The organism is Vibrio ziniensis, assembly GCF_011064285.1.
Classification (GTDB): Bacteria; Pseudomonadota; Gammaproteobacteria; order Enterobacterales; family Vibrionaceae; genus Vibrio; species Vibrio ziniensis.
Map to the genome: position 1 here is coordinate 288,358 of NZ_CP049331.1, position 55,041 is coordinate 343,398.

The following is a 55,041-nucleotide window of genomic DNA, read 5'->3' on the forward strand; positions in this document are numbered from 1 at the left end:
GGTCACGGTATCGAAACTAAACTCTAAAACAGTGTTTCGATTAGCCAATTTTCCCTGTCTCAATGAGTTGTTGTAGGATTGGTCTTACTATTAATTCCATAGCAAAACTCATTTTTCCACCTGGCACAACAATGGTATTGTGACGAGACATAAATGATCCATCTATCATTGCCAGTAAATATGGGAAATCGACATTTTTAATGCCTCGTAGGCGAATGACTACAAAACTTTCGTCCAGACTAGGGATACCTTTGGCATTAAGTGGGTTAGAGGTATCAACAGTGGGGACTCGCTGGAAGTTGATGTGGGTGCGTGAAAACTGCGGCGTAATGTAGTTCAAATAGTCGTCCATTGAACGAACGATGGAATCCATGACCGCTTCGCGAGAATGACCTCTGTCGCGTGTATCTCGAACGTATTTCTGAATCCACTCAAGGTTGACAATGGGCACCATGCCTATCAAGAAATCGACGTGCTGAGCTACATTGACTTCGCCGTCTACCACGCCACCGTGTAGACCTTCATAGAACAGTACATCGGTATTGGTTGGCAGGTCTTGCCAAGGCGTAAACGTACCGGGCATTTGATTATAGGGAACCGCTTCATCGAAGGTATGCAAGTAGCGTCGAATTTGACCTGTTCCGGCTTTACCGTATTGGCGGAAAAATTCGCTTAAAGTAGCAAAATCGTTCGCTTCTGGGCCGAAATAACTAATATGGCGACCCTGTTCACGGGCTTTACGAATTTCAATGTCCATTTCAGGGCGAGTGAAGCGGTGAAAGCTATCACCTTCAACCCAAGCGGGTTTGACACTCATCATATTGAACATTTTGCGGAATGCTTCTGACGTTGTAGTAGTGCCTGCACCTGATGAACCAGTTACGGCAATAATTGGGTGTTTTGCTGACATGACTAACCTTGTCCATAAATCCTAAGATAAGGCGCTGAAACATTGTCATCGCCCAAGCTGCAGCCACTATACCATGGAATTTCAGTTGTCACTGATTATCGATTAGTAACTTTGATATCAACACTTTCGTGTAACTCTGAATAAACGATAACCGCTTCACCACTCCTTAATAGGGCTTTTATTTGGTCTACTTTGTGCTTCAAAGAGATCTCAACTTCGCCGTAATCAGTCCCTTCTCTGAGCACAAACTCGCTGATGAGATTGTCTAACGTTTCGGGTGCAATTTCTTGCCAAGGTACGATCATAATTTACTCGTAAATCTAAATTGTATTGTTGCTGACTATAAAGAGTACGTTAGCTTATTACTTATTTACAGGTCTGCTATAACGCTTTATTGATCATGATGAAGGGTCATACTTCAATATCTTTTAAGCTTGCATAGTAAGCAGGTAATGCTTTTTCTAACCAAAATTCTGGTTTTAAAATACTTCCGGACACGAAACCGACGTGCCCACCTTGCTCAAATAAACGATAGTCGATGTTGTCAGGCAGGATAAATTTGGGAATCACAGCATCGTTCATAAATGGGTCATCTTTGGCATGAATGATCTGAGTCGGGACTTTGATTTGCTGTAGCTTATTGATGCCAGAGCACTTCTCATAATAGTCTTGTGAGTCCTTAAATCCATGCAGTGGTGCAGTAATTAAATCGTCGAAGTCGCTCAGGTGAGTGACACGTTTAATGCTTTGATAGGAAAGCCCTAATTCACCTTTGAGCAGATGGTGCTTTTTCATTGCGCTGTTTTTTAGTGAAGAGACCAGATAGCGGCGATAAACTTTGGAAAATCCGTGCTCAATGCGCTGAGCGCAAGCGGCTAAATCCAAAGGCGCAGAGACTACTGTCGCAGCAGTAACTATAGGGTCTTGGTTATAATCAGCCAAATAGTTGACTAACATATTACCGCCTAATGAAATACCTGTTGCGATAATGGTGCGATTTGGGAAATGTTCTCTCAGATATTCCAGAACAAAGCGAGCATCTTCTACTTCACCTGAATGGTATGCACGAGCCAGATTATTAGGCTTACCGCTACAGCCGCGAAAGTGCATCATGACCGATAACCAGCCATCTTGGGCGAACGCCTGCATTAATCCATTAGCATAAGGACTGTAAAAACATCCTTCCAGGCCATGAAATAAAATGAAGATAGGCTTTTTAGATGCACTTTCGTTATGCGCGTCTTCGCTCCATGCAAGATCGAGAAAATCACCGTCTGGCGTATCTAATGTTTGCCAAATAGGTTCGAATAACGCTTTCTTACGAATAAAGCGTGGAACTAATGTTTGTAGATGCGGGTTCTTCAAGCCTGTAGCGGCAACAAATTGGGTCATTGTCCAACCATCAAATGGATATAGTTATCTTTGCTTATCTAATTCTGCAGCGTGGGCTACTGCAACTTCAAGTGGTCTTGTTTATATTGAGTATATACGCAATTAAACAAGCGGGAATGTTCAGCGCTTTGGAGCGGGTTTGGCGAACTGCTGGGCAAGGTTTTCTGCGCCAAGTTGTCGACAGTAACGCTGTGTCAGAGGGGCATCTTCATTATTAATCAAGGTAAGACTATTAATGCAATCCACTAAATCTGACTGCTGCTGTTTTTCTAACTGGAGTTCAAACTGCAGTGCTTCACGATACAAGGTATCAGGCAGTGTTTTTTTTAGTTTGCGGCGCAATTCTCTGTAGCTATGCAGCAGTGTTTCTGAGCGACTGATACATTCGCTCACTGTTTGCCAATCTTGCTCAAAAAAGGCAACTTGCTGCTCATCAAGCCATTTGAGCAGCAGAAGCAAATTTACATTGCCGTTGAAATGGTTTTGCAGGTGTAAGCACGCCTCTTTAACTTCTCGAACGCTGTAGTACTGCAAACTGAATTGCCATAGTCGCTCCAACGTAAGTGAAATTCTGACGTGCTCTTGGCTCATTGACTGTTGAACTCCTGTTCCATTTCTTCCAGCGTCTCTTGCTCGCTCATCCAGTCCATCTCGATCTCTTCGAGTTCGCTCTTGGCTTGGGCTTGGATTGCGAGAACTTGGTTAAGTTTAGCTTTGTTTTCTGCATCATACAGTGAGGACTCCGATAATTGTTGTTCAGAGTCTGCGATAATTTCGTTCAACTTATCCATTTTCGCTTCGAGTTGTGTCAGCTTTTTGCGAATTGGTGCAGTAAGCTTACGCAGTTCCGCTTCACGGCGTTTTTGATCTTTCTTCGCAGCAGCACTGTTAGCGTTGTCTTTGGGCGCAACTTGAGCTTGTTGCTCTTTGCGTTCTGCTTTTTGTTGCTCCTGAAGCCATTTGTAGTAATCGGTTAAATCACCGTCAAACGGTGCGACTTGGCGATCATGGACCAGATACAAATCATCGGTTGTTGCACGCAATAGGTATCGGTCATGGCTGACGATAACCATGGCACCTTCAAAACTTTGTAGCGCAAGAGTTAGCGCTTGGCGCATGTCCAAATCAAGGTGGTTGGTTGGTTCATCGAGTAAGAGCAGGTTTGGTTTTTGCCACACAATCAGAGCCAACACTAGGCGAGCTTTTTCACCGCCGGAGAATGGACCGATTTTTTCCAGTGCTTTATCGCCATTAAAGCCAAAACTACCCAGATAATTACGCAGTTCTAATTCGTTTTTCTCTGGTGCGATTTGCATCATATGCTGCAAAGGTGTCTCTTCAGGATGAAGCGTTTCAAGTTGGTGCTGAGCGAAGTAGCCGATCTTCACACCTTGCGAATAAGTCAGATCGCCACCTTGCGGTGACAACTCATTGGATAGCAGTTTAATTAAGGTTGATTTACCAGCACCGTTACGACCAAGCAGACCGATACGGCTACCCGGAACCAAATTAAGGCGAATCTTCTCTAGGATAAGGTTATCGCCGTATCCTGCGCTTACATCATCCATCATCAGAATTGGGTTCGGAAGCGCTGAAGGCTCGCGAAATTCAAAGCTGAATGGGTTATCAAACTGAGCCGGCAGCACCTTCTCCATTCTTTCCAGAGCTTTAATACGACTTTGAGCCTGACGAGCTTTAGAGGCTTTGTAGCGGAAGCGGTCGATGTAGCTCTGCATGTGGCTCATCTGCTTTTGCTGCTTCTGATACATGGCTTGTTGCTGCAACATTTTCTGCGCTCGTTGGTTTTCAAACGATGAGTAGTTACCTGTGTACTCGTTGAGCTTTTGGTTTTCGATGTGAATGATGCGATTGATGATCGGATCGAGGAAATCACGGTCGTGAGAAATCAGAATCAGGGTTCCCGGATAGCTTTGTAACCAGCGCTCTAACCACATAACGGCATCTAAATCTAAGTGGTTGGTTGGTTCGTCGAGAAGAAGTAAATCTGAACGGCAGATCAGAGCTTGAGCAAGGTTGAGGCGCATGCGCCAACCACCAGAAAATTGAGTGAGGTTCCATGACATTTGCTCTTGGCTAAAACCGAGACCATCAAGTAGTTCAGATGCACGAGCGCGGATGCTGTAACCGCCAATTGTTTCGATTTTTCCGTGTAGCTCGGCAACAAGAGTGCCGTTATCGGCATGCTCTGCATCAGTGAGTTGACGCTCTAAATCGCGATATTCTCGGTCACCATCGATGACGTATTCCAAAGCACTTCGCTCTAACGCCAGTGTTTCTTGTGCCACCCAAGCCAGCTCCCATTGAGCTGGCTTGCTGAATGAGCCTGCATCAATAGACAGCTCGTCTTTTAAAAGAGCAAAAAGGGTTGATTTGCCGCAACCGTTTTTGCCCACTAAACCCACTTTGTCACCTGGGTTTATGGTTGCTGATGCTTGGTCTAGCAGCGGCTTTCCGCCACGTAGTAACTGGATGTCCGAGAAGATAATCATAAATTTGTATTAGCTATTAGAAAGAGTTGCCGTTGAGATATCGCCCAGAATAGTAGGGGCAACGAGGATAAATGTCGATCATTATGCAATTTACGTTATGATGCTTATGCCCTTCCTACTTGAAGGTGCAGCGGTGTTGGCTACGTTCGTTCACCCCAATTACATAGTTATCTATGCTCATGGGGACTCACTGACTTGCCGCCTACCTGCAACTCCAAGTAGTTTGGGTATCGCAACAGTTACCAATTTGATAACGTTACGGAGTGCAGTCAAGGAATGACAAAAGATACGTCGTCTGCTTCACAAAAGCCTAAAGTCTTAGTGATTTATGCTCATCCTGAGCCACATCACTCTATCGCTAACCAAGTGATGATCAAAAAGATCTCATCACTTGAACATGTCTCCATTCTTGATCTTTATGCGACTTATCCAGACTTCTTCATTGACGTCCAAGCTGAGCGCCAACGCTTACTCGAACACGATGTGATTGTTTTTCAACATCCACTGTATATGTATTCGTGTCCGGCACTGCTAAAAGAGTGGATGGATAGGATATTAGCGAAAGGGTTTGCTTTCGGTAATAAAAGTGAGCTGCAGGGCAAAGTCTGGCGTAGTGTGATAACCACTGGTGGTAATGTCGATGCCTTTGGTGAAAAGGGTTATAACCGTTATCCGCTGAAAGAGATTTTGCAACCCTTTGAACTGACTGCGGCGTTGTGTCGTATGCAGTGGATGGAACCTTTGGTGTTGTATTGGTCGCGCAATGTCAGTGATGTTGAACGTTATCAGCATGCAGAAGCCTATCGACAATGGCTAAACGACCCACTTGCTGAGCAAGGAGAGCATCATGGCTGAGTTAGGCAGCGATTTCCTGCAAAGTACGGCGGTATTTCTTACCGCAGCCGTTGTGGCAGTGCCTTTGGCGCAAAGGGCTGGGTTAGGTTCTGTTCTTGGATATTTGTTAGCTGGCGTGATAATTGGGCCTTGGGGATTAGGTTTAATCAGCGATGTTGAAGCGATTATGCACTTTGCAGAATTTGGCGTAGTGCTATTGCTCTTTCTGATTGGCTTAGAGTTGAACCCAAGAAAACTATGGCAAATGCGAGGTCCAATATTAGGCTTAGGCGGTGCTCAAGTGGTCGTCACGACCGCGGTAATTGCCAGTATCACCTCGCTAATGGGAATCGGTTGGCAAAGCAGTTTAGTGATTGGTATGGGCTTGGCTCTTTCCTCTACAGCTATAGCACTGCGAGTCATTGAAGAGCGAGGGTTATCTCGCAGTGAAACTGGGCAATCTGGTTTTGCAGTATTGCTGTTTCAGGATATTGCGGTCATTCCAATGCTGGCAATGTTACCAGTATTGGCGGGAAACACTGGGGGAAGCTGGCTTGATGTGGTTTGGATGCTGTGTGGCATCGTCGGTTTGCTGGTCGGCGGTCATTTCCTCTTAAGTCCACTGTTCCGCTATATCGTATTGAGCGGAGTGCGTGAGCTATTTACTGTAGCCGCGTTACTGTTGGTTATCGGTATTGCACTGCTGATGCAGCAATTAGGCTTGTCGATGGCGCTTGGTACTTTCTTGGCTGGGGTGTTATTAGCCGAAAGTGAATTCCGTCATGAACTTGAAATCGCGATCGAACCTTTTAAAGGTTTACTGCTTGGGCTGTTTTTTATCTCTGTTGGTATGGCGGTCGATTTAGGGTTGCTTGCTCTTGAGCCGTTAAGCATATTGTTGGCTGTGATTGGACTGGTGACTGTCAAAGGTCTACTTCTTTATGTCTTAGCTCGTTTTTCTGGTACTCGTGCAAAAGCGCGCAGTCGCATGGCGGCGATTCTAAGCCAAGGTGGTGAGTTTGCTTTTGTTATTTTCACTGCAGCAAGTAATCAAGGGTTGCTAAAATCTGAGCAAGCGGCATTCCTACTGGTTGTCGTGAGTTTATCAATGGTAACCACGCCATTATTGCTTTCCGCTCAGAGCCGTTGGTTTGCTCGTAACTTGAATACCTCCGATGACGAAGCTATTGGTTCGGATATTTTTGATAAAGAACCCAGAGTTATCATTGCAGGCTTTGGGCGTTTTGGACAAATTGTTGGTCGCTTGATGTATGCTAACAAGATCAAAATAACCGTATTGGAAAGTGATGCAAGCCAAATAAAATTACTACGTAAATACGGATATAAAGTATTCTATGGTGATGCTACCCAGCTTGAGTTGTTGCGAGCCGCTGGTGCAGATGAAGCTGAAGCTATTGTGATCTGTACCGATGCTCCTGATGAGGTAGTGAAAATAGTCGAGCTTTGTAAACATCACTTTCCGAAGTTGAAAATACTGGCTCGCGCCCGAAGTCGTGTTGAAGCTTACCAACTAATGAATCATGGGGTGGAGCGGTACTCTCGTGAGACCTTTTTAGGCGCGTTGGATCTCGGTCGACAAACGCTTATCTCATTGGGCATGCATCCTTATGAAGCGAAAAGAGCAGAGGCACATTTCCGTAAGCTCGATATGTCGATGCTCAAAGAGCTGCTACCTCAGCATAATGAAGGTAAACAGCTTAATTTGAGAGCCAAAGAAGCCCGTAAAGAGCTCGAAGAAATTTTTGGTCGCGAGATGGATGGAGACAGACAATCTCGTAGCTATTGGGAAAAAGATTAAAGCAGTCATTCACTTAGAAACGATATTGCAGTTAGAAACGATAGTTCAGTTAGAAGAAAGAATTCAGTTAGAAACTGAGTCGTAAAGTAGTAGGAAGTCCAAACGTGAACATAAAAAAACGCTTTATTGCAGGGGCAAGTTGTCCAAGTTGTAAAGCTCAAGATACTCTGCGCTGGTGGATAGAGAACAATATAGAGCTGGTAGAATGCGTTGAATGTGATTATTCAGAACAGCGTAAACCGAAATCTGTAGAGAAAAGTGAACACGGGCAAGAACAAATGATCGGCATTTTTAAGCCGGAATAATTGAGTTTCTGCTCACGATCCCCATAATATCCATCGTTAGATTATTTTTAGACATGACTTAATGTGTCTAGAAGCACCAAAACCGCCCTGGAGCCGTTATGAAAATTGAAAAGAACGTGGTTGTAAGTCTTGCTTACCAAGTAAAACTGGAAGATGGCATCGTTGTAGACCAATCTACAGTGGAAGCACCACTAGATTACCTACATGGTCACAACAACCTAATCACTGGCCTTGAGAAAGAGCTAGAAGGCAAAGTAGCAGGCGACAAGTTCACTGCAACTATCGCACCTGAAGATGCATACGGTGAGCACAGCGATGATCTTGTTCAACGCGTTCCTGCAAATGTATTCCAAGGTGTTGACGAAATCGAAGTTGGTATGCGCTTCCTTGCGGATACTGATCAAGGTCCAATCCCTGTAGAAATCACAGAAGTAGACGGCGACGAAGTTGTTGTAGACGGCAACCACATGCTTGCTGGTCACACACTGACTTTCGACGTTGAAGTGGTTGCAGTTCGTGAAGCGACAGCTGAAGAGTTAGAGCACGGCCACGTACACCAAGCTGGTGGCTGTGGTGGTCACGGGCACGACCACGACCATGAAGGTTGTTGCGGCGGCCATGGTCATGAAGATGACCATGAATGTTGTGGTGGTCACGGTCATCACCATGATCACGACCACGACCACGACCATAAAGATGGCTGTTGCGGTGGCGGTCACTGCCACTAATAGTGAGTTATGGGGTTGCGATAAGCGACGCCTAGCCCTATAAAGGAAAGCGCGAATCGAGTGATCGGTTGGCGCTTTTTTATTACCTCTTCTTAATACGTAAGGACTATTTATGTCGCAGCCATTTTCTATCGCTATTCACGGTGGAGCAGGAACCATACTGCGTGATCAAATGAGTGATGAACTTAGAGTAGAAATTCTGTCAGCGTTGGAAAAATCAGTAAAAGCTGGGCATGAAATTCTGGCTCAAGGTGGCGATGCGCTTGATGCCGTGGTGGCTGCGGTCAAGGTATTGGAAGATGCACCTCAATTCAATGCAGGCAAAGGCTCTGTATTAACCAACAAAGAAATGGTTGAGATGGATGCGTCTGTCATGCATGGTCGAGAAATGAATGCGGGAGCGGTAACGGGGATTCGCCATATTAAAAATCCTATTGAGTTAGCACGTGACGTGATGCTGATAAGCGAGCATGTTTTGTTAATGGGGGATGGTGCAGAAGAGTTCGCATTTAGCTTAGGTTATGAATACACCGAGCAGGACTATTTCTTTACTGACCGCCGTTATGAACAGCTACAGTCGATGAAAGAAAAAGGCTTGTTTGCTCTTTCCGAAGCTAAGTACTCGGCAGAAGATAAGTATCCGGATGATAAAAAATTTGGCACGGTAGGTGCTGTAGCACTGGATAAGCAAGGTAACTTGGCTGCTGCGACAAGTACTGGCGGAATTACGAATAAAAAATTCGGCCGTGTTGGCGATTCTCCAATTATTGGTGCAGGTACGATTGCAGAAAATGGCAATGTGGCGGTTTCGACTACAGGTATGGGAGAGTTCTTTATTCGTAAGATGGTCGCAGGGGACGTTGCTGCAAGAATGCGCTATTTGAAAGAAGATGTTCATACCGCTTGTGAGCACATTATTAACGGTGACTTGAAAGCGATGGGGGGCGAAGGTGGCTTGATTGCGGTGGACGCAAATGGTGATATTCACTTTGCGATGAATAGTTCTGGTATGTACCGGGCTAGTATCGATAATAAAGGTAACCTTGACGTCAAAATTTATGCTGATGAATGATGTTTCGGCTTAAATGTAAGAATTATCTTTCAGCTCATTTAGCAACAAACTTTTTGTCTAAAAAATGACTGCAACTGATCAAATTCGGTGCTAGAATCCATTTTTAACTAGCAATCAGAAATGGAAAGATGGGTAATAACGTAGTCGTTCTTGGCACCCAGTGGGGTGATGAAGGTAAAGGTAAAATCGTAGACCTTTTAACTGAAGATGCAAAATATGTGGTTCGCTATCAAGGTGGTCACAATGCTGGCCATACTCTAGTTATCGATGGCGAGAAAACAGTTCTTCACTTGATTCCATCAGGTATCCTTCGCAACAACGTGAAATGCATTATCGGTAACGGTGTTGTACTTTCACCAGATGCACTAATTAAAGAAATGACCGGTCTAGAAGACCGTGGTGTTCCTGTTAAAGAGCGTCTTTTCATTTCTGAAGCTTGTCCTCTAATTCTTCCTTACCATATTGCTTTAGACCAAGCTCGTGAAGCGGCTCGTGGTAATAAAGCAATTGGTACTACTGGTCGTGGTATCGGTCCTGCTTATGAAGACAAAGTTGCTCGTCGCTGTGTTCGCGTAGGTGATTTGTTTGATCGTGCAGCATTCGCTGAGAAGTTAAAAGAAGTTATGGCTTACCACAACTTCCAACTTGAACATTTCTACAAAGTTGAGCCGGTAAGCTACGAAGAAGTACTTGCGCAAGCAATGGGTTATGCTGACCTATTAACTTCAATGGTTATCGACGTAACTGATGAACTCGATGCAGCGCGTAAGCGTGGCGATAAGATCATGTTCGAAGGTGCTCAAGGCACTCTACTAGACATCGATCACGGTACATATCCTTACGTAACTTCTTCCAACACTACTGCTGGTGGTGTTGCTGCAGGTTCTGGTTTTGGCCCTCGTCACTTAGGTTACATTCTAGGTATCGCTAAAGCGTACTGTACTCGTGTAGGCTCAGGTCCTTTCCCTACTGAACTGTATGACGGTAAAGAGAAGCAAGATCCAGTTGGTAAGCACTTAGGTAGTGTAGGTGCTGAGTTTGGTGCAACGACTGGTCGTCTACGTCGTACTGGTTGGTTTGATGCGGTTGCAATGCGCCGTGCAATTCAACTTAACTCAGTAACAGGTTTCTGTTTGACTAAACTAGACGTTCTTGACGGCCTAGAAGAGATCAAGATCTGTACTGGTTACCAAATGGCTGATGGTTCAGTTGCTGAAGTGTCACCAATGGCAGCAGATGCGTATGAAAACATTACGCCAATCTACGAAACGATGCCTGGTTGGTCTGAAACAACATTTGGTGCTAAGTCTCTAGAGGCACTTCCTCAAAATGCTCTTGATTACATCAAGCGTATTGAAGAGCTAACAGGTGTTCCAGTTGACATCATCTCTACAGGTCCAGACCGTAACGAAACCATTATCAAAGTACACCCGTTCAGCGTGTAAGTTAGATACTCGTTTAAAGAACCGGCTCTATGAGTCGGTTTTTTTATGCCGAGAGTGATGGTATTTTGTTCTTCGGTGGCAATTAATTGCCGATTATTTACCAGTTTGACCTAAAGAGATCCGCTTAATCGCCGATAAAAAAATCAAACCAGTCATTATGCGTAATAACGCGATACTCAAGACATTGAGTAACATGGCTATCGGAATTAAGTAAGAGTGCATGTATGAAGCTACGAACGGTAGCAGCTTCTCTTATATTGGCATTGCATTCCTCGTTTAGTCACGCAGCTGTGACCGATGTGGGGGAGCCTGTACCAATTTATACAGAAGCTGAACTCATAAAATTGATTGAAGAAAACAAGCATTTGGAGCGAGTCAAAGCCGACAATTGTCAGTTGGTGGAAGATATCGTTGCACGTGCAACCCGTATCAATTTGCCATCATACGAGTTTTTGTATGGGGATATGCTAGCGTGGGGCGTCTGTGTCGATCAGGATGTCGAGTTAGGTTTGTACTACATGGAAAATGCGGCTCACCAAGGGTTGCCAACAGCGCTTGAGCAGTTGGGGCGTTATTATTCTCGTGGAACGTTAGTTCAGCAAGATAAAGAACGTGCAATCCCGTATTTACGTGAAGCGGCATCGATGGGTAATTTGAATGCACGAATTCAGCTAGCGGAACTGTTATTAAGAGATTATGGTAGTCCTCTAGATTACGAAGATGCGTATCGTTGGCTGTATAACTCTGCTACGGCGGATCAAAGAGTGCATAGCCGAATTAATATCCTTCGACAAGGATTAGAAATGCGTATGCCTGAAAACATCATCGCGCGTGCTAAACGCAGAGAAACCTTCTGGTAGAACCCTCTAAATTGTAGCTACACCTAAAGTTTGTCCATTCATGCTCAGTTTCTATAATTGAGCATGAACTTCATTCCTTTCTTCACTGAATTTTACCTTTATTCCTTCAAAGATCGTCCAGAGGGACTATCTTATTAGTATTACTCACTTTTTATCCTTAAGCTTAACCACGCAGTAGGATATACTTTAATCCCCCTCTATATAAATAGGTCTACCTATGTCTGATTCGACCCATATTGATCCGTTTGCGGATCGTGAAGCCGATAATTACGAAAATCCGATTCCAAGCCGTGAGTTCATCATCGAGTTTTTGACTCAAGCGAACGTGCCAATGAATCGTAATGATTTGTTTGAAGCATTAAATCTCACCGGTGAAGATCAGTATGAAGGTCTGCGTCGTCGCCTTCGCGCAATGGAGCGAGATGGGCAGTTAGTCTTTACTCGTCGCCAATGTTACGCATTGCCAGAAAAACTCGAATTAATTAAAGGCTATGTGATCGGTCATAAAGATGGATATGGCTGGGTTCGCCCGGATGGTAATACCAATAAAGACAACGATATTCTTTTACCTAATCATCAGATGAGAACCATCATTCATGGTGATTACGTCTTAGTGCAACCAACGGGAACGGATAAGCGCGGTAGAAAAGAGGGGCGTTTAGTTCGTGTATTAGAAGAGCGTAAAACTCAAATTGTCGGTCGTTTTTTCTTTGAACATGGTTACTCATATGTCGTACCTGATGATTCAAGAATCCACCAAGATATTTTAATTCCTAATGAGCAGCGTAGTGGTGCTCGTATGGGGAACGTGGTGGTGATTGAAATTACAGACCGAGGTTCTCGCAACCGAGGCATGATGGGTAATGTCGTGGAAGTGCTGGGCGAGAATATGGCGCCGGGGATGGAAACGCAAATTGCTATTCGTACCCACCAGATCCCTCACGTATGGCCAGACGACGTTGAAAAACAGGTGTCAGGCTTAGGGGAAGAAGTTCCGGAAGAAGCCAAGCAAGGCCGAGTCGATTTGCGTGCTTTGCCATTGGTTACCATCGATGGTGAAGATGCTCGTGACTTTGATGATGCCGTATTCTGTGAAGCTAAAAAAGGTGGTGGTTGGCGTCTCTGGGTTGCGATTGCCGATGTGAGCTACTACGTTCGCCCAGATACTGCTTTAGATAAAGAAGCGATTAACCGTGGTAACTCGGTATACTTCCCATCTCAAGTAGTTCCAATGCTGCCAGAAGTACTTTCAAATGGTTTATGTTCACTCAATCCACAAGTGGATCGCCTGTGCATGGTGTGTGAAATGACCATTTCAGAAAGTGGTAAGTTGTCGGGATATAAACATTATGAAGCGGTGATGAACTCACACGCTCGCTTAACCTACACCAAAGTTCACGAAATCTTGGAAGGTGATGAAGAGTTACGTGAACGCTATAGCGATTTAGTTCCTCATCTTGAAGAGCTGCATAAGATGTATCAAGTTCTGAAAGTGGCGCGTGAACAGCGTGGCGCGATTGAATTTGAAACGGTTGAAACCAAGTTCATTTTCACTCCTGAGCGTAAGATTGAAAGCATTGAGCCACTGATTCGTAATGATGCACATAAGCTTATCGAAGAGTGCATGATCATGGCGAACATTGCGTCAGCATCACTTGTTGAAAAAGCAAAAGAGCCAGCTCTATACCGTATTCACGAAACTCCGGGTGAAGAGCGTTTGATGGGTTTCAGAGATTTCCTTGGTGAATTGGGCTTAGAGTTATCGGGCGGATTAGAGCCATCTCCTACTGACTATGCTCATCTCATGCAGCAAATTGGCGATCGCCCAGATAAAGAGTTGATTCAAACTATGCTGCTACGCTCAATGAAGCAGGCAATATACAGCCCAGACAACGCTGGGCACTTTGGTTTGGCATTGAAGCGCTATGCTCACTTCACGTCGCCTATCCGTCGTTATCCAGACTTATTGCTTCATCGTGCGATTAAGTATCTGATTGCAAAACATGAAGGTCGTAACCAAGATCGTTGGACGCCAACAGGTGGTTACCACTATTCATTTGACGATATGAACTACTATGGTGAGCAGTGTTCAATGACGGAACGCCGCGCCGATGATGCAACTCGTGAAGTGTCAGATTGGCTCAAGTGTGAATACATGCAAGACCATGTCGGCGAAGAGCTAGAAGGTGTTATTGCTAACGTCACGGGTTTTGGTTTCTTTGTACGTTTGGCTGATCTCCATATTGATGGTTTGGTGCATATTTCTACGTTAGCTAATGACTACTATCGATTTGATCCGATAGGTCAAAGACTTATCGGCGAGTCGTTTGGTAATACCTACCGTCTTGGTGATTCAGTCAAAGTGAAAGTGCTGTCAGTCAACCTTGATGATAGACAAATTGACTTTGAAATCGTTGAAACAAGTCGTAAGCTACGCGGCGCTGGTAAGACTGCTAAGAAACGAGCGACAGAATCGAAAGCAAAAGCCAAAGGCAAAAAAGCGGCTGCAAATCTTGGTAGTAAAGCTGTACCCTTGATTGAACCAACTAAACGTCCAGAAGACGATAGTGGTAAGCAAAAAGACAAAACGAGTAAATCCGCTAAGGCTCGTAAACAGAAAGCTCGAGCTCAAGCTGGTAAAGCTAGAGCGAAAAAGAACAAATAGGTAACTCATGAGTAACGAATTAATTTATGGCATCCACGCAGTAAAAGCGGTGTTAGAGCGAGATCCTGCTCGCTTTGTGGAGGCTTATGTACTTAAAGGTCGTCAAGACGACCGACTACTACCTGTTCTCAATGAACTTGCACGCTTAGGCGTTTCAATTCAAGAAATGAACCGAAAAGTTCTTGATGACAAAGCACAAGGTGCTAATCACCAAGGTGTCATTGCTAAGGTAAAACCAGCAAGACAGCTTAACGAGCATGACTTAGAGTTGATTGTCGACCAAACAGAACAACCACTGTTTTTAGTACTAGATGGTGTAACTGACCCGCATAACTTAGGTGCGTGCTTGCGTAATGCAGATGCAGCTGGTGTGGCAGCGGTTATTGTCCCAAAGGACAAATCAGCGCCATTGACTGCTACAGTAAGCAAGGTAGCATGTGGTGCCGCAGAAACAGTACCGTTAGTTCGCGTGACTAACCTTGCTCGTACTATGCGTGCAATGCAAGAAAAGGGAGTGTGGTTTGTTGGCACTGCTGGTGAAGCAACTCATGATATCTACCAAAGCAAGCTTGTTGGGCCGTTGGCGATTGTGATGGGCGCAGAGGGTGACGGTATGCGCCGTCTAACTCGTGAAACATGTGATGACCTGATTAAGATTCCAATGGCTGGTTCAGTATCAAGTTTGAACGTATCGGTAGCTTCGGGCATCTGCCTATTTGAAGCGGTCCGCCAGCGTATTGCTGCTAAGTAATATCTTTACTCCTCCCCTCTTCGAGGGGAGGTTGGGTGGGGTTGTTTCCACTGTAGCGAATTAAGTTCCGTGGACTGTAACCCCCTCTAACTCCCCCTCATCTGAGGGGGAGAACTAAAAGCCCCAATTCTGCTAATCTTTTATATCCAATCGCTCAATTTTTCTCCGTTTATTTTTCAAACAGCACTTGCATGTGAAACTGTGATCTGTATAATGCAGCGCACTGGTTAAGCCAGTTGTGAACCAATGAGCAGCGAGGAGCTGATAAATCTGAGTTTTTATAAACTTAACGATTTGTCAGGTAATGTATACTCAGCTTATGTTCGCAGTTAATTAAAATTTAGCTCATAGTTATCTAGTTTAGATAACTGAGGTTAATCACCTATTAGCTGACAATGTGCCCGATTTGGGTACTACGGTTTCACATAAATCAATCGGCATTCTCTCGTTTTAACGAGTTTGAGTGGCGATATTGTTTGTGTAATTTTTAATTATTGGAGCTCTGTCTCATGCAGAACCAACGCATCCGTATCCGCCTAAAAGCATTCGATTACAAACTAATCGACGCTTCTACAGCGGAAATCGTTGAAACAGCTAAGCGTACCGGCGCGCAGGTTCGTGGTCCTATTCCACTACCTACTCGTAAAGAGCGTTTCACTGTTCTTATCTCTCCACACGTAAACAAAGATGCACGTGACCAGTACGAAATCCGTACTCACAAGCGTCTGATCGACATCGTTGAACCAACTGACAAGACTGTAGATGCTCTAATGCGTCTAGACCTTGCTGCTGGTGTTGATGTTCAAATCAGCCTAGGTTAAGGGAGATTAGAAGAATGATTGGTCTAGTCGGACGTAAAGTGGGTATGACCCGCGTATTTACCGAAGAAGGCGTTTCTATCCCAGTAACAGTTGTGGAAGTTGAAGCTAACCGTGTTGCTCAAGTTAAAACTCTTGAGAACGATGGTTACACAGCAATCCAAGTAACTGCTGGTGCTAAGAAAGCTAGCCGCGTATCAAAACCAGAAGCTGGTCACTTTGCGAAAGCTGGTGTAGAAGCTGGTCGTGGTCTTTGGGAATTCCGCTTAGAAAGCGGCGAAGAGTTTGAAGTTGGTGCTGAACTAACTGTTGAACTTTTCAACGAAATCAAAAAAGTAGACGTTACTGGTACATCTAAAGGTAAAGGTTTCCAAGGCACTGTTAAGCGCTGGAATTTCCGTACTCAAGATATGACTCACGGTAACTCTTTGTCTCACCGTGCTCCTGGTTCTATCGGTCAATGTCAGACTCCAGGTCGCGTGTTTAAAGGCAAAAAAATGTCTGGTCACATGGGTGCAGAGCGTGTAACGACTCAAAACCTTGAGATCGTACGTGTTGATGCTGAGCGCAATCTGCTTCTTATCAAAGGCGCAGTCCCTGGCTCAATTGGCGGTAATGTTATCGTCAAACCAGCAGTTAAAGCATAACGTCTAGGAGTAAGTAATGGAATTGATGGTTAAAGGTGCTAACGCACTAACTGTTTCCGAAACTACTTTCGGACGTGAGTTCAACGAAGCTCTTGTACACCAAGTAGTTGTTGCATACGCAGCAGGTGCTCGTCAAGGTACTCGTGCTCAAAAAACACGTTCAGAAGTTTCTGGCGGTGGCGCTAAGCCATGGCGTCAAAAAGGTACTGGCCGTGCGCGTGCTGGTACTATCCGTAGTCCACTATGGCGTACAGGTGGTGTTACTTTTGCTGCGAAACCACAAGATCACAGCCAAAAAGTAAACAAAAAAATGTACCGTGGTGCTATGAAGAGCATTTTCTCTGAGCTAGTTCGTCAAGAGCGTTTAATCGTTGTTGAAAGCTTCTCAGTAGATGCACCAAAAACTAAAGAACTAACAGCTAAGCTGAAAGAACTTGAACTTAACGATGTACTAATCGTTACTGGTGAAGTAGACGAGAATCTATTCTTAGCTGCGCGTAACCTATACAAAGTTGACGTGCGTGACGTTACTGGTATCGACCCAGTTAGCCTAATCGCATTTGACAAGGTTCTAATGACTGCTGATGCAGTTAAGCAAGTTGAGGAGATGCTGGCATGATCCGTGAAGAGCGTCTACTAAAAGTTCTACGTGCACCGCACATCTCTGAAAAAGCAACTATGGCTGCTGAGAAAGCGAACACTATCGTTTTCAAAGTATCAATGGATGCAACTAAGAAAGAGATCAAAGCAGCTGTAGAAAAGCTATTTGAAGTTGAAGTTAAGTCTGTAAATACTCTTATCACTAAGGGTAAGACCAAGCGTCAAGGGGTTCGCCAAGGCCGTCGTTCAGACGTGAAAAAAGCGTACGTTACTCTTAACGAAGGTCAAGATCTTGACTTTGTTGGCGGCGCGGAATAACAGGAGTAGTTGAAAAATGGCTATTGTTAAATGTAAGCCGACTTCGGCTGGTCGCCGTCACGTTGTTAAAGTTGTTAATGCTGACCTATACAAAGGTAAGCCTTACGCGCCACTTCTAGAGAAAAACTCTAAGAACGGCGGTCGTAACAACAACGGTCGTATCACAGTACGTCACATCGGTGGTGGTCACAAACAACACTACCGTCTGATTGACTTTAAACGTACTAAAGATGGTATCCCAGCGAAAGTTGAGCGTCTTGAATACGATCCAAACCGTAGCGCAAACATCGCTCTAGTTCTGTACGCAGACGGTGAGCGTCGTTACATCCTAGCACCTAAAGGTGTTCAAGCTGGTGATGCTATCCAGTCTGGCGTTGATGCGCCAATCAAAGCTGGTAACGCAATGCCAATGCGTAACATCCCAGTAGGTTCAACTGTACACAACGTTGAACTAAAACCTGGTAAAGGTGGTCAGCTAGCTCGTTCGGCTGGTGCATATGCTCAAATCGTTGCTCGCGACGGTGCATACGTAACTATCCGTCTACGTTCTGGCGAAATGCGCAAAGTATTGTCTGAAGGCCGTGCAACAATCGGTGAAGTAGGCAACGCAGAGCACATGCTACGTGAATTAGGTAAAGCTGGTGCAAGCCGTTGGCGTGGTGTTCGTCCTACCGTTCGCGGTGTGGTAATGAACCCGGTTGACCACCCACATGGTGGTGGTGAAGGCCGTACGTCTGGTGGTCGTCACCCAGTTTCTCCTTGGGGTATGCCAACTAAAGGCTACAAGACTCGTAGCAACAAACGCACTGACAAGTACATCGTACGTCGTCGCAATAAGTAATCTATTTAAGAGGATAAGCCATGCCACGTTCTCTCAAGAAAGGTCCATTTATTGACCTACACTTGCTGAAGAAGGTAGAGAAAGCGGTGGAAAGCGGAGACAAAAAGCCTATTAAGACTTGGTCCCGTCGTTCAATGATCATTCCTACAATGATCGGTTTGACCATCGCTGTCCATAATGGTCGTCAACACGTTCCAGTTTTCGTAACTGACGAGATGATCGGTCACAAACTTGGTGAATTTGCACCAACTCGCACTTACCGCGGCCATGTCGTGGATAAGAAAGCTAAGAAGCGTTAAGGAGTAAATAATGGAAGCATTAGCTAAACATAACTTTGCTCGCATTTCGCCTCAGAAAGCTCGCTTAGTTGCAGATCAAATTCGCGGTAAGAAAGTTGACCAAGCTCTAGAACTTCTAACATTCAGCAACAAAAAAGCTGCTGAGCTAGTTAAGAAAGTTCTTGAGTCAGCAATCGCTAACGCGGAACACAACGAAGGTGCTGACATTGACGATCTACGTGTCGCTAAAATCTTCGTAGATGAGGGCCCTGTCATGAAGCGTATTATGCCTCGTGCTAAAGGCCGTGCGGATCGTATCTTGAAGCGTTCAAGCCACATTACTGTGGTTGTCGCAGATCGCTAAGAGACTAGGAGAGTAAGCAATGGGTCAAAAAGTACATCCTAATGGTATTCGTCTAGGCATCGTTAAGCCTTGGAATGCTACATGGTTTGCTAATACCAAAGATTTCGCTGACAACCTAGACGGCGACTTCAAGGTACGTCAGTTCCTAACTAAAGAACTGTCAAAAGCGTCTCTTTCACGTATCGTTATCGAGCGTCCTGCTAAGAGCATCCGTGTGACTATTCACACTGCTCGTCCAGGCGTTGTTATCGGTAAGAAAGGCGAAGACGTTGAGAAGCTACGCACAGCTGTAGCTAAAATTGCAGGTGTACCAGCGCAAATTAACATCGCTGAAGTACGTAAGCCTGAGCTAGACGGTCAATTAGTGGCTGATAGCATCGCGTCTCAACTAGAGCGTCGCGTTATGTTCCGTCGTGCTATGAAGCGCGCAGTACAAAACGCTATGCGTCTAGGCGCTAAAGGTATCAAAGTGGAAGTAAGTGGCCGTCTAGGCGGTGCTGAAATTGCACGTTCTGAGTGGTACCGTGAAGGCCGCGTGCCTCTACACACTCTACGTGCTGACATTGATTACGCAACTTCTTCAGCTCACACCACATACGGTGTAATCGGCGTTAAAGTTTGGATCTTCAAGGGCGAAATCCTTGGTGGTATGCCAGCTGCAAACGCTGTTGAGCCTATGGCTGATAAGCCTGCGAAGAAACCGCGTAAAGGCCGTAAGTAAGGAGTCGACAGATGCTACAACCTAAACGTACTAAGTTCCGCAAGATGCATACTGGTCGTAACCGTGGTCTAGCAAAAGGTACTGAAGTTAGCTTTGGTTCTTTTGGTTTGAAAGCTGTAGGCCGTGGTCGTCTAACTGCTCGTCAAATCGAAGCGGCACGTCGTGCGATGACACGTCACATTAAGCGTCAAGGTAAAATCTGGATCCGTGTGTTCCCAGACAAACCAATCACAGAAAAACCGCTAGAAGTTCGTCAAGGTAAGGGTAAAGGTAACGTTGAGTACTGGGTAGCCCAAATCCAACCTGGTAAGGTTATGTACGAAGTTGATGGTGTACCTGAAGAATTGGCACGTGAAGCGTTCCGCCTAGCGGCTCGTAAACTGCCATTCAAGACTACATTTGTAACTAAGCAGGTGATGTGATGAAAGCACAAGATCTACGCGAAAAGAGCGTTGAAGAGCTTAATACTGAGCTATTAGCATTGCTTAAAGAGCAGTTCAACTTGCGCATGCAAGCTGCAACTGGTCAACTACAGCAAACTCATACTCTAAAAGCTGTCCGCCGTGATATCGCACGTGTGAAAACTGTTTTGACTGAGAAGGCAGGCGCATAATGAGCGACAAAATTCGTACCCAACAAGGTCGTGTTACTAGCGACAAGATGGACAAGTCTATCACTGTTGCTATCGAGCGTTTCGTAAAGCACCCAATCTACGGTAAATTCGTTAAGCGCACGACTAAAGTACACGCACATGATGAGAACAACGAATGTGGCCTAGGCGACTTAGTTGAAATCAAAGAGTGTCGTCCACTGTCTAAGACTAAGTCTTGGACTTTGGTAAAAGTTCTAGAAAAAGCTAAAATGTAATTAGTCTTTTTCTGACTGAAATGAACGGCTCCAAAAATATTTTTGGGGCCGTTTATTTTTTGACTACCCAATATAAAAAAAGGGTGGTACAATTCGCGTCCCTTTAAAGAGGCAGCCCGACCCGTGATGGGTCTAGTTTTTAATATTTAGCGGAGCACTAACATGATCCAAATGCAAAGTATGCTGGACGCAGCTGATAACTCAGGCGCTCGCAGCGTAATGTGTATTAAGGTTCTGGGTGGCTCTCACCGTCGTTACGCCCACGTTGGCGACATCATTAAAGTTACTGTTAAGGAAGCAATTCCACGCGGTAAAGTTAAGAAAGGTGATGTACTGAAGGCGGTGGTAGTTCGCACCCGTAAAGGCGTTCGTCGTCCAGACGGTTCTGTCATTCGCTTCGACCGTAATGCTTGCGTACTGTTAAACAACAACAGTGAGCAACCTATCGGTACACGTATCTTTGGTCCAGTGACACGTGAACTTCGTACTGCGAAATTCATGAAGATTGTCTCACTGGCTCCAGAAGTTCTGTAAGGAGCACGTAAAGATGGCAGCTAAAATCCGTCGTAATGACGAAGTAATCGTTCTTGCTGGTAAAGATAAAGGCAAGAAAGGTAAAGTAACTAAGGTTCTAGCAACTGGTAAAGTTATCGTAGAAGGTATCAACCTTGTTAAGAAACACCAGAAACCTGTTCCTGCACTAGGCATCCAAGGCGGTGTTGTAGAGCAAGAAGCAGCGATCGACGTTTCTAACGTGGCAATCTTCAACGCAGCTACTGGTAAAGCTGACCGTATCGGTTTCCGTTTCGAAGATGGTAAGAAAGTTCGTTTCTTTAAATCTAACAACGAAATCGTTTCTAACTAATTAGAAGTAATTTGGAGTTCTACTATGGCGAAACTGCATGATTACTACAAGTCGTCTGTAGTCGCTGATCTGACCAAACAGTTCAGTTACACAAGCGTCATGCAAGTCCCTAGAATTGAGAAAATCACCCTCAATATGGGCGTTGGTGAAGCAATCAACGATAAGAAACTGCTAGAAAACGCAGCATCTGATATGGCAACGATCTCTGGTCAAAAGCCACTTATCACTAAAGCGCGTAAATCTGTTGCAGGTTTCAAAATTCGTGAAGGCTACCCAATTGGTTGTAAAGTAACCTTGCGTGGCGAGCGCATGTGGGATTTTCTAGAGCGTTTGATTTCTATCGCTCTTCCACGTGTACGAGATTTCCGTGGTGTTAGCGCTAAGTCTTTTGACGGTCGCGGTAACTACAGCATGGGCGTTCGCGAGCAAATCATCTTCCCGGAAATCGACTACGATAAAGTCGATCGAGTACGCGGTCTTGATATCACTATCACGACGTCTGCTGCTACCGATGAGGAAGGCCGAGCTCTGCTGGCTGCCTTTAACTTCCCATTCCGCAAGTAAGGTGACGGGTTACTGTTATGGCTAAAAATTCAATGAAAGCGCGCGAAGTAAAGCGTGCAAAGCTTGTAGCACAATACGCTGAAAAGCGTGCAGCGCTTAAAGCGACTATCAGCGATGTAAACGCATCTGAAGAAGATCGTTGGAATGCGGTTCTTAAACTGCAAACTCTTCCACGTGACTCAAGTGCATCACGTCAGCGCAACCGTTGCAACCAAACTGGTCGCCCACACGGTTACCTACGTAAATTCGGTCTAAGCCGTATCAAAGTTCGTGAAGCTTGCATGAAAGGCGAGATTCCTGGACTTCGTAAGGCTAGCTGGTAATTGCCACTTAATCATTTGGAGTAAAGACTATGAGCATGCAAGATCCGATTTCGGATATGCTGACCCGTGTTCGTAACGGTCAGGCAGCAAATAAAGTTGCTGTAACAATGCCTTCTTCAAAGCTTAAAGTTGCAATTGCTGCACTACTTAAAGCTGAAGGTTACATCGCAGACTTCGCTGTTGAAAGCGGAGCAAAACCTGAGCTAGAAATCACTCTTAAGTATTTCCAAGCTAAACCAGTAATTGAGCAAATCAAACGTGTTTCACGTCCTGGTCTTCGTGTTTACAAGAAGAAAGGCGAACTACCTTCTGTAATGGGTGGTCTTGGTATTGCTGTTGTTTCAACGTCAAAGGGTCTTATGTCTGACCGTGCTGCTCGTAAAGCAGGTCTAGGCGGCGAAATCCTTTGCTACGTAGCATAATTAAGGAGTAGAACATGTCTCGTGTTGCTAAAGCACCTGTCGCTATTCCAGCTGGCGTAGAGGTGAAATTGAACGGTCAAGAGATCACTGTAAAGGGCGCTAAGGGTGAATTAACTCGCGTTCTTAACGATGCAGTTGTGATCGCTCAAGTAGAAAACAACCTAACATTCGGCCCTAAAGAAGGTGTCGTGAATGCTTGGGCACAAGCAGGTACTGCTCGTGCACTAGTAAACAACATGGTTGTTGGTGTTACTGTAGGCTTTACTAAGAAGCTAACTCTTAAGGGTGTTGGTTACCGTGCTGCTATGAAAGGCAACGCTGTAGCTCTAACGCTAGGCTTCTCTCACCCTGTTGAGCACGAGTTGCCAGAGGGTATTAAAGCCGAATGTCCAAGCCAAACTGAAATTGTTCTAACTGGTTGCGATAAGCAAGTAGTTGGTCAAGTTGCGGCTGACATTCGTTCTTACCGCGCGCCTGAACCTTATAAAGGTAAAGGTATTCGTTACGCAGATGAAAATGTGCGTAGTAAAGAAGCTAAGAAGAAGTAAGGTAACACTATGGATAAGAAAGCATCTCGCATCCGTCGTGCTACACGTGCACGTCGTAAGATCGCAGAACTGGGTGCAACTCGCCTAGTAGTACACCGTACTCCTCGTCACGTGTATGCACAAGTGATTGCAGCTAATGGCTCTGAGGTTATCGCAGCAGCATCTACTGTAGAAAAAGCGATCCGTGAGCAAGTTAAATACACTGGTAACGTTGATGCAGCTAAAGCAGTTGGTAAAGCTGTTGCTGAGCGTGCGCTTGCTAAAGGCGTAACTGCAGTTGCATTTGATCGTTCTGGTTTCCAATACCACGGTCGAGTAGCGGCGCTAGCAGAATCTGCTCGCGAAGCTGGTCTGAAATTCTAAGGTAGGGTTGGAAGATGGCTAAAGAACAACAAGTTCAAGCGAATGATTTGCAAGAAAAATTAATCGCTGTTAACCGTGTTTCTAAAACGGTTAAAGGTGGTCGAATCATGAGCTTCACTGCACTAACAGTAGTTGGTGACGGTAATGGTCGTGTAGGTTTCGGTTACGGCAAAGCTCGTGAAGTACCTGCAGCGATTCAAAAAGCAATGGAAAAAGCACGTCGTAACATGACTACGATCGCGCTTAACGAAGGCACTCTTCACCACCCGGTGAAAGGTCGTCACTCGGGCTCTAAAGTTTACATGCAGCCAGCAGCAGTTGGTACTGGTGTTATCGCAGGTGGTGCGATGCGTGCAGTACTAGAAGTTGCAGGTGTACACAACGTACTATCTAAAGCATACGGTTCAACGAACCCTATCAACATCGTTCGTGCAACGATCGATGCATTAGCTAGCGTTAAGTCACCAGAAATGGTTGCTGCTAAACGTGGTCTAACTGTTGAATCTATTTCGGAGTAAGAACACGATGGCAACTATTAAAGTAACTCAAACTAAAAGCTCAATTGGTCGCCTACCTAAGCACAAAGCTACTTTGCGCGGTTTAGGCCTTCGTAAAATCAACCATACAGTAGAACTTGAAGATACTCCGTGTGTACGCGGTATGATCAACAAGGTTTACTACATGGTTAAAGTTGAGGAGTAATCATAATGTTTTTGAATACTCTAGCACCAGCTGCGGGTTCAAAGCCTTCTAAGAAGCGCGTTGGCCGTGGTATTGGTTCAGGCCTAGGTAAAACTGGTGGCCGTGGCCATAAAGGTCAAAAGTCGCGTTCAGGCGGTACAGTTCGTCCAGGTTTCGAAGGCGGTCAGATGCCATTGAAACAACGTCTACCAAAATTCGGTTTCACTTCTCGTAAGAGTCTAGTGTCTGCTGAAGTTCGTCTAGCTGAGCTAGCGAAAGTAACTGGTGACGTGGTTGATCTAAACAGCTTGAAAGCTGCAAACGTTGTTACAAAGAACATCGAGTTTGTTAAAGTTGTTCTTTCTGGCGAGATCAGCAAGGCAGTGACTGTAAAAGGTCTGCGTGTTACTAAAGGCGCGCAAGCTGCAATCGAAGCTGCAGGCGGTAAAATCGAGGCGTAATCTCGAGGATTGAGGTACAGATGGCTAAGAAACCAGGACAAGATTTTCGTAGTGCTCAGGGCGGCTTGGGTGAGTTAAAGTCGCGCTTATTATTCGTAATTGGTGCACTTTTAGTATTCCGAGCGGGCTCTTTTGTGCCGATTCCTGGTATTGACGCAGCTGTACTTGCCGATTTGTTCGAACAGCAAAAAGGTACCATCGTTGAAATGTTTAACATGTTCTCCGGTGGTGCTCTTTCGCGTGCATCTATCTTTGCATTGGGCATCATGCCGTATATTTCGGCATCTATTGTTGTTCAATTGCTTACAGTAGTTCATCCAGCGTTAGCGGAACTCAAGAAAGAGGGTGAAGCAGGCCGTCGTAAGATTAGCCAATATACGCGTTATGGCACGCTTGTACTTGCAACATTCCAAGCTATTGGTATCGCAACAGGTCTACCAAACATGGTCAACAATCTGGTCGTTATCGACCAAACCATGTTTACCCTAATTGCTACCGTGAGTTTAGTAACTGGCACCATGTTCCTGATGTGGTTAGGTGAACAAATTACAGAGCGCGGAATTGGTAACGGTATTTCGTTACTTATCTTTGCAGGTATTGTTGCTGGATTGCCTTCAGCAATCGGACATACTATCGAGCAAGCGCGTCAAGGTGAACTGCATGTACTTCTTCTGTTGTTGATTGCGGTAGTTGCTTTTGCTGTTATTTACTTCGTTGTGTTCATGGAGCGTGGTCAACGTCGAATCGTCGTTAACTATGCGAAACGTCAACAAGGTCGTAAAGTTTTTGCAGCGCAAAGCACACACTTGCCATTGAAAATTAATATGGCTGGTGTAATACCTGCGATTTTTGCATCAAGTATTATCCTGTTCCCAGGAACACTGGCTCAGTGGTTTGGTCAGAACGGTGAGAGCAGCACATTTGGTTGGTTAACTGATGTGTCTTTGGCTCTTAGCCCAGGTCAACCTCTGTATGTAATGCTTTATGCAGCAGCGATTATATTCTTCTGTTTCTTCTACACAGCGTTGGTGTTTAACCCACGTGAAACAGCAGATAACTTGAAGAAGTCAGGTGCATTCGTACCCGGTATCCGCCCAGGAGAACAGACAGCGAAATATATTGATAAAGTGATGACACGTTTAACCCTAGCGGGTGCGTTGTATATTACCTTTATCTGTCTGATCCCTGAGTTCATGATGGTCGCATGGAACGTACGTTTCTATTTCGGCGGAACATCACTACTTATCGTAGTTGTTGTAATCATGGACTTTATGGCACAGGTTCAGACGCATATGATGTCTAATCAATATGAGTCTGTGTTGAAAAAAGCAAACCTGAAAGGCTACGGTCGATAATTCGACTATACTAACCTTCAGGTCAGATTTACGGAGTTTAGCAATGAAAGTTCGTGCTTCCGTTAAAAAAATCTGCCGTAACTGTAAAGTTATCAAGCGCAACGGTGTTGTTCGCGTGATTTGCAGTGAGCCAAAGCATAAACAGCGCCAAGGCTAATTAGCAGAAATTTTTACTTGAAAATTAAAGGTTGGTCGAGTATATTCCTCGGCCTACCTTTTGCGTGCAAAAGAAGTAGTATGCCGCAACGTATCCTCTACGGGCTTTGTTGCGGATAATTCTTTATATAGAGTACTAGGAGTGCATAGTGGCCCGTATAGCAGGCATTAACATTCCTGATCAGAAACATGCAGTAATCGCTTTAACAGCGATCTACGGTATCGGTAAAACTCGTTCTCAAGCTATCCTAGCTGAAGTGGGTATTGCTGAAGATGTTAAGATCAGTGAACTAACTGAAGAGCAGATCGATCAACTGCGTGATGGTGTAGCTAAATACACTGTAGAGGGTGATCTACGTCGTGAAGTTTCCATGAACATCAAGCGTCTAATGGACCTTGGTTGTTACCGTGGTCTTCGTCATCGTCGCAGTCTACCACTACGTGGACAGCGTACTAAAACCAACGCTCGCACCCGTAAGGGTCCGCGTAAGCCGATCAAGAAATAATCGGGAAGGGTAAGTACAATGGCTAAACAACCAACTCGCGCACGTAAGCGCGTACGCAAGCAAGTTGCTGATGGCGTAGCGCACATTCATGCATCTTTCAACAACACAATCGTAACCATTACTGACCGTCAAGGTAATGCTCTAGCTTGGGCTACTGCAGGTGGTTCAGGTTTCCGCGGTTCTCGTAAGTCTACTCCGTTCGCTGCACAGGTTGCTGCTGAGCGTTGTGCTGAAATGGCTAAAGAATACGGCCTAAAGAACCTAGAAGTTATGGTTAAGGGTCCAGGTCCAGGTCGTGAATCTACTGTTCGCGCACTGAACGCTGCTGGTTTCCGCATCACAAACATTGTTGATGCTACACCAATCCCTCATAACGGTTGTCGTCCACCTAAGAAACGTCGCGTATAACGTTTTTTAGAATACTGGAGAAAGATCATGGCAAGATATTTGGGTCCTAAGCTAAAGCTTAGCCGTCGTGAAGGCACTGACTTATTCCTTAAGTCTGGTGTTCGCGCGATCGATACCAAGTGTAAAATTGAGAACGCACCAGGTGTACACGGCGCTCGTCGCGGTCGTCTATCTGAGTACGGCGTTCAGCTTCGTGAGAAGCAAAAAGTACGTCGTATCTACGGCGTTCTAGAAAAACAATTCCGTAACTACTACAAAGAAGCTGCTCGCCTTAAAGGCAACACTGGTGAAAACCTACTTCAGCTTCTAGAAGGTCGTCTAGATAACGTAGTTTACCGCATGGGCTTTGGCGCAACTCGCGCGGAAGCACGTCAGCTAGTTAGCCACAAAGCTATCCTAGTTAACGGTAAAGTTGTTAACGTTCCTTCTTTCAATGTTGCGGCTAACGACGTTGTTACAATCCGTGAAAAAGCTAAAAAGCAATCACGTATCGCTGCTGCTCTAGAAGTTGCAGAACAACGCGAAAAACCAACTTGGATTGAAGTAGATGCGAGCAAGATGGAAGGTACTTTCAAGCGTTTGCCTGAACGTTCTGATCTATCAGCTGACATCAACGAACAATTGATCGTCGAGCTTTACTCTAAGTAAGGTTTAAACTAAAGAGAGGACACAATGCAGGGTTCTGTAACAGAATTTCTTAAGCCACGTCTTGTTGACATCGAACAGATCAGCACGACACACGCAAAAGTAACTCTTGAGCCATTGGAGCGTGGTTTCGGCCATACTCTTGGTAATGCACTTCGCCGTATTCTACTATCTTCTATGCCGGGTTGTGCCGTAACAGAAGTTGAGATTGAAGGCGTACTTCATGAGTACAGCACTAAAGAAGGCGTTCAGGAAGATATTCTTGAAATCCTACTAAACCTTAAAGGTTTGGCTGTTCGCGTTGCCGAAGGCAAAGATGAAGTGTTCATTACACTGAACAAATCAGGCTCGGGCCCTGTGGTTGCAGGTGACATCACCCATGATGGTGATGTAGAGATCGCTAACCCAGAACACGTTATTTGCCATCTTACTGATAGCAATGCTGAGATCGCTATGCGTATCAAAGTTGAACGTGGTCGTGGTTATGTTCCAGCTTCAGCCCGTATCCATACTGAAGAAGATGAGCGTCCAATCGGTCGTCTGCTTGTAGACGCGACTTTCAGCCCAGTAGACAAAATTGCTTACTCGGTTGACGCAGCTCGTGTTGAACAACGCACTGACTTAGACAAGCTTGTCATCGACATGGAAACAAACGGAACTTTAGAACCTGAGGAAGCAATCCGTCGTGCAGCAACTATTCTTGCTGAACAATTGGATGCGTTCGTAGATCTTCGTGATGTACGTGTACCTGAGGAGAAAGAAGAGAAGCCGGAATTCGATCCGATCCTACTCCGTCCTGTAGACGATCTTGAACTAACAGTTCGCTCTGCTAACTGTCTGAAAGCAGAAGCGATTCACTACATCGGTGATCTAGTACAGCGCACTGAGGTTGAGCTACTTAAAACGCCAAACCTTGGTAAAAAATCTCTTACAGAGATTAAAGACGTGCTTGCATCACGTGGTCTTTCTCTGGGCATGCGCCTAGAAAATTGGCCGCCAGCGTCTATCGCTGAAGATTAATCGATAATAGTTAGAAGGATTAGGTCATGCGCCATCGTAAGAGTGGTCGTCAACTCAACCGCAACAGCTCACATCGTAAAGCGATGTTCAGCAATATGGCTAGCTCTCTTGTACGTCATGAAGTTATCAAGACTACATTGCCAAAAGCAAAAGAGCTACGTCGCGTAGTTGAGCCTTTGATTACACTAGCTAAGACTGACAGCGTTGCTAACCGTCGTCTTGCATTTGCTCGCACTCGTGATAACGAAGTTGTAGCAAAATTATTTAACGAACTAGGTCCACGTTTTTCTGCTCGTCAGGGCGGTTACACTCGTATCCTAAAAGCTGGCTTCCGTGCTGGTGACAAAGCTCCAATGGCTTACATTGAACTTGTTGACCGCCCAGAAGTTGAAGCTGCTGCTGAGTAATCAGTAGGTTCGCTAAACAAGAAGCCGAGCGTAAGCTCGGCTTTTTTGTGTCTGAAATTTGAGGTTCAAGAGACTCTCTCTGATGCAGTTCTTGTTTGGTGAAAGTGTTGCTCTTAATTCTCTCCCATGTAAGGGGAGACGTTATACCATCCTAGATAAAAATATGATCAGACTGAGCGTAGGTAGAACAGCGAATGGGCGTCAAACGCAAACGTGCATTCATTCGTCCCTGAAGCTCCGCCGAGCCATCCTTGGCTCGAAGGGGGTGCTTATCGACACCCATTCATTGTTCAGGAAATTTTCCAGAATGGTATTAAGCTCAGTTTAGTTAAGCATTCAATGCCTGTTCCAGATCTTCCAGAATGTCATCAATATGCTCAATGCCCACAGATAATCGGATCATCTCAGGAGAAACGCCTGCTTGTTTTTGCTCTGCTTCGTTAAGTTGGCGGTGTGTGGTAGAGGCCGGGTGGCAAGCCAGTGATTTTGCGTCGCCAATATTGACTAAGCGTTTGAAGATCTTTAGAGCATCGTAGAAGCGTACACCTGCATCGTAACCATCTTTTAGACCGAACGATAAGATTGATGACGGCTTACCTTTCATATATTTCTGGGCTAATGGATAGAATTTAGAATCCTCTAAGCCTGCATAACTTACCCAACTCACTTTCTCGTGGTTTTGTAAAAACCTTGCCACCTTAATGGCATTTTCGCAGTGTCGTTCCATACGCAGTGAAAGTGTTTCCAAACCTTGCATCAACATGAAGGCATTCATTGGTGACAGAGCTGAGCCTGTATTACGTAACGGCACTGTTCTAGCTCTGCCAATAAATGCAGCTGGACCAAATGCTTCGGTATAAACCACGTCATGGTATGAAGGCTCTGGATTGTTCATGGTTGGGAAACGTTCTTTATTTTTCGCCCATGGGAATTTCCCAGAATCGATAATCATGCCGCCCAGCGTAGTACCGTGACCACCAACATACTTAGTCAGAGAATGCACTACTATGTCAGCACCAAATTCAATCGGTTTACATACTGCAGGTGAAGCCACCGTGTTATCCACAATTACAGGTACACCTTGCGCATGAGCTAGCTCAGCTACCCGTTCTAAATCAACAATGTTACCTGCTGGATTACCAATCGATTCACAGTACACAGCTTTGGTTTTTTCGTTGATTAGCTCAGCAAGGCTCTCTGGTTTATCGTCTTTAGCAAAGCGAACTTCAATTCCCAAGTTTGGGAACATGTGGGCGAATAGTGTGTACGTGCCGCCATATAGCTGTGGAGTGGAAACAATGTTGTCTCCAGACTGAGCTAGAGTTAGTACAGCGTAGTGGATAGCCGCACTACCGGCACTAACCGCTAAACCTGCTATGCCACCTTCTAATGCCGCCATACGTTTTTCTAGGACATCATTAGTCGGGTTCATTATTCGTGTGTAAATATTGCCAGGAACGGCTAGGTTAAACAGGTCGGCACCGTGCTGTGCGTTATCAAATTCATAAGCCACGGTCTGATAAATAGGTGTTGCTACTGATTTGGTGGTTGGGTCTGTCTCGTAGCCAAAATGGATAGCTAAAGTTTCATCTTTCATTGTTTTTCTACTCTTCCTTGGAAAAATAGAAGAATCGCATATAGATATATATCCAGACAAGAAAAAGGGGTATTTTCGTAACCCGGGTCGACAGAATAGAGTTATCTTATTGTCTGATAATAAAAAAGCGACGCTTTAGCGCCGCTTTAGCTATTAGCTAATGGTGTTTGTTTAGCTAATTACAGAATCGCAAGCAATTCTACTTCGAATACTAGTGCTGCGAATGGAGGGATTGCTGCACCTGCGCCACGCTCGCCGTATGCAAGATTGTGTGGGATGTACAGTTTCCATTTCGAGCCAACAGGCATCATTTGTAGTGCTTCAACCCAACCTTTGATTACGCCAGTTACAGGGAATTCAGCTGGTTGACCGCGAGATACAGAACTGTCGAAAACAGTGCCGTCTACTAGCTCACCGTGGTAGTGAACACGTACAGATTTGTTTGCAGAAGGGATTTCACCATTGCCTTCTGTGATTACTTCGTACTGAAGACCAGAGTCAAGAACAGTAACTTCTGAACGTAGTGCGTTATCTTGAAGGAAAGTTTCGCCTTCTGCAGCGGCTACTTTAGCAGCTTCTTGACGAGCTTCTTCTGCACGAGTGTGCATCGCTTGTAGAGCTTTGTTGATTTCGTCTACTTCGATTGCTGGCATATCGCCAACTAGCGCTGTAGCAATACCAGCAGCAATAGCATCAACGTTAAGACCTTCAAGGCCACTACCCGCTAGTTGCTGACCCATTTGTAGACCGATACCGTAACTTGCTTTTTGCTCTACAGTTTCAAATTTAACTTCAGACATAAATGTCACTCTTTTTAAGATAAACAAAGTCTAGAGGATACCAGTTTCGGGCAGCCGATGAAACGTTAGAGCTGAATTCGTTCAATTATCACTATAAGCTGTGATTGAACGCAGAACATGAAAAGAAATCTTCAATATTGTGTAAAGCTTTATTAGATAACAGGGGGAAACTCTATACTCATGGCTCATGAGTTTTTATACTGAGGTGAAGAAGTAAAGGAACGGATAAAAATGAACCGTCGACATAAAAAAAAGCAGCAGACAGATTACATCGCATTGGCTCGAGATAAGTGGAACGCTATTGATTGGCAGATTTATCTCGATAACGTAAAACAATTTTGGATGCGATTACCGAAGTTTAATCAACGAGCACTAATCGTATTAGTGCCTGTAGTGCTTGTTATTAGCATCATTCCATTTCCAGAAAAGATGGGCGAAAAATCTTCACAGTCAGTTAATAAGCGTGTGGAATTGGATATCAATACTCGCGGATTGAGCGAACAGAAAGTGACCAGTAGTCCACCTTTGGAATCGAATGCTTGGCGTGAATATACCGTTCAGAAAGGTGATACACTTTCACAGGTTTTCCGTGTGAACGAGTTACCTATGAGTGATTTAAATGCGCTGATTCAAATAGAAGGTACAGATAAACCATTGAGTCTTATTCAGCAAGGTCAGTTAATTCGTTTCAAATTGGCTGAAGACGGCAAGTTGGATATATTGCAGCTTGAGCGTAATGGTCAGTCAGTCATGTTCTTTAAACTTTCTGAAGGTGGTTTTGGCCGCAGCAAATAATATTAATGCCAGTTTAATTGCTGGCATTAATAAGATTTTTCTTGTTGCGCTTTTTAAGTTGGTGAGCTTTAGGGAGCAGCGGCAATATAATCATTCCAATACCTACCCAAGTCAGCATGTCGGGGATTTCATCGAACCACATCACCCCGAAAAACACCACAAACAGCAAACCCGAATATTCAGCTAATGCTATCTGATTGGCCGCTGCTCGTTGATAAGCCATAACCGCTAGTCCGTTGTATGAAAGCACCAGTAATGCACTCACTGCAATCCAACCTAGTTGGACCCATGTCATCGGCTGCCAGTTTATAGAGGCCAAAATTGCTGCTATCGGCAGAGAAAACAGGCTAGTCCACATTAATGTGGTGATAACAGTCTGCTCTTTCGGAATGCGCTTAGCCAAAATGTTAAACAAAGCCAATGTAAACGCTGTGACTAATGCAAAGCCTGCCGCCCAGTGAAAGTTTTGTGGGCGTAGAACAATAAGCACGCCACAAAAACCAAAGAGTGTCGCTAATATCTTTGTGCTGCTTGGTTTTTCTTTCAGTAGCCACATTGAGAGCGGCAGCATCAGAATGGGAGCTGCATAAAAAACAGCATTAGCGGTTGCCAGAGGTAAGTAAGTAATTGCAACTAACATACAACCGCTACCAATAAGCACTAAATGTGCACGAAGTGCTGTCATTGATGTGTTTAAAAGTACTCTTTGCTCACTAGGTTGTCTCAGCCAAATCGGTAATATGATGAGTAGAGATATCAACTGACGCAAAAACATATACTGAAATGCTGATACCTCTCCTGCGAGCATCTTTACTGACACGTCAGATAACGAAGCTGCGAGATTGCCAATGATAAGCCCAATCAGAGCGACCGAATAAGGTGACATTAAGCGATTCGCTTCATTTCAATGTGTGGAATGTCATCTTCCAAATACATTTCTGAAGTCTGTTCAAAGCCATGTTGCCCGTAGTATTTAGCGAGATGTTGCTGGGCACTTATGGTGATATCTTCATTTGGCCAACGTTGCTGACACTCATGCAGAGCCTGAGACATGAGTTTATGACCTAAACCATCGCCACGAGCACTTTGTTTGGTGACGACTCTGCCAATACTCAATGTTGAGTAGCTGATGCCCTTAGGTAACAGACGCGCACAGGCTACCAGCTCTTCACCTTTGTAACCGAGTAGGTGGAAAACGCCCTCTACACGATCTTTATTATCCAGTTCTGGATATGGGCAGGTTTGTTCCACAACAAACACATCAACTCTTAGTTTCAGCATTTCATAGAGTTGCGTGGTGGAAAGTTCAGAAAATGAAAGGCACTGCCAATTGAGCATGACGACTAACTCCTTGTATTTAATTTGACAACAATCTAGCAGGATGGTTAGGGGAAGACATTAACAAAAGTTAATTGGCAAAGGATTGATGAAATTAATCGAATATTCATTGGTGGTGAGGGAGAAAAATAACGATAATAGGCGATTATTTTTTTGTATAGCTAGGGCTAATAGACCCTAAAGGACATCCCCTTGAGTGATACTTCATTTTCGGCTTTAAACCTTAAGCCAGAATTGCTTTCTAACCTTGAAACTATCGGTTTTACCAACATGACACCGATTCAAGCACAATCGTTGCCAGCGATTCTTAAAGGACAGGATGTCATTGGCCAAGGAAAAACAGGATCAGGCAAAACTGCGGCGTTTGGTCTCGGTGTTTTGTCTAACTTGGATGTAAAACGCTTCCGAGTTCAGGCATTAGTGCTTTGTCCAACGCGTGAGTTAGCTGACCAAGTAGCAACGGATATCCGCACGCTGGCTCGCGCTATTCACAATATTAAAGTGCTGACGCTTTGTGGCGGTATGCCTATGGGACCTCAAATTGGTTCCCTAGAGCATGGCGCGCATATTTTGGTTGGTACGCCAGGACGTATTCTTGATCACCTAAGCAAAGATCGAATCGATTTGAGTGAGCTGAATACGCTTGTGCTGGATGAAGCTGACCGCATGCTAGACATGGGTTTCCAAGATGCGCTAGAAGCGATTATCGATCAAGCTCCAACGAAGCGTCAGACTTTGCTATTCAGTGCGACCTATCCTGATTCAATTCAGCAGATCGCGCAGAAAGTGACTCATGATGCATTGATGATTAAAGTCGCAGCGACTCACGACACCTCAAGCATCAAGCAATATTTTTACAAAGTTGAAGGTAGTGAAGCTCGTGATGACGCGCTAGAAGCTTTACTGCTGAAACATCAGCCGGAATCGTCAGTAGTGTTCTGTAATACTAAACGCGAAGTACAGCATGTGGCTGATGAGCTTCATCACCGCGGTTTTAGCGTGATTGAACTGCACGGTGACATGGAACAACGTGAACGTGACCAAGCTTTGGTTCAGTTTGCCAATAAGAGTATCTCAATTCTGGTTGCAACGGATGTGGCAGCTCGTGGTTTAGATGTGGATAACCTTGACGCAGTATTTAACTTTGAGCTTTCTCGTGACCCAGAAGTACACGTGCATCGTATTGGCCGTACTGGCCGCGCAGGAAGTAAAGGACTAGCGTTTAGCTTCTTCAGTGAGAAAGAGATGTACCGCGTGGCTCAGATTGATGAGTACATGGACATCGCTATCGAACCTGCAACTCTGCCACAGAAACCTTCGGGAGTAGCTCCATATCAAGCGTCTATGGTGACAATCCAGATCGATGGTGGGAAGAAGCAGAAAGTGCGTGCCGGAGATATTTTGGGTGCGTTGACATCTGACGGTGAACTCTCTGCCGCTCACATCGGCAAAATTAACCTGTCTGCTATGCGTTCTTATGTGGCGGTTGAAAAAGGTATCGCGAAAAAAGCATTGAGCAAATTGTCGAATGGCAAAATGAAAGGACGCCAGTTCCGCGCCCGTTTCATAAAATAAGTTGAATTACGCCCCTCTTAAGCGCGCTTTGATGCGGCTTAAACTGATCGGGGTGATACCTAGATAAGCGGCAACGTGGATATCGCTGAGCCGCTTCATTAAGTCAGGAAACTGCTGACACATAATCTGATATCGCTGTTCCGGGCGATACAAAAGCATAAACCTTTCTTTGTTTTCCTTATGCATCAACTGCGTTTCAAGTAACTTGATATAGAGCGGATGTGAGGTCTTTTTCCATTGGTTTAGGTATTCAATTGGCAAACAGAGCAGCGTTACTGGGCTCAGTGTTTCAAGTAAATAAGGATAGGGTGCTTGTTTTATCAAGCTTTCAAAACCGATGATCCAATCTTGTTCCCAATAGAACTCTTTACTGAATGTTTTGCCTTCTTCTGTAAGGTAGCTGGCGTGACATATACCGTGGCTTACAAAATACAGATGGCTGGCCATTTGCCCTTGATTGACCAAAATATGACGAGTTGGAAGCTCAAGCGGGGATGAAACTTCAAATAACTGGTGTGCTTCTGCGCTACTGAATCCATATTCCAGCATTTGTTTTATAAAATTATCGTAGATAGCTTGGTCCCGCATCGTCATTACTCTTTTGCCTCAAATAAAAAGCCGCAGCGAATGCTGCGGCTAGTATTTTACAGGAATCTAGAATTATTTTTGTAGATTGATTCGGTAAACACCGAAGCCAACTTCATCTGTTGCTACCAATTCCATTGGGTATTGGCCTTTGTCTTTGACAAATTTCGCCGCTTTTTCACTTGGTGAAGTTTCAAAACGAATATCAAGCTTGGTCTTAGACTTGATTGGTGCGAATGACCAGTTATTGTCTGCACTTGGTGTCACTTCGCCTTGCTCTTTGCTTACGCGAGCAATGTAATCAGCAACGACGGTGCGGTTTTCATCTGGTGAATCAAATGCGATGAAATCAGAACCAGTGCCTGGGAACTTGTTGCTGTATGCGCGGTAGTTATTGGTCGCTATTAAGAAGGTTTGCGCCGTATCAATTGGCTTACCTTTATACGTCAGGTTCACAATACGCTGAGAATCAGGATTGATAACCTTACAGTCGCCATCGTATTTCGCTGGTTGAGTAATATCGATTTGGTAGTTCACACCATCGATTACGTCGAAGTTGTAAGTACGGAAACCATCCCAGTCGATAAGCGATTGTGGCTCGCTTGAATTCACATCAATTTGTTTAAACTGACCAGCAGAGCATTCCAACCATTCTTTGACTTCTTTACCTGATACTTTCAAGGTTACTAGCGTATTAGGGTATAGGTATAAGTCTGCTGCGTTACGGAAGGTAAGCTCACCAGATTCTACTTCAGTAAAGTTAGATGGGTCATTCTTACGACCGCCCGCTTTGAAAGGTGCAGCAGCAGAAAGAACTGGCAGACCATCTAGGTTTGGATCACCTTGGATGAAGCGTTCTACGTAATCTTTTTGTGCCAAACTCACGATTTGAATCGTTGGGTCATCTTGTACTAATGCAAGGAAGCTGTACATCACGTCATTCGATTTACCAATAGGTTGGTTAACGAAGTCACGAGTGCCTTTATGGTCTGCTTCAAGCGCTTTTACGATACCTGCATCCGCTTCTACTATCGCTTTCTTGCTTGCTTTATCAAAGATTGGACGAGCTTCAGATTGACCATTGGTCACTGCCCATTTGCCATCTTTTTGCTCTAGAGTCAGGTCCATTACACCAACATGGCTACCCCAACGTCCCGGCATCACAGCTGTTACGCCATTGATAGTGCCTTTCTCAACATCGGCACCAGCCACTTTTGCAAACTCTTTGCTTGGGAACACGGCATGTGAGTGACCGAAGGCAATTGCATCAATGCCTTCTACTTTTGTTAAGTAGTAAACCGAGTTTTCAGCGCCTTCTTGATATTCATCCGTTGAGATATCTGAGTGTGGAATCGCAACGATAATGTCAGCGCCTTTCGCTTTCATTTCAGGGATTAGCTTTTCAGCTGTCTTCTTGATGTCGCGAGCAATCACACGACCATCTAGGTTCTTCTTATCCCACACCATGATTTGTGGTGGAACGAAACCGATATAACCCACTTTAATTTCGTGCGCTTTACCGTCGGTATCTTTGAAGGTATGTGTTTTTATTAGGTATGGCTGGAATAGATGTTCACCCGTTGATGCGTTGTAAACGTTCGCGTTCACGTAAGGGAATTTAGCATCGTTGATGGTTTCTTTTAGGAAATCCAATCCATAGTTAAATTCGTGGTTACCAATGTTACCTACATCGTACGACAGTTGGTTCATTGCTTTGTAAACAGGGTGAACTTCGCCAGCTTTGATGCCTTTCGCTGCCATGTAGTCACCCATTGGACTACCTTGGATTAAGTCACCGTTATCAACCAAAATACTGTTAGTTACTTCACCACGAGCTTGTTTTACTAACGTTGCTGCACGAGTCAAACCGATTTGATCGGATGGCTTGTCTTTGTAGTAGTCATAGTCCATCACGTTAGTGTGAATATCTGTTGTCTCTATAATCCGTAGTTTGATCGTATCAGCCATAGAGGGACCAGCCATGGTCAACAAACCACCTAAAATGGCAATAGATAGAGGTTTGACTGCAACTGTCATTGTGTACTCCAATTGATAAAGAAAGTGATAACTCGATAAATGTATCAAGTTATTATGAAACAATGTTTTCGCATTCTATGAAACTGTGAAGTTAGGCACTTAAATCTCAGAAGTCATGCCATTTTCACATCTTTAACTTCTTAATATAGAAGCTCTTCTTTCGTTTGCTTTGTTGCATGTTTTTTTTGCTTATCAGTTTTTAGAATAAAAAATGAAATTTTAGAATTTCAGGTAATAAGAAGATGCCACCATAATGTTTTCATCAATTGGGTAAAGGATGACAAACATGGCTGGCTCAGAAAACGTTTCAACGCTGCCAAAGCAGAAAAAAACACGCTTAGTCGCTGTTGATGGAGCTGCACCAGAAAGCAAATGGGCGAGTCTTTCTCGCAGTCAGCTACAAGCGGGAGAAGTGGCATTAATCGGTGCTGGACCGGGAGATCCTGAACTGCTGACGATTAAAGCGCTTAATTTGCTGCAACAAGCCGACGTAGTTTTATACGACTACCTTGTCTCTGACGACATCATGGCGCTTGTACCCTCGGATACTATTCTGGTGTGTGTGGGTAAGCGCGCAGGCCACCATAGCGTCCCCCAAGAAAAAACCAATCAACTGTTAGTGGATTTTGCCAAGCAAGGTCATCGAGTGGTTCGTATTAAAGGTGGCGATCCTTTCATGTTTGGTCGTGGCGGCGAAGAACTGGAAGTGCTGTTTGAAGCGGGTATCAAGTTTCAAGTGATTCCGGGAATTACAGCTGCTGCGGGCGCAACAGCATATGCCGGTATTCCACTGACGCATCGTGATTTTGCTCAGTCAGCGTTGTTTGTTACAGGCCATCTAAAAGCAGAAGCGGAAGAGATGGATTGGTCTACGCTTGCGAGGGGTAATCAGACCCTAGTGATTTACATGGGACTTATGAAATCAAGCACCATCGCTCAGCAGCTTATTAAACATGGTCGAAATGCATCAACACCGATTGCGATTATTGAGCGTGGTACTCAAGCGACGCAGAAGGTTTTTCGCGGTCAGCTTTGTGAATTGCCACAACTAGCCGTCCATGCGCAATCGCCATCGTTAATCGTGATTGGTGAGGTTGTGACCTTGGCTGACAAACTTCAATGGTTCAACGACAGCTCAACTCGTCAAGAACAGTACCAATACGCATAAACACATTTATTCGTTGGGCTCTGTAATTTTATAAATCATAAGAATTTTATAAATCATAAGCCCGACAAGCCATAAGGCAGCTAAAAGGAAGCACGCAAAATGGATCAACAACGTTTAACCCATTTAAAACAGCTTGAGGCAGAAAGCATTCACATTATCCGTGAAGTTGCTGCGGAATTTGCAAACCCTGTGATGATGTATTCTATCGGTAAAGATTCATCCGTAATGCTTCATTTGGCGCGTAAAGCGTTCTATCCGGGCAAAATTCCATTTCCTCTTCTTCATGTTGACACTGACTGGAAATTCCGCGACATGATCGCGTTCCGTGACGCAACAGCGAAAAAGTATGGCTTTGAGCTTTTGGTACATAAGAACCCAGAAGGTATTGACATGGGCATTAGTCCATTCGTTCATGGTTCGTCAAAGCATACTGACATCATGAAAACTCAGGGCTTGAAACAAGCATTGAATAAGTACGGTTTTGACGCTGCATTTGGTGGTGCCCGCCGTGATGAAGAGAAGTCTCGTGCAAAAGAGCGCGTGTATTCATTCCGCGATAAAAACCACACTTGGGATCCAAAAAACCAACGTCCAGAACTTTGGAAAACCTATAACGGTCAGATCAACAAGGGTGAGAGTATCCGCGTGTTCCCTCTGTCAAACTGGACTGAACTGGATATCTGGCAATACATCTACTTGGAAAACATCGAGATTGTTCCTCTGTATCTTGCTGCGGTTCGACCTGTGGTTGAAAGAGATGGCATGTTGATCATGGTGGATGATGAGCGTATGGAGATCCAACCTCACGAACAAGTTCAACATAAGAGCGTTCGATTCCGCACTTTGGGATGTTACCCGCTGACCGGAGCGATCGAATCTGAAGCCAACACTCTTACCGAAATTATCGAAGAGATGTTAGTAGCAACGTCTAGTGAACGTCAGGGACGTGCGATCGACCACGATCAGTCGGGATCGATGGAATTGAAAAAACGCCAAGGTTATTTCTAAGGATCTAAGGAAATAGAATGAATAGTGCAGTTCAAGCAGAGCTTCTAGAGCTCGGTATCGAAGGTTACCTGAATCAACACCAACACAAATCGCTACTTAGATTCCTAACTTGTGGCTCAGTAGACGATGGTAAAAGTACTTTGATTGGTCGTCTGCTACACGACTCAAAGCAAATTTATGAAGATCAACTTGCGGCGGTTCACTCTGACAGCCAGCGTGTTGGTACTACAGGCTCTCGTCCTGACCTTGCTTTGCTGGTGGATGGTCTGCAAGCAGAACGTGAACAAGGGATCACCATTGATGTGGCTTATCGTTATTTCTCAACGCAGAAGCGCAAGTTCATCATTGCAGATACACCGGGACACGAGCAATACACTCGCAACATGGCAACGGGCGCTTCGACCTGTGATTTGGCAGTTATCTTGATTGATGCGCGTAAAAGCGTTTTGGATCAGACTCGTCGTCACTCGTTTATCTCTAACCTATTGGGCTTGAAACATTTCATTGTTGCAGTCAACAAGATGGATTTAGTGGATTACTCACAAGAGCGTTTTGAAGAGATTCGCGCAGAATATCTGGAGTTTTCTAAGCACCTGCAAGGTGAAACTGACATTCAAATTATCCCTATCTCAGCTTTGGAAGGTGATAACGTTGTTGAGAAAGGTGAAAACCTCAACTGGCATAAAGGTCCGTCTCTGCTTGAGTTACTGGAAAGCGTGGATATTGACCATGAGAAAGGCAGCGGTGAGTTCCGCTTCCCTGTGCAGTATGTAAACCGTCCAAATCTTGATTTTCGTGGTTTCGCGGGCACTATTTCATCGGGTTCAGTCAGTGTTGGTGACAAAATTAAAGCGTTACCGTCAGGAAAAACTTCTACAGTTAAACGTATTGTTACTTTCGATGGTGATTTGGATACGGCACAAGCTGGTTTAGCGGTAACTTTAACTCTGGCTGATGAAATTGATATCAGTCGCGGTGATCTTATCGTACTTGAGAATGCTCAAATTGAATCAACCAACCACCTACTTGCCGATGTGGTGTGGATGACTGAGCAGCCTCTAAAAGCCGGTCGTGAATACGATATTAAGATTGCAGGTAAGAAGAGCATTGGACAGATCACGACGATTCGTCATCAGTACAATATCAATAACTTGTCTACTTTTCAGACTGAAGAACTACCGCTAAACGGTATTGGTTTATGTGAATGGACGTTTAACGCACCGATTGCTCTCGATAAGTATCTCGATTGTGCAGATACCGGCGGTTTCATTGTGATTGACCGTCTGACTAACGTTACTGTTGGTGCTGGGCTGGTTCGTGACAGATTGATTCGTGACAGTTTGCAAAACGTAGCACAACAGCAAGGTGAGTTTTCGGCGTTTGAAGTAGAGCTCAATGCATTGATTCGCAAGCATTTCCCGCATTGGGATGCGAAAGATCTTAGCCAACTGCTAAAGTCTTAAATGTCAGATGAAAAAGGAAAATGTCATGGATTCTGCATCAAGTGTGAAAGACGAGAACGTCGTTTGGCATCAACACGCTGTAGATAAAAGCCTGCGTGCAGAATTGAAACAGCAAAAGCCTGCCGTACTTTGGTTCACTGGGCTTTCCGGTGCAGGCAAATCAACCATTGCAGGCGCACTTGAAACGCGCCTTGCTCAGTTGGGTTATCACACCTATTTACTGGATGGTGATAATGTTCGCCATGGTTTGTGTTCTGATCTCGGATTTTCGGAGCAAGATCGGCGTGAGAACATTCGTCGTATCGGTGAACTGGCAAAGCTAATGGCGGATGCAGGACTTATCGTTCTGACGGCATTTATCTCTCCTCACAGAGTTGAACGTCAAATGGTGCGTGATTTATTGCTGCAGAGTGAATTTGTTGAGGTGTATGTGAATACCTCGCTTGAAGTATGTGAACAGCGCGACCCTAAAGGACTGTACAAGAAGGCTCGTGCTGGAGAAATTGCCAATTTCACAGGGATAGATTCTGCTTATGAAGCGCCTCTAGCACCTGAAATTGATTTACCTGCGGGTGAAGAGAGTATCGATACTCTGGTTGATTTGTGTATTGCCGAAATGGCAAAGCGCAAAATCATATTTCAATAGATGTCCGCAATAACAAAAAAGTCAGGCCTTTCGCCTGACTTTTTTATTGTATAGAGAAAACCCCCAGCTAGGCTGGGGGTTCCGTAAAGCTTACAGCTATAAATCAGTTATATAACCCCTTTCAATTTGATAAAAACGTCTTGTGGTCTGGCAACTACAAGAGTTAATTAAGAATTGAAAGGGGGTCCCAATGGGGGACGAAAAGAGCTTAGCGCACACGCGCTGGAACTGTAAATACCACATAGTCTTTGCACCGAAATATAGAAGACAAGTGTTCTACGGAGAAAAACGTAGAGCAATAGGTGAAATATTGAGGAAACTATGTGAATGGAAAAATGTGAACATTCTTGAAGCGGAATGTTGCTCGGATCATATCCACATGCTTTTAGAAATACCGCCCAAAATGAGTGTTTCAGCGTTTATGGGGTATTTGAAAGGTAAAAGTAGCCTAATGCTTTATGAACGATTCGGGGATTTGAAGTTTAAATATCGGAATCGTGAGTTTTGGTGCCGAGGTTATTATGTAGATACGGTAGGTAAGAATACGAGCAAGATACAGAATTACATAAAGCACCAACTAGAGCAGGATAAAATGGGAGAGCAATTGTCGCTCCCGTATTCAGGTAGCCCGTTTGCGGGCCGCAGGAAATAGTCATATGCAAATGTCAGATCACTACGCGCCTGCTAGGGCGCTGCCAGTAGGAGAGCCTTATAGGCGCATATGAAAAACCACCGGCTATGCCGGTGGATACTTTTTTTTATACCGTGTGATGTATAGAACTTTTCACGTCGGTATGCACAGTAAATTTCTGGCTTAGCATAGCGACTATCTGATCGTAATACTGCGAATTGGGTTTGTGCCCAAGTAAGCGACACAGTTCGTTACCTGTTGGGGTAAAGCGGTAGTAGAGCAGCTTCACACCTTTAGTCGATGCCTGTAAAGACAAGTTAGTACCTTGATAGGTAAGTAACAGTGGTGGGTCTAGCTCAATCTCACCGGATTCCAACTCAGTTGCGTGTACCAGTCCGAGTTCAATCAGCACCAGTAAACTTGAATAGGGCAGTTGGTGGTTACCAATATTGATGGTTGTGACTGAGTCTCTTTTGCTGAGACTGAATACTCCACTTGGCATTTTCATACCAAATAGAAGCTTTAAGCTCGAATCTGTACCAAAACTGCAAGCCAACGCCGCTGCACGTTGAAGAATCTGCGCCTCTTTAGGCGCCATATCTTTGAGGATTTTTAGTGCCTTCATTGAGGTGAAACCAGGATTGGTGGTTTCACGTTTAAGCACTTGCGCCCAGAGACGTTGCATTGAAGAGTTGTGAATATCCTGCGCCATTTCGAAAAAACGGTACAGCCAGTCTTGATCCGGATCGCCAGCGGTTTCATTTCTGCAAGAAACATGAGCCAGTTTTACTATTTGCTCTAGGTTCTTTTGTTTTTGCGCTTTGATCTCTTGCTCACGCTTTAAAGCTCGCTCTAAAGGTGTCTTTTGCGGAGGGATCTTATGTAGCAAAGCATCAACACCATGTTGCTGAGCGATAGCATAGATACGGCTAGCGCTATCTTTAACATAGTGGGATTTACTCTCTTGGCTGTTTTCCGCGGTTGCTTCGTGCTCAATCACAACAGGTTGTTTCTGTTCGGCCATGGGGTTCCTGAGGCTGCTTGCAGACATGAAATAAAATGTACCCCGTAATACTAGAGTCGGCTAGTGAAACTATTGAATAATGTGCAGAAATTTGCGCTATCATAAATGATAATAAGTTGTTAAAATTGTTATAGTGTTTGTGAGGTGCTTATGAAGTATTGGAAAGATAATAGATTTAAAAAGCACCTGTCTACAGCTTTACTCTTTGCGGTATATCTATCGGTGTTAGGATATTTATCAACCTATATTTCTTAGAGTTTAGCTATTAAGCAGGTGCTTAATTTTTTTAACAATTTTCACATGTCGTCGTATTCGGTAATTTCTGTACCTTCAATGACGTAGCCCGTGTCTGCCAGTTCAAGACTCATAGATTCAGTCTTTAGTGTTCCTATCACGTAGACCACATCCCAAAGTTGCTGGATTGGTGCTCCTTGTGGGAATTTCACGTAAATAATTTGGTTTGGCGGCGGCGGCGGTACATGAATACAGGCGCCAAAGTAAGGAACCAACAAAAATTCTGTGACTGTGTTTTCATCGCCTTCCAAAGGGATAACAAAGCCCGGAATTTTTACCGTGCTGCCATTTAACTCAGGGCGAACCGCCCCTAGCTGAGACTGCTGCGCCGGAGCCTCACCATCATGATTCGCCGCTGGCATACCTTGCTGATTGAACTGGTTGCGCTCACTTTCTGGCACCAAGTCAATCCAATCTAAAGTTAGAACATCCTCAGCGCTTTGAGCTGTCGCTGTAAAAGCTGGTAGCAGTACCAGAATAAAACTTAAAAGCAGTTGTTTCATATTTGTTCCTACACTAGAGCCTGATCGTCATACCATCACTGAGTGACTGTCTGTAAGCTCTGATTGCTGGAATAAACCCAATTAAGATGCCAGCACTCTGCACATAAGCAAGAAGCTGCCATTCGTAGCGGGTAATTCCATTGAGTTCGATCTGAATACCGTATTGGCTTTCAATCAATGGCGCGGCGATACCCAGCAAGCCATATAAACCGACAAGACCAACAGTAATTCCGAGCAAAGTTAAGACACTTGCTTCACTGACTAGCAGGGAGAATACATGTTTTGGCCTTGCGCCCATAGCTCTTAGTATCGACATTTCACGTCTGCGCTCTTGCAAGCTGGTTAACAGGCTGCTGAGCATCCCAAGTAAGCCTGCGACGACAACGAAAATCGATACCGCCATCAACGCCTGCTCAGCCACTGACATCATGCCCCATAACTCGTGTAATGCGACACCCGGCATAATCGCGCTAAGTGGTTCTTTTCTATATTCATTAATTTGTCTTTGCAGTGCAAAAGTTTGAATTTTGGATTTTAATCCGATCATCATTGCTGTGATCTGTTTAGGGTCAAAATCACGATTTTTTAATTCTGCTTGAGTTGGTGAATGACCTAAATGTGCACCAGATTCCCAACCAACATGGATCGCTTCAATGGCTTGCAGAGAAACGTGCACAGTTTTGTCTACAGGAGTGCCGGTTGGCGCAAGAATGCCTACCACTTTAAAAGGCAAGTTGTCGTGACGGCTGAAACCGACATCACTGATGCCGTGAGCGATAATAATTTCACTGCCGATGTGATAACCCAGTTTCTTGGCAACATCAGAGCCCAAAACCGTCTCAAATAAGCCTTTAAATTCTTTACCTTGAGTAAAAGTGAGTGGTTGCTTACTTCCATAACGGAAGTGTTCAAAATAACTCTGGTTAGTTCCCATAACTCGGAAACCTTTGTGCGAGTCTCCCAATGAAATAGGAATCGCCCACTTAACGGATTTATGATGACTAAATTCTTGGTAGCTTTTCCAGTCAATATTGTTGGTGGCGTTGCCAATGCGAAATACTGAGTAGAGCAGTAAGTTCACCTGACCAGAACGACCACCGACGATAAGATCGGTTCCTGATACGGTATTGGCGAAACTGCTTTTTGCCTGCGTACGAATACGTTCAACACCCATCAGGAGAATAACGGAAATAGCCACCGTCATAATGGTTAGCAGAGCTGTGGTTTTACGATTAAGTAAACTTTTCCACGCTAAACTGGCGATCACTTTCATTGTTGGCCTCCTGCTCGGTTGAGTGTTGGCAGGTGTATGACTCGCTCAAAGAGACTTTCTAGCGTTGGATCGTGGCTAACAAACACCAACGTGGATCCAACTCGGTCAGCTTCATCCATTAATAGTTCAATGAAAGCGCTACGATTATCGTAATCGAGAGCGGAAGTTGGCTCGTCTGCGATAACAATCTTGGGTTCACCGATTAATGCTCGCGCTGCGGCAACGCGTTGCTGCTGACCGATGCTGAGGTCTATCACTGGCTTTGCGCGCACAGATTTCGGCAAATGCAGTTTATCTAAAAGTTCATGGGCTCTTGCGGTGAGAGAGCCTACGACATTGTTTTTGCGCTGATTGGAAAACTGGCAAGGAAGAACAATGTTTTCTATCACTGAGAGATATGGTAATAAATTGAATTGCTGGAAAATATAGCCAATATTGTCAGCGCGAAAACCATCTCTTTGACTGGAAGAAAGGCGAGTTAGGTTACTACCCAGTAGCTGTACTTCACCTTGAGTCGCTGCATTTATCCCTGTCAGCAAGCTGAGCAGGGTAGATTTCCCGCAGCCACTTGGACCTTTAATAAACACATGTTCATTGGTCATTACGCTTAACTGCTTGATATCAAGCGTTGCACTATCGCTGTTGGGCCATTGAAAGATAACGTTATTAAGTTCGATCACCGGACGGTTTGAATCGAATTGATTACTGGACATCACTGCTCCCTATGAAAAATGGGTAAGTGGTTGCTTACCCATTTTTTCAAGCTTACAAACGAATTTTTACAAAGAAATGATGGCATTGCTTGGTTTTAATTCCAGCGCGGTTTGCACTTTGTCTGTCAGCAAATTCACGTCGATTTCTTGAGTTGCAGGGAACAAGCTAAACCATTGAATTTCAATTTTGTTCAGTTTAGCGATGTCATCACAATGGAAGCTGTACTGCACAGTGAATGAACCATGTGAACTGCCTTCTTCATGCTCGTGACCTTCGTGCGAATCATGGTCATGTTTTGCGTGGTCATCATGGTCTTTATGGTCATGGTCAGCATGATCGTCGTGTCCTTCGTGGTCATGATCCTCATGCTCTTCGTGTTCTCCACCCAAATTGTGCTTAACGTTGGTACTTTCAATATGGCATTTCGCAGCTGGTGACAAAGCAAAGACAGCGTCAGCTTTACCCAAAGTTTCTAACGCTTTAGCAAGAACAGCGTTTTGCTCGTCATTTTCAGGAGCATGCTCAAACCCTACGACATCTGCACCCGGTGCTGTGATTTCCATCAACAGATCGTGCCCATCCTGAGCAATATTCAATTCAACATGACCATGTACATGGGCTTCATGTTGACGAAACTCTTCTTGAGCAAAAGCGCTAGTGGTCAATGCTGTTGTGATGCTAAGCGCTAATAGTGGTTTGTTAAACATTAGAAACTCCAAAATAAAAAATAGTAAATTCAGTGGTAAATAGGTTTAAACGTGAATGATTACTCTGGAGTTGGTGGTGAACGTGCAAGATAAGCCAGATACAACGTTGAAATACGAAATATCTGAGTGGCAGGTTCAAGGTAGTTGTGAGATATCCAAATGGGTAACTCAGGAAGATGCTGCGCTAAAGCATGGCTTGCACAGGAAAAGAGTTGGCAATGATGTTCACTGTGATGGGGTGGAGATGTATCTAATTGATGCTCAATAAATGCAATATTTAGCCATATCATCAATAAGATAGCCGGAATAGCGACTACCTTAGCGTTAATACGTAATGAGTGAAGGCTAGAGAACATTGATATCACAGGGTTCAAATAAAGAATTGTTATAGTATAACAATTAAAAAATCAGGCAAGTGATGATTGAGGTAAGAATGAAAATCTTCTCACCTCAATGTGACAACGAAATTAAAGCGACACTTTTACTAGCTCAAGTACGTGTTTAATTTCTTGCGTGTCGAGCGCCCCTTCTTTAACAAACAGAACTTTTCCTAGTTTGTCTTGGACGATGATTGCGGAAGACTCAGGTTTTAAGTCCCAACTTTTCGCGACATTACCAGATTCATCCAACACTATCGACGACCAAGGAAATTCCAGTTTACTGTCTTGTGCTGAAGACTTAACAAAAGATCCCGTTCCCCAAATAGCATCATCTTGGTTAATGATGGTCGTGGTCTGGTACTCTTGTTCAGGGAAGTGAGCGGCGGTAATCGCTGCCATTAGGTCTGCATTCATTGCTTTTGCAGCGCTGCGACCTGCGATAGCTTGAATGATGCGAACCTTACCTTTCATTTGTTCGCTATTCCAAGTTTGGAATGCAGTGTCTTTACCTTCAACCAGTATTTCACCGTATTTATCGACTTTCACGTTTGGCACAGAACTATCTAGCTGAATGTTGTGTGCTAATGCGATCGCTGGAGAGCAAGCGAAGATAAGCGGCAGTAGTGCTTTCATTTTCATGTGTTTGATTCCTTTATTATAAGCTCTGAAGGTATAGCACAGAAATTTTGGTACATTTTAACGATACGTAAAAATTGCAGGACTGAGCCTGCAATTTTAGTTTTATCGCTTTCAGTTAGTGATTACTGACTTAGGCTTGGAGGGAAACACACACCGGTGCCGCCTAAACCACAGTAGCCTTCAGGGTTTTTCGCCAAATACTGTTGGTGGTAGGTTTCAGCATAGTAATATGGACCTGCAGGAAGAATTTCTGTGGTGATTTGCGCTTTCTCTTGCTCTGAAAGTAATGCTTGGTACTCTTCTTTGCTCTGCTTTGCAACTGACTGTTGCTCATTGTTGTAAACATAAAGAGCTGAACGATATTGAGTACCTAAGTCGCCACCTTGTCGCATACCTTGAGTAGGATCGTGACGCTCCCAGAAGTGGTTAAGTAGTTGCTTTAGTGATATTACGCTAGGTTGGTAAATCACTCGGACAACTTCAGTGTGGCCAGTATGACCTGTACACACTTCTTCATAGGTTGGGTTTGGGGTATAGCCACCTGAGTAACCTACCGAAGTCGAAACTACACCTTCTAGGCCCCAAAACAGTCGCTCTGCACCCCAAAAACAACCCATGCCGATTAGGATCTGCTCTTCACCTACTTTGGGTTCTGAGCTTAAACTTGTTTGATTGACAAAGTGAGTGTCTTCGACAGCCATTGGCGTTTCGCGTCCTGGCAGTGCGGTTTCTGCCGTAACCATAGTTTGTTTGTCTAACATGGGACTTCCTTTGTTTTAAAAGCTGGGGTTGAAAATGCAGGCTTGCGATGATTATTTTTAATTAAATAGCGATAGGCCTGATAATTGACTGATTTCATACAGACTATTGTGAACATTGGCGGTATGATTTCACTATTGCTCAACAATAAGCCTAGTATAACGACGCCATAATTAAGCATGAGACGAAAATCATTACCAGTGCTATTCGCCGCTTTACTCTTTTCTGCTTCTTCTTTCGCCAAAGTTAGCTTGGAGATTGATGGCTTAGACAAAGAATTAAAAGCCAACGTCGATGCTTACCTCTCTTCAATTCCAGAGTCGGACTACTCTACTCAATTACGTTTTCAGTCGCGTCTGCAAAAAAGCATTACCGAAGCTCTTAATGCACTTGGTTATTACCATCCAGAAGTTGAATTTGAAGTAAAGAAATCTGGAGAAGTCCTGGCTATTAGTGTTGCTGCTGGTGAAGTGACTCGACTCAAGCTGGTTGATATTGTGATCACGGGTGAAGCTGAGAACGACCCTGATTTCATTCGCGTTATCAATCAAAGTGGCCTTAAGCAAGGTGAGCCGCTGAATCATGGTCAATACGACAGCTTGAAATCATCATTACGCAACTTAGCGCTGCAAAAAGGCTATTTTAACGGCACCTATATTACGAGTCGTTTGGAAGTGGCACCGGAACTCAACCAAGCGTTTGTACGTATGCATTATGACAGTGGCATCCGCTACAAATTTGGTGCGACTAGCATAACGGGAAGCCAGATTGACGAGAATCGAGTTGCGTCATTACAACCCTACAAAGAAGGGGATCCATATTTAGTTTCAAAAGTTGGTGAGCATAACCAGAATTTATCGAACACTGATTGGTTCTCTTCTGTATTTGTTGAGCCTGATCTGAGCCGTTTAGACGGAGGTCGCGAGTTGCCGATGAAAGTTTCGGTTTCACCACAATCACGAAATCAGTTTGAAACGGGGATTGGCTATTCAACCGACGTTGGTGTAAGAGGGACGTTTAAATGGAAAAAACCGTGGATTAACTCGCGCGGACACAGTTTTGACAGCAGTTTCTCTATTTCAGAACCAGAACAGTATATTACAGCAGGCTATAAGATTCCTCTTGACGATGTTTTGCATGAGTACTATCGAATTCAGTATGGTTTGAAAAAGGAAGATAACCAAGATACTAAAAGTTTGGAATCAAACTTAGCCTTGGAAAGGCACTGGGTAGCCGACAGTGGTTGGCACCGAACTATGTATATTCGTTATCTTATTGAGAACTATGAGCAAGGTTTGCTTGATGATATCGGCCAGTTTCTTTTACCTGGTTTTACCTTTAGCCGTACCAGAACTCGAGCAAATGGCTCGTTAATCACTTGGGGCGACAAGCAAACAATCACAATAGAATATGGTTCTGATGCTGTGGTTTCTGAAACAAACTTAGTCCGGGTGTTAGCTGGAACCTCTTGGATCCGCAGTGTTGGAAGTAACCATCGGGCTGTGGCTCGTCTTGGCGGAGGTGCTAACTTTGCAGAAGATTTTGATAAGTTATCGCCATCTCTGCGCTTTTTTGCTGGTGGTGATAACAACTTAAGGGGTTATGAGTATGAATCCATTTCACCTCTTGATGAAAGTGGCGCTTTAGCGGGTGCGAAATATATGCTTACAGGCTCCGTAGAATATCAATATCGCCTAACTGGAAACTGGTGGGGAGCTGTGTTTATTGATGGGGGTGACGCTTTCGATTACACCCCGCTATGGAAAACAGGAACAGGATTTGGCGTTCGTTGGGTTTCTCCTGTCGGACCTATCCGCTTAGACTTTGCATGGGGATTGGATTCAGATCCTGGCGAGCGATTTAGAGTGCACTTTGCGCTAGGGCCCGAGTTATGATTAAGCTGGCTCTGAAATGGAGCAAATGGATTTCTCTTGGATTTATAGCGTTGTTAATCGTGCTAGTGTTGTCTATCGCTGGACTTCTGTTTACCAACACTGGCCTTAACTTCGCCTTATGGGGCGTGAATAAGTTTGTCCCTCAGTTGGAAGTGAAATCGACCTATGGTTCTCTGTTTCCAAGATTCACGCTAAATGATGTTCGCTTTGTTGACTCATCGCTAAATGTGGATATGCAGTTACGAAGTGCGACACTTGCTATCAATGCCAACTGCTTTTTAGAGCCGTCTATCTGTATCAATGACATTAGTTTGTCTGGTTTAAAGTTATCTCTACCTTCATTGCCGGAAAGCGACGAAATCGCAGAGGAAACAGAGTCTCAGCCTCTGACGAACATCACTACTCCAGTTCCTATTCGCCTCAATCGGTTAACGCTGAATGATATTGAACTCAATATCTTAGGTAATAGTATTGCTTGGCAGCATTTTTCTACCCAAGCATCATTCCAAGGTAATAATCTCACCATAGGTACAACCGTGTGGAATCACATTGATGTGACTTTAGCGAACAGCACTGTTGAACCTACACCTGAGCAGCCAAAGCCTGAGTCAGAAAGTGTTCCAAAGACGATAGTGTTGCCTAATATCTTGATTCCATTGCGATTCGATTTGTCTCGTTTGGATATCAATAACTTTACGCTTCATCAAGAAACGCCTGTGGTTGTAAACCACTTGGGACTCAAAGCACAGGTTTATCAATATGATGTGTCTGTTGATACGCTGGAATTAGATACACCCGAGGTGGATGCGTGGCTAAAGACTAAAGTAAAACTCAAAGACAGTTATCCACTTTCATTAGAGCTGACGTCTAAAGTCAAATTAGAACAAGCGAAAGGGCAAGCTCTGAGTTTAAAAGCTTCAGGTAGCGTGGCGGACTTAAGTTTACAAGCTGAACTGACTGAGTTGGTACAAGCAAGCATTAACGCCAAACTTAAACCGCTTGAATCTCAATTACCACTTGATATCGATATAAAGAATCTACACGGGCAATGGCCACTTGTGGGCAAAGGAGATTACTTCGTTACAGCATCTCATGTTTATACCAAAGGATCATTAAAACATTATCAGCTTGGGTTAAACGGACAGTTGAAGGGGAAAGATCTGCCAACGGTTGCAATTGATACTGAAGGTGAGGGCGATTTAAGTGAAATCTCGTTACGTCGCATTCAGATTGATACGCTCGGAGGACGTATTCTCGGTGAGATAAACGCAAACTGGGATGAGTCAATAAATTGGCAAGCGAAACTGGATCTAAACCATATTCAGCCAGGTCTGCAATGGCCAGAGGCTGAAGGGATTATCAGTGGTAAAGTAGAAACATCCGGAAAATTAACAACTCAAGGCGGCTGGTTAGTTAAAGTTCCTCAATTGGCTATAGATGGTGTCGTCCGTGATTATCCATTGCATATACATGGGCAGATAGACGCTTCCGATGTTTCCGGTAAAGGGCAATATGAGGTTACGACTCGGGGAATCAATCTTGCCCACGGCCCCAATGAAGTGACAGCTAAAGGCAAGCTAGATAAAGAGTGGCGTATGTCATTGTCGTTAAACCTTCCAGACCTATCAAAAACGGTCCCTGATCTTAAAGGGAAAGTGAAGGGCGATGTTATATTACGTGGGGCATTAGCTGAACCACGAATTAGACTCTCGTTGGATGCAGACTCTATAGCTTGGCAGCAAGATGCCAAGGTAAAACACATTACATTGACTGGTAATGTCTCGCCACTACCTAAACCGCAAGCCGACCTGCGCTTGAAAGTAACGGACGCTTCTTATCAGGAACAACGGATTAACTCCGTTGTGATGCATTTTAGTGGCGAGCAGCAAAAACATGAACTTAGTTTGGAAGTTAAGTCTGACATCGTATCAACCAGTTTGAATATTCAAGGTGCTTTAAAAGATAACCCATCACTGATATGGGATGGTCAACTCAACCGCATGAAGGTAGAAACAGAGCAGGGTGCTTGGTCTTTAGATAAGCCGACACAGATAGATGTGGATGTTGATAAACAAAGTGTCACTTTGGCTGCCCACTGTTGGATTCAAGCCGGTTCATCGGTTTGTCTGGATAAATCTGCGACAGTGGGTGAAAACGGAGAGGTACAATTATCTATTAACCAATTTAATTTCGAACAAATCAAAGCATTCATACCGTCAGAAAGCCATGTAAATGGTGAAGCAAATGCTAAGGTATGGGCGAAATGGCAAACGGATAAACCACCTCAAATAAAGTTGGAATTGAGCCTGCCTAAAGGCTCCGTGACACAAGATTTAGAGCAACCTTTGAAGGTGGGCTGGGAACAAGTTTCTTTGCAAGCAACTTTGCTCCGTAATCGCCTGCAAGCCTATTGGAATGTTGATATGACAGACAACGGAGATTTGTCTGGAAATATTAGTATTGCGGACGTGACCAAAGACAATAAACGTATGGAAGGCGAATTGAAGCTTTCCACGTTCAACTTAGATTTTCTCTCGCCTCTGGTTGGTGAATACAGTTCTTTGAAATCGAACATTGAGTCAGAACTTAAATTTAAAGGTGACATGCTTCATCCTCAGGTTGAAGGTTTGCTTAGCGTGAAAGATATTCAGGTGAAAGGCGATATTTCACCGGTTGAAGTGGAATCAGGCCAAGTTACTCTGAATTTCACTGGTTATCAGGCCAACTTGAATGCGAGTGTACTTACTCAGGATGGTGAACTAAAAATTACAGGGGATGCGGATTGGCAAAATCTGGACGACTGGAAAGTAAATAGCCACGTATTTGCCCAATCTTTGTTGGTGGATTTGCCTCCAATAGTAAAAGTTAAAGTTGTACCGGATTTGACGCTAAATATGCAGCCAAAATTGGCTAAAGTGACGGGAAATATCACTCTTCCGTGGGGTAGAATTGTGGTTGAAGAGCTACCTCAAAGTGCCGTTAGCGTGTCGAAAGATCAGGTTCTGTTGAATGAAGACTTAACGCCAATCAGTGAACAAAATACCTTACCGTTTGATATTGAAACGGATGTAACAATCACTATTGGTGACGACTTTAAACTGCAGGCGTTTGGTTTAGAAGGTGGCTTAGTTGGTCGTGTCAATGTAGTGCAAAAGGATAAAGGTCCACTGGTAAATGGTGAGATTAATATTCAGGGCGGTAAATATCGTGCCTTTGGTCAAGACTTGATCATTCAAGAAGGCAAGATCTTGATGAATGGTCCAGTAGATCAGCCGTATCTTTCTATTAAAGCGATCCGTAACCCTGAGAATACGGAAGATGATGTGATTGCTGGTGTACAAGTAACAGGCCCTGCGACGGAACCTCTTGTATCAATATTCTCAGAACCGAGCATGCCACAAGCTAATGCTTTGTCATACTTACTGAGAGGTCAAGATATCGATAGTGAAAGTGGTGGTGATGCCATGACTACGGCATTGATAGGATTAAGCTTAGCCAAAAGTGGTAAAGTTGTGAGTGAAATTGGCAGCGCTTTTGGTGTTCAAGATTTGAAACTCGATACTGCAGGATCAGGGGATGAATCCCAAGTAACGGTAAGTGGTTATATTAGGCCTGGTTTGCAAGTGAAATATGGCGTAGGTATTTTTAATTCAGTAGGTGAATTTACCATTCGCTATCGTTTAATGACGGATTTATATGTGGAAGCGGTATCTGGCTTAGATAGCGCAGTTGATCTGTTAT

65 protein-coding genes (1 of these 65 only partly in view) are annotated in these 55,041 nt (G+C 44.4%); 46 read left to right on the top strand and 19 right to left on the bottom strand.

The genetic code is table 11. The annotated features are described in order from the left end of the window. Positions 1 to 40 precede the first annotated feature (40 nt). From G5S32_RS01275 to G5S32_RS01295, 5 genes are all read right to left on the bottom strand, one after another. The gene (locus tag G5S32_RS01275; RefSeq protein WP_165310126.1) at positions 41 to 910 is read right to left on the bottom strand and encodes a phosphoribulokinase; all 870 of its coding nucleotides are present in this window, start codon (positions 908 to 910) and stop codon (positions 41 to 43) included. 95 nt (positions 911 to 1,005) lie between these two features. Next, a complete protein-coding gene (locus tag G5S32_RS01280; RefSeq protein WP_165310127.1) occupies positions 1,006 to 1,215 on the bottom strand; it encodes a YheU family protein in 210 nt (69 codons plus the stop codon). A gap of 106 nt (positions 1,216 to 1,321) precedes the next feature. Beyond that, entirely contained in the window at positions 1,322 to 2,302 is a 981-nt protein-coding gene (locus G5S32_RS01285; protein WP_165310128.1) for a hydrolase, read from the bottom strand. Positions 2,303 to 2,422: 120 nt separating this feature from the next. Next, entirely contained in the window at positions 2,423 to 2,893 is a 471-nt protein-coding gene (locus G5S32_RS01290; protein WP_165310129.1) for a TIGR02444 family protein, read from the bottom strand. Beyond that, the gene (locus G5S32_RS01295; protein ID WP_165310130.1) at positions 2,890 to 4,812 is read right to left on the bottom strand and encodes an ABC transporter ATP-binding protein; all 1,923 of its coding nucleotides are present in this window, start codon (positions 4,810 to 4,812) and stop codon (positions 2,890 to 2,892) included. Before G5S32_RS01295 ends, G5S32_RS01290 begins: the two co-directional genes overlap by 4 nt. 276 nt (positions 4,813 to 5,088) lie before the next feature. Between G5S32_RS01295 and kefG the strand changes: the two genes are divergently transcribed. The 37 genes from kefG to rplQ all read left to right on the top strand — a co-directional run bounded on the left by kefG (position 5,089) and on the right by rplQ (position 29,469). Beyond that, a complete protein-coding gene (gene kefG, locus G5S32_RS01300; RefSeq protein ID WP_165310131.1) occupies positions 5,089 to 5,667 on the top strand; it encodes a glutathione-regulated potassium-efflux system ancillary protein KefG in 579 nt (192 codons plus the stop codon). Next, positions 5,660 to 7,465 (top strand): glutathione-regulated potassium-efflux system protein KefB, encoded by a 1,806-nt coding sequence (gene kefB / locus G5S32_RS01305; RefSeq protein ID WP_165310132.1) that lies wholly within the window; start codon positions 5,660 to 5,662, stop codon positions 7,463 to 7,465. Before kefG ends, kefB begins: the two co-directional genes overlap by 8 nt. A 104-nt stretch (positions 7,466 to 7,569) precedes the next feature. Further along, positions 7,570 to 7,770 carry a YheV family putative zinc ribbon protein gene (locus G5S32_RS01310; protein ID WP_165310133.1) on the top strand — a complete coding sequence of 67 codons (201 nt, stop codon included), beginning with the start codon at positions 7,570 to 7,572 and terminating at the stop codon, positions 7,768 to 7,770. 98 nt (positions 7,771 to 7,868) lie between these two features. After that, positions 7,869 to 8,498, top strand: coding sequence for a peptidylprolyl isomerase (gene slyD, locus G5S32_RS01315; protein ID WP_165310134.1), 630 nt, complete (start codon positions 7,869 to 7,871; stop codon positions 8,496 to 8,498). 112 nt (positions 8,499 to 8,610) lie between these two features. Beyond that, positions 8,611 to 9,570, top strand: a complete 960-nt coding sequence (locus G5S32_RS01320) for an isoaspartyl peptidase/L-asparaginase family protein (RefSeq protein WP_165310135.1) — start codon at positions 8,611 to 8,613, stop codon at positions 9,568 to 9,570. Positions 9,571 to 9,698: 128 nt separating this feature from the next. Then, positions 9,699 to 11,015, top strand: coding sequence for an adenylosuccinate synthase (locus G5S32_RS01325; protein WP_165310136.1), 1,317 nt, complete (start codon positions 9,699 to 9,701; stop codon positions 11,013 to 11,015). Between the two features lie 224 nt (positions 11,016 to 11,239). After that, entirely contained in the window at positions 11,240 to 11,875 is a 636-nt protein-coding gene (motX, locus tag G5S32_RS01330) for a flagellar protein MotX (protein WP_165310137.1), read from the top strand. Between the two features lie 217 nt (positions 11,876 to 12,092). Further along, the gene (gene rnr, locus G5S32_RS01335; RefSeq protein ID WP_165310138.1) at positions 12,093 to 14,540 is read left to right on the top strand and encodes a ribonuclease R; all 2,448 of its coding nucleotides are present in this window, start codon (positions 12,093 to 12,095) and stop codon (positions 14,538 to 14,540) included. A 7-nt stretch (positions 14,541 to 14,547) separates the two neighbouring features. Then, complete coding sequence (rlmB, locus tag G5S32_RS01340; RefSeq protein ID WP_165310139.1) at positions 14,548 to 15,291, top strand: 23S rRNA (guanosine(2251)-2'-O)-methyltransferase RlmB; 744 nt, start codon at positions 14,548 to 14,550, stop codon at positions 15,289 to 15,291. A 509-nt stretch (positions 15,292 to 15,800) separates the two neighbouring features. Continuing rightward, positions 15,801 to 16,112 (top strand): 30S ribosomal protein S10, encoded by a 312-nt coding sequence (gene rpsJ / locus G5S32_RS01345; protein WP_001181007.1) that lies wholly within the window; start codon positions 15,801 to 15,803, stop codon positions 16,110 to 16,112. Between the two features lie 14 nt (positions 16,113 to 16,126). After that, positions 16,127 to 16,756, top strand: coding sequence for a 50S ribosomal protein L3 (rplC, locus tag G5S32_RS01350; protein ID WP_165310140.1), 630 nt, complete (start codon positions 16,127 to 16,129; stop codon positions 16,754 to 16,756). A gap of 16 nt (positions 16,757 to 16,772) precedes the next feature. Further along, on the top strand, positions 16,773 to 17,375 hold the full coding sequence (rplD, locus tag G5S32_RS01355; protein ID WP_102941165.1) for a 50S ribosomal protein L4: 603 nt from the start codon (positions 16,773 to 16,775) through the stop codon (positions 17,373 to 17,375). After that, positions 17,372 to 17,674 carry a 50S ribosomal protein L23 gene (gene rplW, locus G5S32_RS01360; protein ID WP_165310141.1) on the top strand — a complete coding sequence of 101 codons (303 nt, stop codon included), beginning with the start codon at positions 17,372 to 17,374 and terminating at the stop codon, positions 17,672 to 17,674. The genes rplD and rplW overlap by 4 nt, the downstream gene beginning before the upstream one ends. Before the next feature lie 16 nt (positions 17,675 to 17,690). Next, positions 17,691 to 18,515 (top strand): 50S ribosomal protein L2, encoded by an 825-nt coding sequence (gene rplB / locus G5S32_RS01365; protein ID WP_102941164.1) that lies wholly within the window; start codon positions 17,691 to 17,693, stop codon positions 18,513 to 18,515. Positions 18,516 to 18,535: 20 nt separating this feature from the next. Continuing rightward, complete coding sequence (rpsS, locus tag G5S32_RS01370) at positions 18,536 to 18,814, top strand: 30S ribosomal protein S19 (RefSeq protein WP_042485188.1); 279 nt, start codon at positions 18,536 to 18,538, stop codon at positions 18,812 to 18,814. A 10-nt stretch (positions 18,815 to 18,824) separates the two neighbouring features. Next, on the top strand, positions 18,825 to 19,157 hold the full coding sequence (rplV, locus tag G5S32_RS01375) for a 50S ribosomal protein L22 (protein WP_042485189.1): 333 nt from the start codon (positions 18,825 to 18,827) through the stop codon (positions 19,155 to 19,157). A gap of 19 nt (positions 19,158 to 19,176) precedes the next feature. Then, positions 19,177 to 19,878: a 30S ribosomal protein S3 gene (rpsC, locus tag G5S32_RS01380; RefSeq protein WP_165310142.1), complete on the top strand. Its 702-nt coding sequence runs from the start codon at positions 19,177 to 19,179 to the stop codon at positions 19,876 to 19,878. Between the two features lie 11 nt (positions 19,879 to 19,889). Further along, complete coding sequence (gene rplP, locus G5S32_RS01385) at positions 19,890 to 20,300, top strand: 50S ribosomal protein L16 (RefSeq protein WP_165310143.1); 411 nt, start codon at positions 19,890 to 19,892, stop codon at positions 20,298 to 20,300. Continuing rightward, positions 20,300 to 20,491, top strand: a complete 192-nt coding sequence (gene rpmC, locus G5S32_RS01390; protein ID WP_042485196.1) for a 50S ribosomal protein L29 — start codon at positions 20,300 to 20,302, stop codon at positions 20,489 to 20,491. The genes rplP and rpmC overlap by 1 nt, the downstream gene beginning before the upstream one ends. Next, a complete protein-coding gene (gene rpsQ / locus G5S32_RS01395) occupies positions 20,491 to 20,745 on the top strand; it encodes a 30S ribosomal protein S17 (protein WP_165310144.1) in 255 nt (84 codons plus the stop codon). The genes rpmC and rpsQ overlap by 1 nt, the downstream gene beginning before the upstream one ends. Before the next feature lie 162 nt (positions 20,746 to 20,907). Beyond that, positions 20,908 to 21,279: a 50S ribosomal protein L14 gene (rplN, locus tag G5S32_RS01400; RefSeq protein WP_042485201.1), complete on the top strand. Its 372-nt coding sequence runs from the start codon at positions 20,908 to 20,910 to the stop codon at positions 21,277 to 21,279. Between the two features lie 13 nt (positions 21,280 to 21,292). After that, positions 21,293 to 21,610, top strand: coding sequence for a 50S ribosomal protein L24 (rplX, locus tag G5S32_RS01405; protein ID WP_042485205.1), 318 nt, complete (start codon positions 21,293 to 21,295; stop codon positions 21,608 to 21,610). 24 nt (positions 21,611 to 21,634) lie between these two features. Beyond that, complete coding sequence (gene rplE / locus G5S32_RS01410) at positions 21,635 to 22,174, top strand: 50S ribosomal protein L5 (RefSeq protein ID WP_042485207.1); 540 nt, start codon at positions 21,635 to 21,637, stop codon at positions 22,172 to 22,174. 17 nt (positions 22,175 to 22,191) lie between these two features. Further along, complete coding sequence (rpsN, locus tag G5S32_RS01415) at positions 22,192 to 22,497, top strand: 30S ribosomal protein S14 (protein ID WP_165310145.1); 306 nt, start codon at positions 22,192 to 22,194, stop codon at positions 22,495 to 22,497. Between the two features lie 29 nt (positions 22,498 to 22,526). Further along, positions 22,527 to 22,919 carry a 30S ribosomal protein S8 gene (gene rpsH / locus G5S32_RS01420; protein WP_165310146.1) on the top strand — a complete coding sequence of 131 codons (393 nt, stop codon included), beginning with the start codon at positions 22,527 to 22,529 and terminating at the stop codon, positions 22,917 to 22,919. Positions 22,920 to 22,933: 14 nt separating this feature from the next. After that, positions 22,934 to 23,467, top strand: coding sequence for a 50S ribosomal protein L6 (gene rplF / locus G5S32_RS01425; RefSeq protein WP_165310147.1), 534 nt, complete (start codon positions 22,934 to 22,936; stop codon positions 23,465 to 23,467). A 9-nt stretch (positions 23,468 to 23,476) separates the two neighbouring features. Next, complete coding sequence (gene rplR, locus G5S32_RS01430) at positions 23,477 to 23,830, top strand: 50S ribosomal protein L18 (RefSeq protein ID WP_165310148.1); 354 nt, start codon at positions 23,477 to 23,479, stop codon at positions 23,828 to 23,830. A 14-nt stretch (positions 23,831 to 23,844) separates the two neighbouring features. Further along, positions 23,845 to 24,348, top strand: a complete 504-nt coding sequence (rpsE, locus tag G5S32_RS01435) for a 30S ribosomal protein S5 (protein ID WP_165310149.1) — start codon at positions 23,845 to 23,847, stop codon at positions 24,346 to 24,348. Between the two features lie 7 nt (positions 24,349 to 24,355). Continuing rightward, a complete protein-coding gene (rpmD, locus tag G5S32_RS01440) occupies positions 24,356 to 24,532 on the top strand; it encodes a 50S ribosomal protein L30 (protein ID WP_000201159.1) in 177 nt (58 codons plus the stop codon). A 5-nt stretch (positions 24,533 to 24,537) separates the two neighbouring features. Further along, positions 24,538 to 24,972: a 50S ribosomal protein L15 gene (gene rplO, locus G5S32_RS01445; protein ID WP_165310150.1), complete on the top strand. Its 435-nt coding sequence runs from the start codon at positions 24,538 to 24,540 to the stop codon at positions 24,970 to 24,972. Positions 24,973 to 24,992: 20 nt separating this feature from the next. Then, the gene (gene secY / locus G5S32_RS01450) at positions 24,993 to 26,327 is read left to right on the top strand and encodes a preprotein translocase subunit SecY (RefSeq protein WP_042485221.1); all 1,335 of its coding nucleotides are present in this window, start codon (positions 24,993 to 24,995) and stop codon (positions 26,325 to 26,327) included. A 43-nt stretch (positions 26,328 to 26,370) separates the two neighbouring features. Then, on the top strand, positions 26,371 to 26,484 hold the full coding sequence (rpmJ, locus tag G5S32_RS01455; protein ID WP_000868186.1) for a 50S ribosomal protein L36: 114 nt from the start codon (positions 26,371 to 26,373) through the stop codon (positions 26,482 to 26,484). A gap of 148 nt (positions 26,485 to 26,632) precedes the next feature. Then, a complete protein-coding gene (gene rpsM / locus G5S32_RS01460) occupies positions 26,633 to 26,989 on the top strand; it encodes a 30S ribosomal protein S13 (protein ID WP_005450559.1) in 357 nt (118 codons plus the stop codon). Positions 26,990 to 27,007: 18 nt separating this feature from the next. Beyond that, complete coding sequence (rpsK, locus tag G5S32_RS01465; RefSeq protein ID WP_001118870.1) at positions 27,008 to 27,397, top strand: 30S ribosomal protein S11; 390 nt, start codon at positions 27,008 to 27,010, stop codon at positions 27,395 to 27,397. Between the two features lie 27 nt (positions 27,398 to 27,424). Next, the gene (gene rpsD, locus G5S32_RS01470; protein ID WP_042485224.1) at positions 27,425 to 28,045 is read left to right on the top strand and encodes a 30S ribosomal protein S4; all 621 of its coding nucleotides are present in this window, start codon (positions 27,425 to 27,427) and stop codon (positions 28,043 to 28,045) included. A gap of 24 nt (positions 28,046 to 28,069) precedes the next feature. Then, complete coding sequence (locus G5S32_RS01475; protein ID WP_102941158.1) at positions 28,070 to 29,062, top strand: DNA-directed RNA polymerase subunit alpha; 993 nt, start codon at positions 28,070 to 28,072, stop codon at positions 29,060 to 29,062. A gap of 26 nt (positions 29,063 to 29,088) precedes the next feature. Further along, positions 29,089 to 29,469, top strand: a complete 381-nt coding sequence (gene rplQ, locus G5S32_RS01480) for a 50S ribosomal protein L17 (protein WP_165310151.1) — start codon at positions 29,089 to 29,091, stop codon at positions 29,467 to 29,469. 328 nt (positions 29,470 to 29,797) lie between these two features. Here the strand turns inward: rplQ and G5S32_RS01485 are convergent, their stop codons facing one another. Both G5S32_RS01485 and bamJ read right to left on the bottom strand, forming a co-directional pair. Next, positions 29,798 to 31,066: an O-acetylhomoserine aminocarboxypropyltransferase/cysteine synthase family protein gene (locus G5S32_RS01485; RefSeq protein WP_165310152.1), complete on the bottom strand. Its 1,269-nt coding sequence runs from the start codon at positions 31,064 to 31,066 to the stop codon at positions 29,798 to 29,800. Between the two features lie 179 nt (positions 31,067 to 31,245). Then, on the bottom strand, positions 31,246 to 31,866 hold the full coding sequence (gene bamJ / locus G5S32_RS01490) for a BamJ family beta-barrel-assembly machinery protein (RefSeq protein ID WP_165310153.1): 621 nt from the start codon (positions 31,864 to 31,866) through the stop codon (positions 31,246 to 31,248). 231 nt (positions 31,867 to 32,097) lie between these two features. Between bamJ and G5S32_RS01495 the strand changes: the two genes are divergently transcribed. Continuing rightward, entirely contained in the window at positions 32,098 to 32,661 is a 564-nt protein-coding gene (locus G5S32_RS01495) for a LysM-like peptidoglycan-binding domain-containing protein (RefSeq protein WP_165310154.1), read from the top strand. Between the two features lie 13 nt (positions 32,662 to 32,674). Here the strand turns inward: G5S32_RS01495 and G5S32_RS01500 are convergent, their stop codons facing one another. Both G5S32_RS01500 and G5S32_RS01505 read right to left on the bottom strand, forming a co-directional pair. Beyond that, positions 32,675 to 33,547 (bottom strand): DMT family transporter, encoded by an 873-nt coding sequence (locus G5S32_RS01500; protein ID WP_165310155.1) that lies wholly within the window; start codon positions 33,545 to 33,547, stop codon positions 32,675 to 32,677. Continuing rightward, positions 33,547 to 33,999: a GNAT family N-acetyltransferase gene (locus G5S32_RS01505; protein ID WP_102941150.1), complete on the bottom strand. Its 453-nt coding sequence runs from the start codon at positions 33,997 to 33,999 to the stop codon at positions 33,547 to 33,549. The genes G5S32_RS01500 and G5S32_RS01505 overlap by 1 nt, the downstream gene beginning before the upstream one ends. A 192-nt stretch (positions 34,000 to 34,191) precedes the next feature. On the opposite strand from G5S32_RS01505, the gene dbpA reads away from it, so the two are divergent. Beyond that, on the top strand, positions 34,192 to 35,574 hold the full coding sequence (dbpA, locus tag G5S32_RS01510) for an ATP-dependent RNA helicase DbpA (RefSeq protein WP_165310156.1): 1,383 nt from the start codon (positions 34,192 to 34,194) through the stop codon (positions 35,572 to 35,574). Between the two features lie 6 nt (positions 35,575 to 35,580). On the opposite strand, the gene G5S32_RS01515 is transcribed toward dbpA, so the two are convergent. After that, positions 35,581 to 36,162 (bottom strand): Crp/Fnr family transcriptional regulator, encoded by a 582-nt coding sequence (locus G5S32_RS01515; protein WP_165310157.1) that lies wholly within the window; start codon positions 36,160 to 36,162, stop codon positions 35,581 to 35,583. A 72-nt stretch (positions 36,163 to 36,234) separates the two neighbouring features. Beyond that, a complete protein-coding gene (gene cpdB, locus G5S32_RS01520) occupies positions 36,235 to 38,196 on the bottom strand; it encodes a 2',3'-cyclic-nucleotide 2'-phosphodiesterase (protein WP_165310158.1) in 1,962 nt (653 codons plus the stop codon). 286 nt (positions 38,197 to 38,482) lie between these two features. Here cpdB and cobA point away from each other — a divergent pair, with 286 nt between their 5' ends. From cobA to tnpA, 5 genes are all read left to right on the top strand, one after another. Beyond that, on the top strand, positions 38,483 to 39,364 hold the full coding sequence (gene cobA, locus G5S32_RS01525) for a uroporphyrinogen-III C-methyltransferase (RefSeq protein ID WP_165310159.1): 882 nt from the start codon (positions 38,483 to 38,485) through the stop codon (positions 39,362 to 39,364). 99 nt (positions 39,365 to 39,463) lie between these two features. Continuing rightward, positions 39,464 to 40,372 (top strand): sulfate adenylyltransferase subunit CysD, encoded by a 909-nt coding sequence (gene cysD / locus G5S32_RS01530; protein WP_165310160.1) that lies wholly within the window; start codon positions 39,464 to 39,466, stop codon positions 40,370 to 40,372. A 17-nt stretch (positions 40,373 to 40,389) separates the two neighbouring features. After that, positions 40,390 to 41,835: a sulfate adenylyltransferase subunit CysN gene (gene cysN, locus G5S32_RS01535; protein WP_165310161.1), complete on the top strand. Its 1,446-nt coding sequence runs from the start codon at positions 40,390 to 40,392 to the stop codon at positions 41,833 to 41,835. 25 nt (positions 41,836 to 41,860) lie between these two features. Next, positions 41,861 to 42,481 (top strand): adenylyl-sulfate kinase, encoded by a 621-nt coding sequence (cysC, locus tag G5S32_RS01540; RefSeq protein ID WP_165310162.1) that lies wholly within the window; start codon positions 41,861 to 41,863, stop codon positions 42,479 to 42,481. Positions 42,482 to 42,671: 190 nt separating this feature from the next. Beyond that, positions 42,672 to 43,133, top strand: coding sequence for an IS200/IS605 family transposase (tnpA, locus tag G5S32_RS01545; protein ID WP_165310119.1), 462 nt, complete (start codon positions 42,672 to 42,674; stop codon positions 43,131 to 43,133). Between the two features lie 106 nt (positions 43,134 to 43,239). Here tnpA and G5S32_RS01550 read toward each other — a convergent pair whose 3' ends face one another. From G5S32_RS01550 to msrA, 8 genes are all read right to left on the bottom strand, one after another. After that, positions 43,240 to 44,136, bottom strand: a complete 897-nt coding sequence (locus G5S32_RS01550) for a TIGR03899 family protein (protein WP_165310163.1) — start codon at positions 44,134 to 44,136, stop codon at positions 43,240 to 43,242. 296 nt (positions 44,137 to 44,432) lie between these two features. Continuing rightward, on the bottom strand, positions 44,433 to 44,933 hold the full coding sequence (locus G5S32_RS01555; RefSeq protein WP_165310164.1) for a DUF3299 domain-containing protein: 501 nt from the start codon (positions 44,931 to 44,933) through the stop codon (positions 44,433 to 44,435). Positions 44,934 to 44,946: 13 nt separating this feature from the next. Further along, positions 44,947 to 46,206 (bottom strand): ABC transporter permease, encoded by a 1,260-nt coding sequence (locus G5S32_RS01560; RefSeq protein WP_165310165.1) that lies wholly within the window; start codon positions 46,204 to 46,206, stop codon positions 44,947 to 44,949. Continuing rightward, positions 46,203 to 46,919: an ABC transporter ATP-binding protein gene (locus G5S32_RS01565; protein WP_165310166.1), complete on the bottom strand. Its 717-nt coding sequence runs from the start codon at positions 46,917 to 46,919 to the stop codon at positions 46,203 to 46,205. Before G5S32_RS01565 ends, G5S32_RS01560 begins: the two co-directional genes overlap by 4 nt. 66 nt (positions 46,920 to 46,985) lie before the next feature. Beyond that, positions 46,986 to 47,627, bottom strand: a complete 642-nt coding sequence (zrgA, locus tag G5S32_RS01570; RefSeq protein ID WP_165310167.1) for a zinc uptake protein ZrgA — start codon at positions 47,625 to 47,627, stop codon at positions 46,986 to 46,988. 59 nt (positions 47,628 to 47,686) lie between these two features. Further along, positions 47,687 to 47,983, bottom strand: coding sequence for a DUF2607 family protein (locus G5S32_RS01575; RefSeq protein ID WP_165310168.1), 297 nt, complete (start codon positions 47,981 to 47,983; stop codon positions 47,687 to 47,689). 111 nt (positions 47,984 to 48,094) lie between these two features. Then, positions 48,095 to 48,646 (bottom strand): YtfJ family protein, encoded by a 552-nt coding sequence (locus G5S32_RS01580; protein ID WP_165310169.1) that lies wholly within the window; start codon positions 48,644 to 48,646, stop codon positions 48,095 to 48,097. A gap of 122 nt (positions 48,647 to 48,768) precedes the next feature. Next, positions 48,769 to 49,407 (bottom strand): peptide-methionine (S)-S-oxide reductase MsrA, encoded by a 639-nt coding sequence (msrA, locus tag G5S32_RS01585; RefSeq protein ID WP_165310170.1) that lies wholly within the window; start codon positions 49,405 to 49,407, stop codon positions 48,769 to 48,771. Positions 49,408 to 49,584: 177 nt separating this feature from the next. Between msrA and tamA the strand changes: the two genes are divergently transcribed. Then, entirely contained in the window at positions 49,585 to 51,300 is a 1,716-nt protein-coding gene (tamA, locus tag G5S32_RS01590; protein WP_165310171.1) for an autotransporter assembly complex protein TamA, read from the top strand. After that, a protein-coding gene (gene tamB / locus G5S32_RS01595; protein WP_165310172.1) for an autotransporter assembly complex protein TamB crosses the window boundary here: on the top strand, positions 51,297 to 55,041 show its 5' portion. 20 nt of this gene lie beyond the right edge of the window; only the first 3,745 of its 3,765 coding nucleotides appear in the window; its start codon is at positions 51,297 to 51,299; the stop codon falls past the right edge of the window. Before tamA ends, tamB begins: the two co-directional genes overlap by 4 nt.

Excerpts from the sequence above, each read along its gene's own strand:
- G5S32_RS01575 (WP_165310168.1), bottom strand. The coding sequence starts at position 47,983 with ATGTTCTCTAGCCTTCACTCATTACGTATTAACGCTAAGGTAGTCGCT.
- G5S32_RS01500 (WP_165310155.1), bottom strand. The coding sequence starts at position 33,547 with ATGTCACCTTATTCGGTCGCTCTGATTGGGCTTATCATTGGCAATCTC.
- rplQ (WP_165310151.1), top strand. The coding sequence starts at position 29,089 with ATGCGCCATCGTAAGAGTGGTCGTCAACTCAACCGCAACAGCTCACAT.
- rpsS (WP_042485188.1), top strand. The coding sequence starts at position 18,536 with ATGCCACGTTCTCTCAAGAAAGGTCCATTTATTGACCTACACTTGCTG.
- tamA (WP_165310171.1), top strand. The coding sequence starts at position 49,585 with ATGAGACGAAAATCATTACCAGTGCTATTCGCCGCTTTACTCTTTTCT.
- cysC (WP_165310162.1), top strand. The coding sequence starts at position 41,861 with ATGGATTCTGCATCAAGTGTGAAAGACGAGAACGTCGTTTGGCATCAA.
- motX (WP_165310137.1), top strand. The coding sequence starts at position 11,240 with ATGAAGCTACGAACGGTAGCAGCTTCTCTTATATTGGCATTGCATTCC.
- rpsE (WP_165310149.1), top strand. The coding sequence starts at position 23,845 with ATGGCTAAAGAACAACAAGTTCAAGCGAATGATTTGCAAGAAAAATTA.
- G5S32_RS01290 (WP_165310129.1), bottom strand. The coding sequence starts at position 2,893 with ATGAGCCAAGAGCACGTCAGAATTTCACTTACGTTGGAGCGACTATGG.
- kefB (WP_165310132.1), top strand. The coding sequence starts at position 5,660 with ATGGCTGAGTTAGGCAGCGATTTCCTGCAAAGTACGGCGGTATTTCTT.
- G5S32_RS01495 (WP_165310154.1), top strand. The coding sequence starts at position 32,098 with ATGAACCGTCGACATAAAAAAAAGCAGCAGACAGATTACATCGCATTG.
- rnr (WP_165310138.1), top strand. The coding sequence starts at position 12,093 with ATGTCTGATTCGACCCATATTGATCCGTTTGCGGATCGTGAAGCCGAT.
- rplF (WP_165310147.1), top strand. The coding sequence starts at position 22,934 with ATGTCTCGTGTTGCTAAAGCACCTGTCGCTATTCCAGCTGGCGTAGAG.
- G5S32_RS01550 (WP_165310163.1), bottom strand. The coding sequence starts at position 44,136 with ATGGCCGAACAGAAACAACCTGTTGTGATTGAGCACGAAGCAACCGCG.
- rplO (WP_165310150.1), top strand. The coding sequence starts at position 24,538 with ATGTTTTTGAATACTCTAGCACCAGCTGCGGGTTCAAAGCCTTCTAAG.
- rpsK (WP_001118870.1), top strand. The coding sequence starts at position 27,008 with ATGGCTAAACAACCAACTCGCGCACGTAAGCGCGTACGCAAGCAAGTT.
- G5S32_RS01505 (WP_102941150.1), bottom strand. The coding sequence starts at position 33,999 with ATGCTCAATTGGCAGTGCCTTTCATTTTCTGAACTTTCCACCACGCAA.
- rplE (WP_042485207.1), top strand. The coding sequence starts at position 21,635 with ATGGCGAAACTGCATGATTACTACAAGTCGTCTGTAGTCGCTGATCTG.
- G5S32_RS01295 (WP_165310130.1), bottom strand. The coding sequence starts at position 4,812 with ATGATTATCTTCTCGGACATCCAGTTACTACGTGGCGGAAAGCCGCTG.
- slyD (WP_165310134.1), top strand. The coding sequence starts at position 7,869 with ATGAAAATTGAAAAGAACGTGGTTGTAAGTCTTGCTTACCAAGTAAAA.
- secY (WP_042485221.1), top strand. The coding sequence starts at position 24,993 with ATGGCTAAGAAACCAGGACAAGATTTTCGTAGTGCTCAGGGCGGCTTG.
- cpdB (WP_165310158.1), bottom strand. The coding sequence starts at position 38,196 with ATGACAGTTGCAGTCAAACCTCTATCTATTGCCATTTTAGGTGGTTTG.
- cysN (WP_165310161.1), top strand. The coding sequence starts at position 40,390 with ATGAATAGTGCAGTTCAAGCAGAGCTTCTAGAGCTCGGTATCGAAGGT.
- rplW (WP_165310141.1), top strand. The coding sequence starts at position 17,372 with ATGATCCGTGAAGAGCGTCTACTAAAAGTTCTACGTGCACCGCACATC.
- rpmD (WP_000201159.1), top strand. The coding sequence starts at position 24,356 with ATGGCAACTATTAAAGTAACTCAAACTAAAAGCTCAATTGGTCGCCTA.
- G5S32_RS01275 (WP_165310126.1), bottom strand. The coding sequence starts at position 910 with ATGTCAGCAAAACACCCAATTATTGCCGTAACTGGTTCATCAGGTGCA.
- rplB (WP_102941164.1), top strand. The coding sequence starts at position 17,691 with ATGGCTATTGTTAAATGTAAGCCGACTTCGGCTGGTCGCCGTCACGTT.
- zrgA (WP_165310167.1), bottom strand. The coding sequence starts at position 47,627 with ATGTTTAACAAACCACTATTAGCGCTTAGCATCACAACAGCATTGACC.
- rpmJ (WP_000868186.1), top strand. The coding sequence starts at position 26,371 with ATGAAAGTTCGTGCTTCCGTTAAAAAAATCTGCCGTAACTGTAAAGTT.
- G5S32_RS01555 (WP_165310164.1), bottom strand. The coding sequence starts at position 44,933 with ATGAAACAACTGCTTTTAAGTTTTATTCTGGTACTGCTACCAGCTTTT.
- G5S32_RS01565 (WP_165310166.1), bottom strand. The coding sequence starts at position 46,919 with ATGTCCAGTAATCAATTCGATTCAAACCGTCCGGTGATCGAACTTAAT.
- cobA (WP_165310159.1), top strand. The coding sequence starts at position 38,483 with ATGGCTGGCTCAGAAAACGTTTCAACGCTGCCAAAGCAGAAAAAAACA.
- rpmC (WP_042485196.1), top strand. The coding sequence starts at position 20,300 with ATGAAAGCACAAGATCTACGCGAAAAGAGCGTTGAAGAGCTTAATACT.
- rplP (WP_165310143.1), top strand. The coding sequence starts at position 19,890 with ATGCTACAACCTAAACGTACTAAGTTCCGCAAGATGCATACTGGTCGT.
- msrA (WP_165310170.1), bottom strand. The coding sequence starts at position 49,407 with ATGTTAGACAAACAAACTATGGTTACGGCAGAAACCGCACTGCCAGGA.
- G5S32_RS01280 (WP_165310127.1), bottom strand. The coding sequence starts at position 1,215 with ATGATCGTACCTTGGCAAGAAATTGCACCCGAAACGTTAGACAATCTC.
- G5S32_RS01485 (WP_165310152.1), bottom strand. The coding sequence starts at position 31,066 with ATGAAAGATGAAACTTTAGCTATCCATTTTGGCTACGAGACAGACCCA.
- rpsC (WP_165310142.1), top strand. The coding sequence starts at position 19,177 with ATGGGTCAAAAAGTACATCCTAATGGTATTCGTCTAGGCATCGTTAAG.
- tnpA (WP_165310119.1), top strand. The coding sequence starts at position 42,672 with ATGGGGGACGAAAAGAGCTTAGCGCACACGCGCTGGAACTGTAAATAC.
- rplX (WP_042485205.1), top strand. The coding sequence starts at position 21,293 with ATGGCAGCTAAAATCCGTCGTAATGACGAAGTAATCGTTCTTGCTGGT.
- rpsN (WP_165310145.1), top strand. The coding sequence starts at position 22,192 with ATGGCTAAAAATTCAATGAAAGCGCGCGAAGTAAAGCGTGCAAAGCTT.
- rpsH (WP_165310146.1), top strand. The coding sequence starts at position 22,527 with ATGAGCATGCAAGATCCGATTTCGGATATGCTGACCCGTGTTCGTAAC.
- rlmB (WP_165310139.1), top strand. The coding sequence starts at position 14,548 with ATGAGTAACGAATTAATTTATGGCATCCACGCAGTAAAAGCGGTGTTA.
- rpsQ (WP_165310144.1), top strand. The coding sequence starts at position 20,491 with ATGAGCGACAAAATTCGTACCCAACAAGGTCGTGTTACTAGCGACAAG.
- G5S32_RS01580 (WP_165310169.1), bottom strand. The coding sequence starts at position 48,646 with ATGAAAATGAAAGCACTACTGCCGCTTATCTTCGCTTGCTCTCCAGCG.
- G5S32_RS01325 (WP_165310136.1), top strand. The coding sequence starts at position 9,699 with ATGGGTAATAACGTAGTCGTTCTTGGCACCCAGTGGGGTGATGAAGGT.
- G5S32_RS01285 (WP_165310128.1), bottom strand. The coding sequence starts at position 2,302 with ATGACCCAATTTGTTGCCGCTACAGGCTTGAAGAACCCGCATCTACAA.
- rplC (WP_165310140.1), top strand. The coding sequence starts at position 16,127 with ATGATTGGTCTAGTCGGACGTAAAGTGGGTATGACCCGCGTATTTACC.
- rpsJ (WP_001181007.1), top strand. The coding sequence starts at position 15,801 with ATGCAGAACCAACGCATCCGTATCCGCCTAAAAGCATTCGATTACAAA.
- rplV (WP_042485189.1), top strand. The coding sequence starts at position 18,825 with ATGGAAGCATTAGCTAAACATAACTTTGCTCGCATTTCGCCTCAGAAA.
- rpsD (WP_042485224.1), top strand. The coding sequence starts at position 27,425 with ATGGCAAGATATTTGGGTCCTAAGCTAAAGCTTAGCCGTCGTGAAGGC.
- rplN (WP_042485201.1), top strand. The coding sequence starts at position 20,908 with ATGATCCAAATGCAAAGTATGCTGGACGCAGCTGATAACTCAGGCGCT.
- rplR (WP_165310148.1), top strand. The coding sequence starts at position 23,477 with ATGGATAAGAAAGCATCTCGCATCCGTCGTGCTACACGTGCACGTCGT.
- G5S32_RS01515 (WP_165310157.1), bottom strand. The coding sequence starts at position 36,162 with ATGCGGGACCAAGCTATCTACGATAATTTTATAAAACAAATGCTGGAA.
- kefG (WP_165310131.1), top strand. The coding sequence starts at position 5,089 with ATGACAAAAGATACGTCGTCTGCTTCACAAAAGCCTAAAGTCTTAGTG.
- G5S32_RS01320 (WP_165310135.1), top strand. The coding sequence starts at position 8,611 with ATGTCGCAGCCATTTTCTATCGCTATTCACGGTGGAGCAGGAACCATA.
- G5S32_RS01560 (WP_165310165.1), bottom strand. The coding sequence starts at position 46,206 with ATGAAAGTGATCGCCAGTTTAGCGTGGAAAAGTTTACTTAATCGTAAA.
- G5S32_RS01475 (WP_102941158.1), top strand. The coding sequence starts at position 28,070 with ATGCAGGGTTCTGTAACAGAATTTCTTAAGCCACGTCTTGTTGACATC.
- bamJ (WP_165310153.1), bottom strand. The coding sequence starts at position 31,866 with ATGTCTGAAGTTAAATTTGAAACTGTAGAGCAAAAAGCAAGTTACGGT.
- cysD (WP_165310160.1), top strand. The coding sequence starts at position 39,464 with ATGGATCAACAACGTTTAACCCATTTAAAACAGCTTGAGGCAGAAAGC.
- rplD (WP_102941165.1), top strand. The coding sequence starts at position 16,773 with ATGGAATTGATGGTTAAAGGTGCTAACGCACTAACTGTTTCCGAAACT.